The sequence below is a fragment of the Alcaligenes pakistanensis genome (assembly GCF_014652815.1).
GTDB classification, from domain to species: Bacteria; Pseudomonadota; Gammaproteobacteria; order Burkholderiales; family Burkholderiaceae_B; genus Alcaligenes; species Alcaligenes pakistanensis.
Genome location: NZ_BMZN01000004.1, coordinates 401,899 through 459,569, shown reverse-complemented (window position 1 = coordinate 459,569; position 57,671 = coordinate 401,899). Strand labels below are relative to the sequence as shown.

Annotated in this window: 46 protein-coding genes, 1 tRNA gene and 1 pseudogene (1 of these 48 running past the window's edge); 34 read left to right on the top strand and 14 right to left on the bottom strand. The window is 55.0% G+C overall.

What is annotated here, in order from left to right; translation table 11 throughout:
• From IE156_RS14955 to IE156_RS14935, 5 genes are all read right to left on the bottom strand, one after another.
• Positions 1 to 835 carry the 5' portion of a flagellar hook-length control protein FliK gene (locus IE156_RS14955; protein WP_189393355.1) on the bottom strand. The gene continues 380 nt to the left of window position 1, outside the view, so 835 of the gene's 1,215 nt are visible here — the first part of the coding sequence; it begins with the start codon at positions 833 to 835; its stop codon lies beyond the left edge, outside the window.
• Positions 832 to 1,167, bottom strand: coding sequence for a flagellar protein FliT (locus IE156_RS14950; protein ID WP_189393354.1), 336 nt, complete (start codon positions 1,165 to 1,167; stop codon positions 832 to 834). The genes IE156_RS14955 and IE156_RS14950 overlap by 4 nt, the downstream gene beginning before the upstream one ends.
• 78 nt (positions 1,168 to 1,245) lie before the next feature.
• On the bottom strand, positions 1,246 to 1,677 hold the full coding sequence (gene fliS / locus IE156_RS14945; RefSeq protein ID WP_189393353.1) for a flagellar export chaperone FliS: 432 nt from the start codon (positions 1,675 to 1,677) through the stop codon (positions 1,246 to 1,248).
• A 6-nt stretch (positions 1,678 to 1,683) separates the two neighbouring features.
• The gene (gene fliD / locus IE156_RS14940) at positions 1,684 to 3,072 is read right to left on the bottom strand and encodes a flagellar filament capping protein FliD (protein ID WP_189393352.1); all 1,389 of its coding nucleotides are present in this window, start codon (positions 3,070 to 3,072) and stop codon (positions 1,684 to 1,686) included.
• A gap of 89 nt (positions 3,073 to 3,161) precedes the next feature.
• Positions 3,162 to 3,563: a flagellar protein FlaG gene (locus IE156_RS14935; protein ID WP_189393350.1), complete on the bottom strand. Its 402-nt coding sequence runs from the start codon at positions 3,561 to 3,563 to the stop codon at positions 3,162 to 3,164.
• Between the two features lie 241 nt (positions 3,564 to 3,804).
• Between IE156_RS14935 and IE156_RS14930 the strand changes: the two genes are divergently transcribed.
• Positions 3,805 to 4,566 carry an RNA polymerase sigma factor FliA gene (locus IE156_RS14930; protein WP_189393349.1) on the top strand — a complete coding sequence of 254 codons (762 nt, stop codon included), beginning with the start codon at positions 3,805 to 3,807 and terminating at the stop codon, positions 4,564 to 4,566.
• A 182-nt stretch (positions 4,567 to 4,748) separates the two neighbouring features.
• Here the strand turns inward: IE156_RS14930 and IE156_RS14925 are convergent, their stop codons facing one another.
• Both IE156_RS14925 and IE156_RS14920 read right to left on the bottom strand, forming a co-directional pair.
• Entirely contained in the window at positions 4,749 to 5,966 is a 1,218-nt protein-coding gene (locus IE156_RS14925; RefSeq protein ID WP_189393347.1) for a FliC/FljB family flagellin, read from the bottom strand.
• Positions 5,967 to 6,269: 303 nt separating this feature from the next.
• Positions 6,270 to 8,354, bottom strand: a complete 2,085-nt coding sequence (locus IE156_RS14920; protein ID WP_189393345.1) for a PhoX family protein — start codon at positions 8,352 to 8,354, stop codon at positions 6,270 to 6,272.
• A gap of 493 nt (positions 8,355 to 8,847) precedes the next feature.
• Here IE156_RS14920 and IE156_RS14915 point away from each other — a divergent pair, with 493 nt between their 5' ends.
• The 12 genes from IE156_RS14915 (at position 8,848) to IE156_RS14860 (ending at position 26,993) form a co-directional block, all read left to right on the top strand.
• On the top strand, positions 8,848 to 10,296 hold the full coding sequence (locus IE156_RS14915; RefSeq protein WP_189393343.1) for an SrfA family protein: 1,449 nt from the start codon (positions 8,848 to 8,850) through the stop codon (positions 10,294 to 10,296).
• A gap of 16 nt (positions 10,297 to 10,312) precedes the next feature.
• Positions 10,313 to 13,531 (top strand): virulence factor SrfB, encoded by a 3,219-nt coding sequence (locus tag IE156_RS14910; protein WP_189393342.1) that lies wholly within the window; start codon positions 10,313 to 10,315, stop codon positions 13,529 to 13,531.
• A 5-nt stretch (positions 13,532 to 13,536) separates the two neighbouring features.
• On the top strand, positions 13,537 to 16,113 hold the full coding sequence (locus IE156_RS14905; RefSeq protein ID WP_189393340.1) for a virulence factor SrfC family protein: 2,577 nt from the start codon (positions 13,537 to 13,539) through the stop codon (positions 16,111 to 16,113).
• The gene (locus tag IE156_RS14900; RefSeq protein WP_189393339.1) at positions 16,110 to 17,153 is read left to right on the top strand and encodes a hypothetical protein; all 1,044 of its coding nucleotides are present in this window, start codon (positions 16,110 to 16,112) and stop codon (positions 17,151 to 17,153) included. The genes IE156_RS14905 and IE156_RS14900 overlap by 4 nt, the downstream gene beginning before the upstream one ends.
• Positions 17,150 to 19,144 carry a vWA domain-containing protein gene (locus tag IE156_RS14895; RefSeq protein WP_189393337.1) on the top strand — a complete coding sequence of 665 codons (1,995 nt, stop codon included), beginning with the start codon at positions 17,150 to 17,152 and terminating at the stop codon, positions 19,142 to 19,144. The genes IE156_RS14900 and IE156_RS14895 overlap by 4 nt, the downstream gene beginning before the upstream one ends.
• Before the next feature lies 1 nt (position 19,145).
• Positions 19,146 to 19,859: an ABC transporter ATP-binding protein gene (locus IE156_RS14890; protein ID WP_189393336.1), complete on the top strand. Its 714-nt coding sequence runs from the start codon at positions 19,146 to 19,148 to the stop codon at positions 19,857 to 19,859.
• Complete coding sequence (locus IE156_RS14885; protein WP_189393335.1) at positions 19,850 to 21,058, top strand: ABC transporter permease; 1,209 nt, start codon at positions 19,850 to 19,852, stop codon at positions 21,056 to 21,058. The genes IE156_RS14890 and IE156_RS14885 overlap by 10 nt, the downstream gene beginning before the upstream one ends.
• Entirely contained in the window at positions 21,048 to 22,604 is a 1,557-nt protein-coding gene (locus IE156_RS14880) for a formylglycine-generating enzyme family protein (protein WP_229841383.1), read from the top strand. Before IE156_RS14885 ends, IE156_RS14880 begins: the two co-directional genes overlap by 11 nt.
• A 47-nt stretch (positions 22,605 to 22,651) precedes the next feature.
• Positions 22,652 to 23,383, top strand: a complete 732-nt coding sequence (locus IE156_RS14875) for a hypothetical protein (RefSeq protein ID WP_189393535.1) — start codon at positions 22,652 to 22,654, stop codon at positions 23,381 to 23,383.
• A gap of 10 nt (positions 23,384 to 23,393) precedes the next feature.
• The gene (locus tag IE156_RS14870) at positions 23,394 to 23,900 is read left to right on the top strand and encodes a hypothetical protein (protein ID WP_189393334.1); all 507 of its coding nucleotides are present in this window, start codon (positions 23,394 to 23,396) and stop codon (positions 23,898 to 23,900) included.
• A gap of 4 nt (positions 23,901 to 23,904) precedes the next feature.
• Positions 23,905 to 25,503: a VWA domain-containing protein gene (locus IE156_RS14865; RefSeq protein ID WP_189393333.1), complete on the top strand. Its 1,599-nt coding sequence runs from the start codon at positions 23,905 to 23,907 to the stop codon at positions 25,501 to 25,503.
• Between the two features lie 173 nt (positions 25,504 to 25,676).
• Positions 25,677 to 26,993, top strand: a complete 1,317-nt coding sequence (locus tag IE156_RS14860) for a DUF445 domain-containing protein (RefSeq protein ID WP_189393332.1) — start codon at positions 25,677 to 25,679, stop codon at positions 26,991 to 26,993.
• Position 26,994: 1 nt separating this feature from the next.
• On the opposite strand, the gene IE156_RS14855 is transcribed toward IE156_RS14860, so the two are convergent.
• Together IE156_RS14855 and IE156_RS14850 are read right to left on the bottom strand one after the other, a co-directional pair.
• A complete protein-coding gene (locus IE156_RS14855) occupies positions 26,995 to 28,650 on the bottom strand; it encodes a methyl-accepting chemotaxis protein (protein ID WP_189393331.1) in 1,656 nt (551 codons plus the stop codon).
• A 286-nt stretch (positions 28,651 to 28,936) separates the two neighbouring features.
• Positions 28,937 to 30,667 carry a methyl-accepting chemotaxis protein gene (locus IE156_RS14850; protein WP_189393330.1) on the bottom strand — a complete coding sequence of 577 codons (1,731 nt, stop codon included), beginning with the start codon at positions 30,665 to 30,667 and terminating at the stop codon, positions 28,937 to 28,939.
• 407 nt (positions 30,668 to 31,074) lie between these two features.
• On the opposite strand from IE156_RS14850, the gene IE156_RS14845 reads away from it, so the two are divergent.
• The 3 genes from IE156_RS14845 to IE156_RS14835 all read left to right on the top strand — a co-directional run bounded on the left by IE156_RS14845 (position 31,075) and on the right by IE156_RS14835 (position 34,055).
• Positions 31,075 to 32,019 (top strand): NUDIX hydrolase, encoded by a 945-nt coding sequence (locus IE156_RS14845; RefSeq protein ID WP_189393328.1) that lies wholly within the window; start codon positions 31,075 to 31,077, stop codon positions 32,017 to 32,019.
• 94 nt (positions 32,020 to 32,113) lie between these two features.
• Positions 32,114 to 33,013, top strand: a complete 900-nt coding sequence (gene nadC / locus IE156_RS14840) for a carboxylating nicotinate-nucleotide diphosphorylase (protein WP_189393326.1) — start codon at positions 32,114 to 32,116, stop codon at positions 33,011 to 33,013.
• 22 nt (positions 33,014 to 33,035) lie between these two features.
• On the top strand, positions 33,036 to 34,055 hold the full coding sequence (locus IE156_RS14835) for a tripartite tricarboxylate transporter substrate binding protein (protein ID WP_189393324.1): 1,020 nt from the start codon (positions 33,036 to 33,038) through the stop codon (positions 34,053 to 34,055).
• A gap of 136 nt (positions 34,056 to 34,191) precedes the next feature.
• Here IE156_RS14835 and IE156_RS14830 read toward each other — a convergent pair whose 3' ends face one another.
• On the bottom strand, positions 34,192 to 34,464 hold the full coding sequence (locus tag IE156_RS14830; protein ID WP_189393323.1) for a hypothetical protein: 273 nt from the start codon (positions 34,462 to 34,464) through the stop codon (positions 34,192 to 34,194).
• Positions 34,465 to 34,777: 313 nt separating this feature from the next.
• On the bottom strand, positions 34,778 to 36,181 hold the full coding sequence (locus IE156_RS14825) for a GntP family permease (RefSeq protein ID WP_189393321.1): 1,404 nt from the start codon (positions 36,179 to 36,181) through the stop codon (positions 34,778 to 34,780).
• Between the two features lie 308 nt (positions 36,182 to 36,489).
• Between IE156_RS14825 and IE156_RS14820 the strand changes: the two genes are divergently transcribed.
• The 5 genes from IE156_RS14820 to tauC all read left to right on the top strand — a co-directional run bounded on the left by IE156_RS14820 (position 36,490) and on the right by tauC (position 40,174).
• Positions 36,490 to 36,566: transfer RNA gene (locus IE156_RS14820), tRNA-Met, on the top strand.
• Between the two features lie 332 nt (positions 36,567 to 36,898).
• Positions 36,899 to 37,246, top strand: coding sequence for a hypothetical protein (locus tag IE156_RS14815; protein ID WP_189393320.1), 348 nt, complete (start codon positions 36,899 to 36,901; stop codon positions 37,244 to 37,246).
• A 231-nt stretch (positions 37,247 to 37,477) separates the two neighbouring features.
• Complete coding sequence (gene tauA, locus IE156_RS14810) at positions 37,478 to 38,476, top strand: taurine ABC transporter substrate-binding protein (protein WP_189393318.1); 999 nt, start codon at positions 37,478 to 37,480, stop codon at positions 38,474 to 38,476.
• A gap of 5 nt (positions 38,477 to 38,481) precedes the next feature.
• A complete protein-coding gene (gene tauB / locus IE156_RS14805) occupies positions 38,482 to 39,267 on the top strand; it encodes a taurine ABC transporter ATP-binding subunit (RefSeq protein WP_189393317.1) in 786 nt (261 codons plus the stop codon).
• Between the two features lie 16 nt (positions 39,268 to 39,283).
• Entirely contained in the window at positions 39,284 to 40,174 is an 891-nt protein-coding gene (gene tauC / locus IE156_RS14800; protein ID WP_189393316.1) for a taurine ABC transporter permease TauC, read from the top strand.
• 146 nt (positions 40,175 to 40,320) lie between these two features.
• Here the strand turns inward: tauC and IE156_RS14795 are convergent, their stop codons facing one another.
• Positions 40,321 to 41,025, bottom strand: coding sequence for an SDR family oxidoreductase (locus tag IE156_RS14795; protein ID WP_189393314.1), 705 nt, complete (start codon positions 41,023 to 41,025; stop codon positions 40,321 to 40,323).
• 104 nt (positions 41,026 to 41,129) lie between these two features.
• Between IE156_RS14795 and IE156_RS14790 the strand changes: the two genes are divergently transcribed.
• A complete protein-coding gene (locus IE156_RS14790) occupies positions 41,130 to 42,017 on the top strand; it encodes a LysR substrate-binding domain-containing protein (protein ID WP_189393312.1) in 888 nt (295 codons plus the stop codon).
• Positions 42,018 to 42,316: 299 nt separating this feature from the next.
• Complete coding sequence (locus tag IE156_RS14785; protein ID WP_189393311.1) at positions 42,317 to 43,525, top strand: GGDEF domain-containing protein; 1,209 nt, start codon at positions 42,317 to 42,319, stop codon at positions 43,523 to 43,525.
• 77 nt (positions 43,526 to 43,602) lie between these two features.
• Here IE156_RS14785 and IE156_RS14780 read toward each other — a convergent pair whose 3' ends face one another.
• On the bottom strand, positions 43,603 to 44,307 hold the full coding sequence (locus IE156_RS14780; protein WP_189393310.1) for an IclR family transcriptional regulator: 705 nt from the start codon (positions 44,305 to 44,307) through the stop codon (positions 43,603 to 43,605).
• An 89-nt stretch (positions 44,308 to 44,396) separates the two neighbouring features.
• On the opposite strand from IE156_RS14780, the gene IE156_RS14775 reads away from it, so the two are divergent.
• The 11 genes and pseudogenes from IE156_RS14775 to IE156_RS14730 all read left to right on the top strand — a co-directional run bounded on the left by IE156_RS14775 (position 44,397) and on the right by IE156_RS14730 (position 55,746).
• Positions 44,397 to 45,899 carry an amidase gene (locus tag IE156_RS14775; RefSeq protein ID WP_189393309.1) on the top strand — a complete coding sequence of 501 codons (1,503 nt, stop codon included), beginning with the start codon at positions 44,397 to 44,399 and terminating at the stop codon, positions 45,897 to 45,899.
• Between the two features lie 45 nt (positions 45,900 to 45,944).
• Positions 45,945 to 46,976 carry a TRAP transporter substrate-binding protein DctP gene (gene dctP, locus IE156_RS14770; RefSeq protein WP_189393308.1) on the top strand — a complete coding sequence of 344 codons (1,032 nt, stop codon included), beginning with the start codon at positions 45,945 to 45,947 and terminating at the stop codon, positions 46,974 to 46,976.
• 18 nt (positions 46,977 to 46,994) lie between these two features.
• Positions 46,995 to 47,534: a TRAP transporter small permease gene (locus IE156_RS14765; RefSeq protein WP_189393307.1), complete on the top strand. Its 540-nt coding sequence runs from the start codon at positions 46,995 to 46,997 to the stop codon at positions 47,532 to 47,534.
• The gene (locus tag IE156_RS14760) at positions 47,531 to 48,811 is read left to right on the top strand and encodes a TRAP transporter large permease (protein WP_189393306.1); all 1,281 of its coding nucleotides are present in this window, start codon (positions 47,531 to 47,533) and stop codon (positions 48,809 to 48,811) included. Before IE156_RS14765 ends, IE156_RS14760 begins: the two co-directional genes overlap by 4 nt.
• Before the next feature lie 125 nt (positions 48,812 to 48,936).
• Positions 48,937 to 49,281 (top strand): zinc ribbon domain-containing protein YjdM, encoded by a 345-nt coding sequence (locus tag IE156_RS14755; RefSeq protein ID WP_189393305.1) that lies wholly within the window; start codon positions 48,937 to 48,939, stop codon positions 49,279 to 49,281.
• Between the two features lie 212 nt (positions 49,282 to 49,493).
• The gene (locus tag IE156_RS14750) at positions 49,494 to 50,033 is read left to right on the top strand and encodes a hypothetical protein (protein WP_189393304.1); all 540 of its coding nucleotides are present in this window, start codon (positions 49,494 to 49,496) and stop codon (positions 50,031 to 50,033) included.
• Between the two features lie 136 nt (positions 50,034 to 50,169).
• Positions 50,170 to 50,682: an RNA polymerase sigma factor gene (locus tag IE156_RS14745; protein WP_189393303.1), complete on the top strand. Its 513-nt coding sequence runs from the start codon at positions 50,170 to 50,172 to the stop codon at positions 50,680 to 50,682.
• Between the two features lie 76 nt (positions 50,683 to 50,758).
• A pseudogene (locus IE156_RS18610) lies at positions 50,759 to 50,911 on the top strand (FecR/PupR family sigma factor regulator); the annotation flags it as partial.
• Between the two features lie 396 nt (positions 50,912 to 51,307).
• A complete protein-coding gene (locus tag IE156_RS18450; protein ID WP_229841382.1) occupies positions 51,308 to 52,003 on the top strand; it encodes a FecR family protein in 696 nt (231 codons plus the stop codon).
• 443 nt (positions 52,004 to 52,446) lie between these two features.
• Entirely contained in the window at positions 52,447 to 52,953 is a 507-nt protein-coding gene (locus IE156_RS14735; protein WP_189393301.1) for a hypothetical protein, read from the top strand.
• Positions 52,954 to 53,340: 387 nt separating this feature from the next.
• Positions 53,341 to 55,746 carry a TonB-dependent siderophore receptor gene (locus IE156_RS14730; RefSeq protein ID WP_229841380.1) on the top strand — a complete coding sequence of 802 codons (2,406 nt, stop codon included), beginning with the start codon at positions 53,341 to 53,343 and terminating at the stop codon, positions 55,744 to 55,746.
• Between the two features lie 234 nt (positions 55,747 to 55,980).
• On the opposite strand, the gene IE156_RS14725 is transcribed toward IE156_RS14730, so the two are convergent.
• Positions 55,981 to 57,387: an amino acid permease gene (locus IE156_RS14725; protein ID WP_189393299.1), complete on the bottom strand. Its 1,407-nt coding sequence runs from the start codon at positions 57,385 to 57,387 to the stop codon at positions 55,981 to 55,983.
• Positions 57,388 to 57,671 lie beyond the last annotated feature (284 nt).

The following is a 57,671-nucleotide window of genomic DNA, read 5'->3' as shown; positions in this document are numbered from 1 at the left end:
GCGCGGCTGGCTGGTTACTGGGGCTGTTTGTAGTCGTAGCCGGTTCGGTAGCCGGGCGATTCAGGTTTTGCGGTTCTTGCTGCAACTCGCCCACGCTGCGCTGCCCAAAGTGCAGATCACTTAAATGAGACTCATAGAACAAGCCGCTATGTTGCAAAGCCTGGGGTAGCGCCTGGGTGAAATGCTGGGCAAGGGCGGCAGTGCCCCCTGTGGGCAGGGTATTACCGGCGGCTGTGCCTGCGGTACCGGCAGGGCTGCCTGGGCCAGTGGTGCTTGTGCCGCCCGGTAAGGGTAGTCGTTGCTGTGCCAGGGGTGGCAGTGTATTCGCCGTTGTTTGACCTGTGCCAGGGCGCGAACCTGCATTGGCGTCGCTGCCAGGGCGGGTGGATTCGCTGCTTTCAATCTGGGTTTTGAGGGGGCCAGGCAATAAGGCTTGTCGCCCTTGTACGGCAGGAGCTCGATCCGGAAAACGTTCCAGCAAGGCCAGAATCAACTGAGCCGTGCGCCCCAGGGTGGTGGGCGCTGAGCTGGTGCTGGCGGTCTGGGGGCCTCGGCTGTCTAAGGTAGGATCGGTCGAGGTTTGACCGTTTTGTGTGCGCAGATTCCGGCTGTCACGGCCCTGGGTGTGGGCGCGCGCCTGGTCCACGCTTTGGCGTTGATCGCGGGCTGTCTGGTTTTCAGCGCGTTCAGGGCGCTGACTGCCCGGTGTCTGGCTGATGGCATCCGGACGGGCACCGGTCGCAATATTACTTTGCTGCGACGTGCTGATACCCAGAACGGCATCAAGCCGCTGAATAAGCAGCGTCCCCAGGGGAGAGGGGCCGCCTATGCTCATGGGTGGATGCTAGGGCTGTAATACGCTTGCAGAACCGTTTGCTGGCGCTTCATATTGCCCAGCAGCGCGCCAAGGCGGCTCAGTTCGGGGGTGGCCAGATGACGGATTTGGGCATCATCTTCCAAAATTTGGGTCAGCAATTGACGGCGTGCCTGTTTTTCAGTCACAGACAGGTCTTCCATATTTTTGAGCTGTTCCACGGCGAGTTGGTAGTGTTCGGACTGCTCGAACACATCCTCCCAGCGTGCCGTTTGGGCAAGCTCCAGCATGTGACGGGTGATGCTGGCGATAATTTGATATTGATCGACGATCGGGTTAGAGGTATCGCTCATGTTCGTACCAGGCGCTAAAGGCGCAAAGGAGGTTGGAGGTGCAGCTCAGGTACGGAACCTGTTCTGCGAGCCCCGGAGTCAAGCTGGCTGCTTGGCACGTTGGGTATCAACATTGCTGCGCCAGGCATCGGCAATATCGGTCAGCAAACGCTCGGCCAGCGTCAGCTTTTCCGCATCATTGCGAAGGTTGGCCAGCATCAGGTTGTGCAAAATCAAGTCGTAGGTTGCGACCAGATTGCGAGCCAGTTCTCCGCCCTTTTCGGTATCGACCGCCATTTTCAGGCCGCTATCGACAATATCAATAGCCTTCGATATAGACTGCCCCCGCCCGGCAATATTGCCCTGTTCCATGTGCAAGCGAGCTTGCAGCATGGCGGTGCGAGCACCGTTAAATAACAGGGTAATCAGGTGTTCCGGGCTGGCGCTCAGCACCTCGGTTTCCAGGCCTACTTGTGCGTAGGCTCGGACCGACTGTTGGCCAAAACGACGGGATGGGGCAGGATAACTCATAGGGGTTTACTTGCTATTGTTCATATTTCCCAGCATGGACAGTTGCTGGGTCAGGTAGTTGCTGGTGCCTTGCATGCGGTTGATCATGACGTCCAGCTGTACGAATTGCTTGCGGTAGGCTTCCATTTTTTCTTCGATACGCTTATCGGCGGTGTCGTATTGGTCCTGCAAGCTTTTGCCGACTTTCTCAGCGCCTTCCTGGGCTTTATCGATACGTCCGCCTTTTTTGACAAAATCTTCCGCTGCTTTCTGAACACGGCCAGCAATTGCCTGTTCACCGACAAACATTTTCTGGACGTCAGCCATATTGTTTTTCAAGGCGGCGTCTAGTTTCTTGTCATCAATCTTCAACTCGCCGGTTTTGGGGTCTAGGTTTATGCCAAGACCGATCAGAGTACGTATTTCGCCATCTCCGCTCACATGGCCAATCGTGGCTTCACGCATCGCGTTCTGGGCTTCCCGGGCCAGGGAGTCACCGGTCAGGGCCGAGCCTTGTTTCAGGTCAGGGTTGTAGGCTGTTAGAGTGCGAATGGATTTATTGAACTTGTTGTAAGCCGCAACGTATTCCTTGATAGCCTCGGCAGCCTTGCTATCGTCTTTGCTGACGTCAATATTGATGGTTTCAGAAGACGCTTTATTTAACGTAATCTCCAAGCCCTCAATCGTATCTTTCAGCGTGTTGCTTTCACTGCTGATTTCAATGCCGTTCACTGTCAGTTTGGCGTTGATCGCTTTAGTCTGCTCAAAACCGCTGGCAGCAGGATCGCTAGAGTCAAAATCTAGCAGATCGCCCAAATCGTTGTTGTTTTCAACCTTGATCGAGGTGATGGAAGCGGACTTGCCCGTTTCTGCGGCCGATAACTGCAGACGGTAAGGCTCGTCTGGGTCGCCGGTATTAATAATGGTGGCTTTCATGCCCAGCTCAGCGTCGCTATTGATAGCGTTCATCACGCCTTGTAAGGACGTGTCTTTGTCCTTCATGTCCAAGGTATGATGTTTGCCATTTTCCAGCGTGACGGTAATCTTCCCACCTTCCCCCATTGCTGTATCGCGCGTGGTCTGTGCCGGTGCAGTCAATGTCTGCCGGGAAGCCAAGTTTTCAACCATGATTTCGTACTGGCCGGGTGCTGCCTTGGCACTGCCGGAAACCTTGATGTTTTCACTGTTAGAGACGGCTTTGACTGCACCGAAAACATCATTTGAATTTAGTTTTTTGGCTGCAGCTTGTAGCTCTGATAGGCCGCTTTTAAGCTGACCGTAGGCTGAAATCTTGTTGGTATTGGCAACCTGACGGTTCTGAATGACGGCAAGGCTCTTCTTTTCCGTTTTGCGCAGATCTTCCAGCAGTTCGTCCAGCTTCAGGCCTGAACCTACGCCAATTGCAGAAATAGCCATATCAAATACTCCTGTAGTGTCCTATTTTGACGCGAATGTGCCGCGCGCAAAGCCCATGTCAATGGGAAGTTTCGATGCCAGTTTGGTTTTTATACCTTCACGCTGATCGCGTTGCCCTGTAACTGAACGATCATTTTGGCGATCTGGATGACTGCCTCGGAAGGCACCGTGCGCAGCACCTCGCCCGTTGAATTGTCCACAATAGACACCACTAGGCGCTGGGCGTCGTCATCCATATTGAACCGAATGCCGGTAGACCAGGCTTGCAGGGAATTGTTGATCTGGTCCAGGGTGTCGTCCAGCGTGTTGACCATGCCGGGGGCGGGTTCGCGCTTGTCTGGCCAGCGTTGCTGAAGCTGGGTATCGGTACCGCTTTCCTTGATGGGGGTCACAGTAGTGGCCGCCGACGGGATAGGGGTGCCAGGATTTTGCTCCACAGGGGAAGCCAGGGGCACCAAGGCCGTCGTTTGAGATGAAACTGAGCTGATCATGACATCACTCCAGAAGGGACTTGGTGGCAGGCCGGCTCCATAATATGGGTGGGCTTGGCACCTGTATCGTTCCAATTACGGCACTCTCCTGTGTATCTTTAGGAAATATTTTGGTTTTTGCCCGTCTTGTGTCGGTTTAAAGCCTGAATAAGATGGCGAAAGACTGTTTGATTTGGGGACTGTTAGGCAGGACTGGGAGGCAAAATAGCTCAATCGTTATTGTCCGGATTCGTGCCTGTCCATGCCTCGTTCAGAAGACGTCCTGGTTGAGCAGTACGCCCCATTGGTGCGCCGCCAAGCGCTCCAGCTCGTGTCGCGCCTGCCTCCCAGTGTCGAGTTGGATGATCTGATGCAGGCCGGCATGATGGGCTTGCTCGATGCCGTGCGCCGCTACCAAGTCGTGGCCGAGGCCCAGTTCGAGACCTACGCCGTCACGCGAATCCGTGGCGCGATGCTGGACGAGCTACGTAGCCAGGACTGGCTGCCACGCAGCGTGCGCAGCAAAGCGCGTCAGATTGAAGTGGCTGTCAGCACCTTGCGTCAGAAGTTGCTGCGCGAGCCCAGCGAGCCGGAAATTGCCGAAGCACTGTCTTTGAGCATGGATGATTACTACGAGCTGCTGGATGAAGCCGTCGGAGTGCAAGTCATTCACTATGAAGACCTGAAACGCCATGCCGACCCTTCAGCCGATGCGCTGGAGTTCCTGGAAGACAGCACGCGAGAGCAGGCTTACTTTGATAACCCGTTGAATCTGCTGACTTCTCAAGGCCTTCGTCAGGCCTTGATTACCGCTATTGACCAACTGCCCGAGCGTGAAAAACTGCTGTTCGCGCTGCAATTTGAGCAAGACCTGAACCAAAAAGAAATTGCCCTGGTGCTGGGCGTGACCGAAGGGCGCGTGTCCCAACTGCGTAGCCAGGCCGTGGCCCGTATTCGTGCCAGTTTGGCGAAAGACCAGTGGGACGCCATCTCCGATTGCGCAGAGTTTCAGGTTTTGTTGTAGCGAGCGTGCTGAATTTTAATATGTGGCTTGAGCGTGCCAATAGGTTAATGGGAAAGAAAATCCTAAAGAGTGAAGCGAGTCAGCTTCGGCCGAATACACAAAAAGCCTCCAAGATTTCTTGGAGGCTTTTTACTGTTGGGCAACCTAGGTTGCCCATCTGGTCAGCTTTGCTGTCGTTAAAATTAACGCAGCAACGACAGAACAGTTTGTGGAACTTGGTTAGCTTGTGCCAATACAGAAGTACCAGCTTGTTGCAGAATCTGCGCACGCGTCATGTTGGATACTTCAACAGCGTAGTCTGCATCTTCGATGCGTGAGCGCGCTGCGGACAAGTTGTTTACTGTGTTGTTCAGGTTAGCAATAGTGGACTGAAAGCGGTTTTGAATCGCACCCAAGTTACTACGCTCTTTATCAACTGCATTCAATGCTGCGTCTAGTTTGGTCAACGCATTGGAGGCACCTGTGCCGACGTTTACATTAGCAGTAGCGGTAAGAGTTGTTGCTGCTTTAGCTGCAGCAACAACTGTTGTATCTGTCACTTCTGCACCTAATTGGGCATTACCATCGGCATCAAAAGTGACCTGATAAGCCTTATCAGTCGCTGCGCCACCTGTAGTAGCTGTATGAGTTACAACTGCATAGTAACTAGTAACATCGTTAGTTGTGATAGATGTCATTTTTTCAGCAACAGTACCCGCCACAGGAATAGTTGCTGAAAAACCAGATGCGGTATTTGCTGCATCAGTGGCTACTTTCTGTTTAGCAGCAGTAGTTGCAACTTTTTGGCTGTCCGCATCAGTTGTAAATGACAAAACATCAAAACCTTTCGCGGCTACGGTCCGAGATTCGCCATTTACTTTTGCTGTTGGAACGGAGCCTGACTCGTTCAGCAAACTCCAGCTCTCGTTGCCACCAATTTTGATGGTAATGGTTTCGTTATCTTGTGCACCCACTTGAATTTTCAACTCAGCACCCTCAGTCTTGTTTTCCAAGACTTTGATGCCGTTAAAATTCGTTTGACCAGCAATGCGATCAATTTCAGCCAGACGCAAGTTCACTTCTTCCTGAATCGAGTCAATATCAGAGGCGGAGTTAGAGCCAGTGGAAGCCTGAACCGTTAGTGTACGAATACGCTGTAAGTTTTCGTTGATTTCGTTCAACGCGCCTTCAGTGGTCTGAGCCAAAGAGATGCCGTCGTTCGCGTTACGAGCAGCTTGTGTCAGGCCATTAACGTTAGCAGTAAAGCGGTTGGCAATAGCCTGACCGGCGGCGTCGTCTTTAGCGCTGTTGATACGCAGGCCGGAGGACAGGCGCTCAATAGCGGTGCCCAGCGAGTTCTGAGATTTGTTCAGGTTGTTCTGCGAAACCTGAGCTAGGTAATTGGTGTTGATAACAGCCATGGTAACTCCCAATGTTGAGTAGAGCGGCGAAACCGTTTCGCCCTTTGCCCAGGAAAGCGCTGACTTTCTGCTCGCCCCGCAAGGGGTAGTCGCGTATTCGACGCGCTGCGTTCTTCCTGTACACCAGCATTAACGGATGGGGCAAAAAACTCTTTAGGGGGCTGTAGAGAAAATTTTCTACCCTTAGTCTTTAAGCCTTGATGGATGCGGCTTCAAACAGCAAAAGAAAACGGGGCCATCTTTTGACGGCCCCGTTCCTTTAAACCTTAGCCACGCGGATTCAAACCGCGAATCCGCTATGGTTTACACCGCGATAGGCTTGCCATCCGCACGTTGAATCACAACGGTTGAGGAACGCGGGCGTACCGTGTTCATGCTGACGACCGTGGCGTCATGCGTGTCATAAGCGGGCCAGTTCACGGGGTGCTGAATGTTCAGGAACAGGCTGGTGTGGTCCGGCGTCATGGAAAAGCCGGTGATTTCGGCTTCGTTCGGCCCTACGAAGAAGCGGCGCAGATCTGCCTGGTTATTGGCATTGATGGCCGGGCCGGTGCCGCTGCTGTCGGCCAGCGAGCCAGGAATAACGGCCAGCATCTGGTCGTTGGTTGCGCGGGCTACGTTGTTCTTACGTCCTCCGTCGATGCCGTTGTCTGTCTGAATCCACAGGATGCCACGGCTGTCGAAACCCAGGCCGTCCGGGCTGGCCAGCTGGTTAAGGTCGGTCAAGCCCGAGCGGTTGGTGTCGGCATCGGCACCCGAGTCCGAACCAAATACAAAAATATCCCACTTGAACTTGTTGGAGCCGGGCTCATCGTGCCAGCGGATGATGTGGCCGTTGACGTTGTTCAGACGGGGGTTGGCCGCGTTGGTCCCTGTGGAGGCGTTGCGGCTGGTGTTATTGGTCAGCGTCAGGTAGATGTCACCGTTGCTGGGGTGGGTGGCGGTCCACTCGGGACGATCCATCGGAGTGGCGCCCACAAAGTCGGCGGCACCGCGGGTGTTGATCAGGATGGCATCCAGGCTACCGAACTCGTCAGCCAGGGTGCGACCGTTTTTACCAGCCGTGCTGCCGGTCAATGCCAGCCATTCACCCGAGCCATCTTCGTTAAAGCGGGCCACGTACAAGGTGCCTTTGTCCAGATACTTGGCTCCAACGGCCAGGCGGTCAGTGCGCTCTGCATCTTTCGGGTCCCAATTGGCTGCCGACACGAAACGGTAAACGTATTCAAAGCGCGAATCGTCACCACTGTAAAAGGCCAGGGGTATGCCGGCTTCAGGCTTACTGTAGGCGCAGCCTTCGTGGGCGAAACGGCCCATGGATGTGCGTTTGGTGGCAATGCTGCTGGGGTCGTAAGGGTCGATCTCGACCAGGTAGCCAAAACCATTGACCTCGTTGCGCCAGTCCTCAGTAGCGCTGGCACCCGTTTCAGTTACGTTAAAACGCGTGAACTCGCCCAGCACTTCGGACGGGTCTTGGGCAGCGGTTTCCCAGAGGTAACGGCCGGTTGGGCCTGCCGATACGCCTACCCGCTGCTGGTGGGCAGGACGTGTGCCTGTGTTCACAAAGCAGGCGGCCCAGTTCTCTTCAGCCGTGATGTAGGTGCCCCAGGGAGTGGTGCCATTACCGCAGTTGTTATTGGTGCCGCGCACTTGGGTGCCGTTGGGCGAGAAAGGAGTCTTGGTCCAATCTGTGCCGCCAACCGGGCCAGCCAGCTTCATGGCGGTGGCCGAGGTGAAACGGCGGTTGTAGCGCGAATTCTGGACGATATCCCAGCGGCCGTTTGTGCGGCGGATGTGGATGATGGCTACGCCGTGGGCATTGATTTCTTTGCGTACTTCCTCGGCAGGGCGCTTGCCATTCACCACAGTCGGGCCCTTTGGGTGCAGCGCTTTTTCGTCAATGTATTCGTGGTTGACGGCCAGCAGGCCCTCAGTGGAGCTGCCTTCCAGAGGGAAGAAGTGCATGCCGTCATGGTGCATGCCCATGGAGTTGAGCAAATCGTTGGAGCTGTTATTGCCGTTCTGATCCCAGGGCAGGGCGTTGTCATTGATCGGCGTACCCCATGGGGCAAGCACATGGGCAATGTAGCCTTGGGGCACAACACAGCCATCTGTCATGGAAGTGGGCAGGGACTCAAAACCCAGCTTGACGCTTGCAGGTGGTTCCGGATCGGGATTGGGGGTTGTGCCGCCGTCGTTAGCAGGGGTGTGGCCACCCGTACTGCTGCTATCACAGCCCGCCAGGCCAAAACTGCTCATGGTGGCCAGAGCGGCTGCCAGACCACCGCGCATCATCGCGCGGCGAGACAGGCTGATTTCCAGTACTTCACTGAAGGGCTTGTTCTGACTGTGGTTGCGCACAGTCTTGTCGGAGATGTGTTTGCTCATAATGATGATTAGCACCAAGGCTGGGTTGTGGGGGTAGCGCTCATGCTAGAGGGTCAAAGTGAAAGGTCTATGACAAACACCTGAATGAGCCACAGCCTGGTTTTTTGAAGAGCAACAGGACGTGCTGTTTCAAGCGGAGCGCGCGTCGTAAGAAGGCGCGGTGGGCGTCTTTTTCTGCGTCTGATGCGAGCCAAGGATGGCTTTGTTTTTGATTAAGGAAAGTCGCGCATTCGCTATTGTTAGGATATTTGATTTGTTTTATGTACAGCCCCGTACATTATTTAGATTTATTGCTCGAAGTCGGGGCCATCCATTTCCTATCTATTTAGTACACAAGCACTAAAACCGGTTTTGCTATTTGCAGTCGTTCAGGAACTTTTAAGGTTTAAGGGCGTGGTTTTCATTGTGTACGCCCTATGAATGGGCATTTTCTTGGGGGCTTTGGGACTTACTATTTGATGTACTATGTTTCTTTTTTTTCTTCGGGAACTCAATGAAGCAAGGGGTTTTACTGCGCAGTGGCCGCGCCGATGCTTTTATGGCTTTAGGTGAGGGCGGCCGACCGGTATTTCGCTCCGCTTTACAGTTGCGAGAAGCCTTGCGCCGTCGGGCCGGCAACTTTGCCGATCACCTGGCGATACCGCAAAGCAATGAGACGGGTTCCACGCTGGATTGGTACAGCCCTGTTTCCGGTCAGGTGGTGCCCTGGACGGCGGCAACTGAGCAAGAGCGTGAAGAAGGGCTTAAGCAGTTAAGCGCTTTCCAAGTCCGGTTAAACGAGATGGCCCCCGCTCTGGATGAGCAAGATACAGAGGCCTTGGGTGACAAGGCCTTGTTCTCCAGTTTGCTGCGCCGTGTTCTGTACTTCCCGGACGACAACTTTGTTTATCTGGTCGACGGCAAACCCGTCCTGACCTTCTGGGGTTTTCAGCACCACGGTGCGGACCAAAACCAAGATCCTTTATTGCCCCTGATGCCCGCGCCCAAAGCGGCCCCGGTGGTTGCGCCTGCTGTTGTGCCGCCCATTGCCCCTGTTGTGGCTCCCGTGCTCGCCCCGGTTGCGGCCAGTTGGTGGTCCCGCTGGTGGTGGCGTTTGCTGGCTTTGTTGTTGCTACTGGCCTTGCTCTTGTTTGGTTTGCGCTGGTGCACGACACCTGTCGTGCCAGATACGCCTTTAGGCTCGCTGACTTCCAGCGTGGGTAGCTACCTGCCTGAGAAAATGCGTAACTGGTTGGGTTGGTCCTTGCCTAAGCTGGATGCAGGCGCGTTGGTGCCTGGTGGCCGGGTTGACGTGCCCACAGGCAGCGTGCCCGCTGCGGCAGGGGTGGCTCCGGGCCTTGAGGCTCCAGGGGCAGACGCTCCCGCTGCACCGGCTACCCCCGATGTCCCTCAGGCTCCTGATGCTAGCCCGCCAAGCCCGCCGGCAGATCCGGCATCCAATCCGGATGCAAATCCCGCGCCGCCAGAGTTGCCGCAAGATCCGGCCGCACCGCCTGCCGATCCTGCTGTGCCTCCAGCACCTGACGCCAATCCAGCGGCTCCCGCCACGCCTGCCGCACCTCCTCCCGGTTCCCTGGTTGTGCCACCTGATGCCTTGCAGTCCGGCAAGATGGACTTCTTGAACGGCCAGTGGGCTGCTCGCATGGGTGTGCAAGATAGCCAGACCGGCAAGCCCGTGCAGCTTCAATATCAGTTAAAAGATGGGGCAGGTCATGTGCAGATCAAACGTGGTGATGGCGTGCAGTGTGAAGCTCCGGTTTCCGCTGCCGCTGACCAAGGTCGTTTGGTTCTGAACGCCAACTCCGCCGCTAAATGCACGGACAATGCTGCTTACGACATGCCCAAAATTGTGTGTGATCCCGGTGCGGCCGGTGCTGCCGCCCAATGCGCAGGCATGTATGGCTCCGATGCCTTTCCTTTGATCTTGCAGCAATCCGAATGATGAGTGCTTGAATCTTATGTTGCCTGAATTACTCAAACACGATGGCTTGGTTACCTTGATCGAAAACACCGGAGTTCAGTTTATGGACTTCGGTTTTGACATCAACGCTCCCACTTTGGGCAGCAAAAAGCTGGGTGCCTTAAGCCACTCTTTCTTCAGCACGAACGGCCAGAACTGGCGCTTCCTGTTTGATGGGCTGCAGTTTGGTCAAGAGCAAACCCTGTTCCACCAGCCCGAGGGCGAGGTGGGGGTGTACCAGGGGGGTGGACGCAACGAGCAAGAATGCGATGTGGCCTTAAGCCGCACGCTGGACCTGTTCGATGGCCTGTGGCTGCCTGTTCCTTATGTGCGCTTTGTGGCACCGCATCGCTTTGACAGCGGCCCAGCTAGTTGGAGCCGTCTGCGTGTCGTGCGTCTGGATACGCCGGATCGCGATGGCAACACGCACCGTATTACCGTAGCCTGCGACACCAGCGTGGTGGACTTGACCGAGGGCGCGGCCTATCTGGCCCCCTTACGCGAAGATATCAATGCCGGTGCCTTGTTCCGCATTGCCTGCGACAGTGCCAATATGGACTGGTTCCTGAATCGGGAATGGGTACAGGAATGGTTGCTGGAAGTCTATAAAGACAACGTCAACAAGACACGTAATATCGATTTTGGCGAAGACATCAATGCTTTGCGCTCGGCACAATTGCATTTTTTGAATCTGCTTAGCCTGTTTGCTCCGCCGCATGAATGTGTGGATGGCCGCTCGGAATCCTGGGTGCGCTTGCCGGACATCAAGGTGCTGGCTGCCAATTGGCAAAGCGAGCAAGTCATTCCTGTCGATCTGGTGCTGGACGTGGGTAACTCGCGGACCTGCGGGATCTTGATTGAAAACCACGGCCAGGACGACTCGGGCTTGCGGCAGAACTATGTGCTGCAACTGCGCGATTTGTCTCATCCGCATCAGGTGTACAGCAAGCCGTTTGAAAGCCGTGTGGAGTTTGCACAGACGGACTTTGGTAAGAACCACTTGTCCCTGAAAAGCGGTCGTCCCACGGCATTTTCCTGGCCCACCTTGGTGCGGGTTGGGGATGAAGCGGCGCGTCTGGCGGCTCGCCGTCGCGGAACTGAAGGCACCACCGGCCTGTCCAGCCCCAAGCGTTATTTGTGGGACGAAAACGAATACAAGCACGGCTGGCGTTTCAGTCAGCAATACGACCGCTCGGATGCAGAGCCACGAGCCTTGGCGGCACCGTTTTCCCTGCATATCGACGAGCGCGGCGAAGCGCTGTACACCCTGGACGAAGACGACCGCTTGCCAGTCTTTGAGCCTTTCTATTCTCGTAGTTCGGTCATGACCTTCATGCTGACCGAAGTGCTGGCCCAGGCGCTGCTGCAGATCAACAGCCCCGCGCAACGGGTGCGCCAAGGCCACTCGAATAAGCCTCGTCGCCTGAGCAATATCGTCTTGACCGTGCCTCCGGGCATGCCTTTGGTCGAGCGCAGCTTGCTGGCCGAACGCCTGCGTCAGGCTATTGGTTTGTTGTGGACCAGTATGGACTGGTACCAAGGCGAAGAAGACCCCTATGGTCTGGAACTGTCGGAGTCAGGCAAAACACCAGACAGTTTGCGCGTTCCCTTGCCCGAGTTCCGTGTGGAGTGGGATGAGGCCACCAGCTCGCAATTGGTGTACCTGTTTACCGAGATCACGCAGAACTTTGCAGGTCATGCGGACGAGTTCTTTGATGCGGTCGCCGCTCCCTACAAGGAAGACCGGGAAACGCTGACCCTGGGCATTATCGACATTGGTGGTGGCACGACTGATATCGTTATCAGCGATTACACCTTGCGCCGCCCAGCGGGGGCGGGCGGGGGTAGTAATCTGACCATCTCGCCCAAACAGCGTTTCCGCGACAGCTTCCGGGTGGCCGGGGACGATATCCTGTTGGACGTCATTCAGCGTTATGTTCTGCCTGCCTTTGAAGATGCCTTGAGCCATGTCGGTGTTGAAGATACGGATGTGTTCTTGTCGCGTTTGTGCGGCAATGAAAAAGCCGATGCCGACAAAGCCGTCTTGCGTCAGCAATTGGCTTTGCAAGTGTTCGTGCCACTGGGCCTGGAGTTCTTGAAACGCTACGAAGCCTACGACCCGAATGAAGACCCGCGTGCCATCCAGTCCTTGCCTTGGGGCGAACTGCTGGAGTTCGAACACTTGCTGGGCGATCAGGCCAATGCACCGCTGTCTCATGCCTCGGCAGGGTCGGCGGATGCTCTGCCACGGGTATCAAGCAATGTGGTGCAGTATGTGCTGGACGAGCTACACAAACATGCGGGCAAACGGGTTGATTTTGAGTTGGCCCAGGTTGAGCAGTCCTTTGATCTGGCGCATCTGCATCAAGGTCTGGTCAGTGGTTCTTTGAACATTAACGACCCTTTGCGCGCCTTCTGCGAAGTGCTGAACTACTACGATTGCGACATTGTGCTGATGGCCGGACGCCCCTCGCGTCTGCCGGGTGTACAAGCCTATGTGCGTTCGCAAATGCCCGTATCGCCAGCGCGACTGCTGCCTTTGCATAATTACCGCACCGGCAGCTGGTATCCCTTCCATACCAATGGCCGTATCGATGATCCTAAGAGCACGGCTTCGGTCGGCGCCATGTTGTGCCTGCTTTGCTACAACATGAACATTGACCAGTTCAATTTCAAAGTATCGAATCTGCGCCCCCGTTCTACGCTGCGTCATATCGGGATTATTGACTCCAATAATCAGATCAAGGATAGGGACATCGTCTACAAAGACGTGCTCCAGCAAGACCCTGATACCCGCGAGGAAGTCGTGACACTGGAGAGTGTCAGCAGTGAGGACTCCGATGGCTATCACCTCTTGATGCAGGGCAGTTATCTGCGACTGGGCTACAGACAACTGGATGTAGAGCGCTGGCCTGCCTCGCCTTTGTACTACCTGCACTTGAACGAAAAGGTGCGTCGCCAGATGGCCGATGCGCCGGACGACGATGGCCAGTTGCCATCCATGGAAGTGAGCCTGCAAGTCAACCAGAAAGTGCGCGACAAGCAAGGCCGCCGCATGATCAGCGACCGTCTGGAAGTGCGCCGCTCGGCTCCGCGTGATTTCAAACTGACTGGCTCAGTCTCCAAACCCGTCAAGATCCAGCTCAACACCATGCTGGAAGCAGGCCTGGGTGATTCTCCATATTGGCTCGATAGCGGGAGCGTAGTGCTCAAATGATGGACATGACGACCTTACAGCAGCATTTGTGCCAGGACTGGCAGAACGTATACCAAGGTGCCGGAGAGGCTATCGACTGGGTGACACAGGCTCGCGGTTCCTCGCAGCGCTTGAACGCCCAGGCAGACAGCCTAGTGCTGGAACTGCGCCGAGCCCGTAACACTGCCCGTAGCTTGGGTGTGGTGTCGGGCCGCCCCATGACGATTGGCTTTTTCGGGCTGTCGCAAGCCGGTAAGTCCTACCTGATTTCCAGCCTGGCCGCCGGTAATAATGGCCGTCTGGAAACCAATTATGGAGGCCAGACGATCGACTTTCTGCGGCATGTAAACCCGCCTGGGGGCGGTAAAGAAGCCACCGGTTTGGTGACTCGTTTCAGCCGTAATGCCACTGCTGGCCCTGATGCCTATCCGGTCGAACTGCAGATTTTTTCTGAAGTCGATATGGTCAAAATTCTGGTCAACAGTTATTTCAATGACTTTGACAAAGAACAGGTTGGCTACGTCTTCTCGTCGGAGCGGATCAAGGCGCTGATCGATTCGCTTAAAGGCCGTGCTGGCGCTGCCGATAAAGGCCTGAGTGCCGATGATGCGGTATCCCTGTGGGATTACGTGCGCAGCAGTTTTGGCAATACCACGCGTTTGCTCGACAGCACGTACTGGCCGGAGGTCATTAATCTGGCCCCCAGCTTGCGTCTGGAAGACCGGGCCCAGTTATTCTCGATCCTATGGGGCGAGCAAGCCGAACTGAGCGAACTGTATATCGGTCTGGCTAAGGTGCTGCAAGCGCTAGGCCACCCCTCCAAAGTTTACGCACCGCTGACCGCTTTGATTCGTCGCGAAGGCGATGCTTTTGTGCAGCAAGACAGCATCATGAACGTGGACGTGCTGGAGTCTCTGGGCAGTCCTACAGAGAAAAGCCTGAGCGTTTTGCCGGTGCGTGAGCAGGACGGTCAATACCTGGCAGCTGCACAAGCTGTAGAAGTGCCTTTGGCGCACTTGGCCGCTCTTACTGTCGAGCTGACTTTCCCCTTGATGGGCGAAACTCAGGCCGGTGGCGTCGACAAGGTAGATTTGCTGGACTTTCCCGGTTATCGCGGACGTTTGAACATCCGCTCTGTGCAGGACGCGGGCGCTGCATCGGAAAGTAGTGGTGGCAACCCTGCCTCGCAACTGATTCTGCGCGGCAAAGTGGCGTATCTGTTTGAGCGCTATACCGACCAGCAGGAAATGAATGGCTTGGTCATGTGTACCGCGTCGGACAAGCAAAGCGATGTGAAAGATGTAGAACCTGTGCTGACGCGCTGGGTTCATCGCACCCAAGGTGCCACCCCGCAGGAGCGGGAAAACCGCAAAGTGGGCCTGATGTGGGCCATCACCATGTTCGACAAACGCATTGGCGCTTCCCTGATTCAGGATGATGCCCAGGTGCGTGATAGCTGGGATGGCCTGATGAAGATGAGCTTCAAGGAGCGCTTCGGCCATTGTGAATGGTTGCAGCAATGGAAGCCAGATAGTCCATTTTCCAATACCTTTTTGGTGCGCAAGCCGGGCATGCCCACGCCCTTTATCGACCTGAACACTGAGAGTCAGGAGCTGTCCATTACCGCGTCTGTCGCCGAGAAAATGGATCGTATGCGTGGCAGCTTTATTGAAAATCCGCTGCTTGCACAACAACTGAGCGATCCGGCCCAAGCCTGGGATGCCATGCTGGCTTTGAACGATGGCGGTATGCAACGCCTGCGCGCTTATGTGGCCCAGATTGGCGGCCTGGACTTCAAACTGATGCGTCTGCAAGAGCAGTTCCGCAGCCTGCATGAAACCCTGGTTAAAAAGTCTCTGCATTCCTGGTATAGCCAGGACGGCGATCAGCAGTCCGTGGTCAAAGAGGCTTTGGCCAAGCTGTTTCGCGAGCAATTGCCTGCCTATCGCGCCATTGTGGGCGAACTCTTGGCAGCCTTGCATGTGCCTCAAGACACTTTGCGCGAATTGTTTTTAAGTTTGGGCTCCAGCAAGTCCGAGCCGGATGAGCCGGGCGTTCTGACCCAGGAACAGCCGTTCGAGCAGCAATATGCCGATCTGGTGTACCGCACTTGGTTGAGCCAGCTGCGTGAATTGCCCGCCAGCCGTATCAATCAGAACGTGCTGCGTATGCCGGTCGATTTGCTCTCCAGCGTGGTCGAGGAATTGATTGTGGCGTCGGACCGTTGGGATCTACAGGGCAAGCTGCTGGCGGTCTTGACCAAGCGCCGCCAAAGCGGTGTGCGTCGCGAGCGTCTGGCTGACCGTCAAGTCTGCAATGTGGCCATGACGATCAGCGAGTTTGTGACCTGGTTCTACCTGAAAGGGGACAAGGCCAGCCAAGACTTCTTCACCACGCCTAAGGCCTTTGGCCAGGATGGGATGCCAGCTTTGCCTGCAGAGCCTCAAGATCACGGCTTGAGCTTTTTTGAACAATGGATTGCCGCATTGGCACACACCACCTTGCATAACGCCGGTTATGAAGGTGGCCGCGAACTGAGCCTGGAACAAAATCAGGCTTTGGGACGTATTTTGGAACGGTTTACGAATAAGAGCGTGGCATGAAATTAAGATTCAATTTGCAGGCCTTGGAGCCTGCCGTCCCGGGCCGTGCTCGTTTGTATGTGCGTAGCGTGGATGAAGATGATGAGCTTGAACTGGGCGATTACTCCATCGCCATTCAGCGTAGCCAGAACAGCTATTACCTGCATTCGGCCCAAAGCTGGGATGCGTCCCTGCGTTGGTTGCCTCAGCAAGGCTGGGTCGAACATGAAGACGGCATCGCGGTTTTACTGGGTCCAGATATTGTGGATTCGCTGCTGGCCAACTCCAGCGATGCCTATCAATTCACGCTGGCTACGGCTGATGGTCGGGAGTTGGGTAAAAGCCCGGTAAAACTGGATAAGGCGATTTTGCCGTCTACGGCCGGTGGCAATGCCCAGGCCATGGAATTGACGATGCCGGTGGCCGCTCCCGAAGCGCCTGCTCCCGAGCCAGTCCTTGAAACGCCCCCAGTGCTTGAGGTAGTGGAACCCGCTCCAGAGCCGATACCGGTAGAAGCGCCTGCCCCCGTAGTGGAACCACCAGCACCTGCCCCTGTGGCCCCTCCGGCCAAAAAGGGCGGCATGGGTAAATGGATTGCACTGGTCGTGCTGTTGCTGATTCTGGCTGGCGCAGGCTACTGGTTCTATAGCCAATCAGCCAAGGACAGTCCTGCTGTGGCGGATGCGCCGGAGGATAAGCCTGCCGTAGTTGCGACCGATGCGTGTTCCATGGACAAGCTGGCCGATCGCCCCGGTCTGCAGTTTGTACAAGAGTGCGTGAAAGAAACCAAGACCTCCGAGCAATGGTTGGCTGTTATTGAAGAAGCCAAGAAGGCGGAGCAGTGTGATGTGGCCCAGCGCTTGTACGTGAACAAGGCGCAGTCCGGTGATGTGAAAATTGCCATGGCCTACGCGCGCGAGTACGACCCCAAAGATCATCAGGCACACGCTTGCTTTAGCAAACCCAACCCGGCGACTGCCGCGTATTGGTATGAAACCGTTTTGTTGTCCGAACCCGATAATGCGCAAGCCAAGGCCCGCTTCCAGGAGTTGAGTCAATGATGATGCGTCCCCTTGTTCGATTGAGTTTGCTCGGTGCGCTCCTGTTGGGCGCAAGCCAGGCACAGGCCGCGGCTCCCTTGCTGCAAGAGGGCAAGAAGACGCTGTATCAACGTGTGTTGACTACTCCGTCCTGCCGTCTGTTTTCGTCGGAAACGGAGCAGCAGGGCAAGCCCGTTCCTGCTTTCAGCCGCTTTTATATCTATCAGCGTAACGAGCAGGGTGGGGCAGAGCGCGTGCAGGTGGGCCCGGATAGCCAGGGCAAGACTGTGGGCTGGTTGGATAAGGCCTGCACGGTGGACTGGAAAATGCAGTTGACCTTGGCTTTTACCAATCCGGCCAACCGCGACCGCATGTTGTTTTTTCAAGAGCGCACGTTGCTGGAAAAAGTCCTGGATACGCCCGACCCGGCGACCTTGGTAGCCCCTATCCGTCAGGCTCTGCGTAAAGACTCGCAGGCCGATGGCGTGCTGGCGCAAGAGCCTGAGTACTTTGTGGATGTACAGGAACAGTTCTACCTTTTGCCTGTCTTGAGCGGTGAAGAGGTCATGACTGAAAACGGCTTTCGTACCCGTTTGCTGAATGTGGCTTCGGTGACCAAACACACGGCAGATCAAAAAGAGCCGGATGCCGCCAACAAAGAACCAGAGCAGGCCCAAGATCAGGATGCCGCCCAACGCACATCGCAGATCAAGGGCTTTAGTGCGGCGGTGGTCTTTGTCATTGACTCCACTATTTCCATGGACCCGTACATTGACCGCACCCGCGAGGCCGTGCGCAAGGTCTATACCAAGGTGGAAGAGCAAGGTCTGTCCGATCAGGTCAAATTTGGCTTGATCGCGTTCCGCTCTAATATGGACGCTGCCCCCGGCATTGAGTACCTGACCCATGTGTATGCGGACCCCAACTCCGTGACCAGCAGTAAGGACTTTCTGGATAAAGTCGCTGACCTGAAGCAGGCCAAGGTTTCTACGGTTGCTTACGACGAAGATGCTTACGCCGGCGTGCTGGAAGCCTTGGATAAGGTGGACTGGAATGCCTTTGGCGCGCGTTATGTTGTGCTGATTACTGATGCCGGTGCGCTGGAAGGCAGTAATAAATATTCGTCCACTGGGCTGGACGCCCCGCAACTGCGTATCGAAGCGGCTAAGCCGGGCGTGGCGATCTACACCCTGCATTTGAAAACCCCTTCGGGCAAGAACAACCATGCCAAGGCGGAAGATCAATATCGCGAACTGTCCACCTACAGTGGCACGCAAACGTCCTTGTATTACCCCGTCAATGCAGGGGACGTGAACCAGTTTGGCAAGATGGTCGATAGCCTGGCAACGGCGATTACCGAGCAGGTCAAAGTCGCCTATCAAGGCGGTGATGCTATTGGCAGCGCGGCGCATGCTACGGAAACTGGCGATAAGACAACCGACCAGATGATGTCCGACGCCGAGCTGATTGGCCATGCCATGCGCCTGGCTTACCTGGGTAAGACCTCCGGCACGACGGCGCCTGAAGTGTTCCATGCCTGGATCAGCGACCGCGATCTGGTACGCCAGAACATCCCCACCACGGATGTACGTGTCTTGCTGACCAAAGCGCAGCTAAGCGACTTAAGCGATGTGGTCAAACAGATTCTGGATGCAGCCAACGAAGGCATGATCTCGCCCACCGATATGTTTAACCGCCTGCGCTCGGTAGCCGCCGCCATGGGGGCCGACCCCAGCACCTTGAAGCAAGAGAAGGGCACCAAGTTGGCTGAACTGGGCTTGATGAGTGAATACCTGGAAGACCTGCCTTACCAAAGCGCCGTGCTGACCTTGGATGAGGACACCTGGGCCAGCTGGGACGCCTTGAGTCAGGAGAAATTCATTCGAGACCTGAGCACCAAGTTGCGCTATTACGAGCGCTATAACGCGGATGCGGATCGTTGGGTGTCGTTGGCCGAAGGGGCCGATGCACGTGATGACGTTTACCCCGTGCCCTTGGAAATGATGCCCTGACATGCTTCGCATCAAGCAGCTAGAGGTATCTCGGGGGCAAGGCCCTCAGGCTTTTCGTGTACAACTGCCCGAGCTTGCTCTGGACGCGGGTCAGATTGTGGCCGTCACCGGCGTCAGTGGCTGCGGCAAAAGCACGCTGCTGGAAACCTTGGGGCTATTGCTGCGACCCACTCAGGCTCAAGTGTTCACCTTGGGGCAAGAAGCCAAGGATATTAATGCCTTGTACGCCAGCGGACGAGAGTCTGATTTGGCCCAATGGCGGGCCAGAAACCTGGGCTTTGTGCTGCAAAACGGCGGCTTGCTGCCGTACCTGTCGGTGTGGGACAACATGGTTTTGCCACGTCGATTGCTGGGACTGCCCGTCAAGGCCGATCACCTGGATGCGGCCATTTCTACCTTGAAACTGGACCGTCTGCTGAGTCTGTACCCCAGCGCCTTGTCCATTGGCGAACGCCAGCGCGTGGCTTTTTCGCGTGCCATTGCCCATGCCCCTGGTCTGGTGTTGGCTGATGAGCCCACTGCAGCGCTGGACCCTGAAACAGCTCACAATGTATTCCAGCTTTTTTTCAGTCTGGCCAAGGAATTGCAGCTGGCGGTTCTGCTGGTCTCGCACGATTGGGATAGCTTGAGCGAGTTCTCCATTCCCTGTTTGCAGGCTAAGTTGGAACCGGGCTTGAGTATTTTCGTCCCTGAGGCGGCAAGCTCATGCTTCTAAACGTCTTTCGCCTGGCCTGGGCCGACCTGCGCTTTGATTGGCGTATCTCCTTTTGCATGGTCGCCGCCATGGTGGCGGTGGTGGCCCCCTTGCTTTTGCTGTTTGGTTTGAAGCACGGCGTTGTCACCCAGTTACAGCAAGAACTGCTGCAAGACCCGCGTAATCTGGAAGTGAAGATGCTGAGCAGCGGCAGCTTTGATCAGGCATGGTTAGAGACGCTGCGCCAGACTCCGGGTGTGGGTTATGCCATTGGGATGACGCGCTCCCTGAATACTCAGGCCGATCTACGTCTGGACCGACGCCGCTTTCTGGAAAGTGTCGAAGTGCTTGCCAGCGCGCAGGGCGATCCTTTGCTGCAGAGTCAGGCCCGCGATCTAGCTCCTAATGAAATCATCCTTACTCAGGAAGCGGCTCGCAGGTTGGGTTGGACGCTGGGTGAGCCGGTGCATTTGCGCTTGAGCCGCCGTCTGGATGGCCGACTGGAATATGGCGACAAAGCCATGAATGTGGTGGATGTTCTGGCTGAGCACCGTTATTCGCGCCCCGCTATGTTTGTGGCTCCGGAGACCTTGCTGGCTCTGGAATATGCCCGCGATGGATTTCAAATTCCCGATTTTGCCTTGATGACAGGCCAGCCCTTGGCGGCCGACATGCCGGTGCTATACGCTCGCGCTCGTGTCTATGCCAGCTCCATTGATCAGGTTGGACAGGTGGCCAAGGGCTTGGAGCAGCAGAACATTCCAGTTGCCAGCCGCTATGCCGATATTGAGAACGTGCGCGCCATCAACCGGGTCTTAAGCTTGATTTTTGGCGTGATTGCCCTGACGGCCATTGTGGGTTGCGCGGCCTCTCTGGGCGGCGCATTTCTGGCGAACGTAGACCGCAAACGCAAAGATCTGGCGGTCTTGCGCTTGTTGGGCATTGATAGCGGCGGAGTCATCCGCTACGTGCTGATTCAGGCGATTCTGCTTAGCGTGATCGCCTATGCCTTGGGACTAGGCCTGTATGGCCTGGGTAGTACCTTGTTCAATCAACTATTGGTGGGAGACGGGCTCCAGACCGATTTCGTGTCTCGTATCACCTTCGCCCACGCTGTCTATGCCTTATTAATGGTGATGGGCTTGGCCTGTGTCGTTGCGGCGATAGGGGCATGGCGAGCGGTCAGAGTTCAACCTGCGGAGAGTTTGCGTGAAATTTAATCCTTTGTTCAGTGCGGCAAGTCTGCTGCTGGGTGTCAGCGCAGTGGCTCAGGCTGCTCCGTGGGACGAGAAGTACTACAACCCCAAGCCGGCTGAGGGCGATGTGATCTTGCCCATGCCCTGCGAAGGTGCGATGGTGTTTCGCCGTGTGGGCGTGCCAGTGGCTGGCCCCTTGGATGATATGCGCGTGGTGGTTGGCCAGGAAGCCGAGGAGTGGGGCTATATCGAACACAAGCGCCCCGAGTTCATCGCTGGCAGCTTTACCGATAGCAAAGCCGGGTCTTCGCGCTACTACTTGATGGCCAAGTACGAGCTGAACAAATTGCAGTATCAGGCCATGACCGAAGCCACGTGTCCCACGCCCAAAAACACGCTGGTCGTGCCACAAGCCGAGATCAGCTGGATGGACGCCGTGCGTTTCTCCGATCTGTACAACCAATGGCTGCGCGAGAACGCAGCCGACAAGTTACCCAAAGAAGATGGCTTGGCTGGCTTTGTGCGCTTGCCAACGGAGATTGAATGGGAATACGCGGCTCGGGGCGGCTCGACCCTGTCGTCAGCCGAGTTCCGTGATGTGCGTTACCCCATGCCGGAGGGCATGAACGAATACGAGTGGTATGCCGGTTCGCAGTCCTCTAATGGTGCGGTGCAATTGATGGGGCGGCTGAAAGCCAACCCGCTGGGTCTGCACGACATGTTGGGCAATGTGGACGAGCTGATTCTTGAATCGTTCCGCCTGAACAAGCTGGATCGTCAACACGGTCAGGCGGGCGGTTTTGTGGTGCGTGGCGGTAACTTCCTGTCCAAGCCCGAAGCGCTGCGTTCCTCGGCCCGTAAGGAATTGCCGTATTACGGCCCCAAGGGCCCAACCCAATCCAAGAGCACCGGCATGCGTCTAGCCTTGGTGTCGATTGCCTTGACCTCGCGCGAACGTGTGCAGGCGATTGAAAAAAGTTGGCAAGCTTTAGGCACCGAACAAGGCACCGCCAACCCGAATGCACCGGCGGAGGAATCGGCCGTGCAGCGTCTGAGCTCCTTGGCCAGCACCCTGGAAGACGACACCCTGAAAGCTCAATTAAAGCAATTGGAAGGGGATTTACGGGCGGCCAATCTGCGTCAAGAAGAAATGCGTGACCAAGCTATTCGCGCCAACCTGGAGCTGGGTTCTTTCCTGTGCACCAAGCTGAAAGACGATGTCTTGTTTGTGGAATTGCTGCACCGAAATTACGACGCGCTGTGCGAAGCGGGCACGGACGACAAACAATGTGCCAGCCGTAAATTAAAATTGGACGAGCAAGAGGATCGTGTCACGAAATTAGCGCGTTATTATGCGAGTAATTTAATTGATGCGGCATCGTTATATGGTTTGACCTTGCTGGAAAAACAGGTGCCGGTAGAGCGCCAGATGATGGAACAAAACAAGAGTCTGAGCGCTCTGAAACCCTATCTGGAAGTGCATTGGAAAAATCAAAAGGATTATCTGAAGACAGATTCTATTGATATCAATGCCTGGAAAAATAGTTGTAAATCGATCCCCAACTCGTAAAGAGCGAGTCAATAAAAATAGACGTACTTCAAATGGAAGAGGAAGTTATGCAACACGTGCGCCGTTTTACCCCTAGAACCTTGCTGGGCAGCCTGATGCTGGGTATGGCTTTGCTCTCGGGTTGTGCCAGTACGGGAAGCAGTTTGCTGGGTGGTGCCCAGGCCGATGATCGTCTGACCAGTGGTCAGGATGCGAAGTTCTTTAGCCGTTCGGGCTTTCAGGCATGTGCGGGTGCCGCCGCGGTGGGTGTGCTGGCTTGCATGGTGTCGAACTCCAGCAATAAGGCAGCTTGCGCCATTATTGCGGGTGTGGCGGCTTGCGGTGTGGCCATGGGTACGAACTACTATTTGGACCAGCGCCGGACTGAATACGCCAATACCAGCGATCGACTGTCAGCCATGCAGGCGGACGTGGAAGCAGATACGGCCAATATCATCGAACGTACCAATACGGCCTCGCAAGTGATTGCCGATGATAAAAAGCAGATTGCTGACATCGAAAAGCACATGAAAGAAAAAACGATGGAGAAAAAACAGGCTGAAAAACAATTGGCCCGTATCGATAAAAACATCGATGTTCTTAATCGTGATCTGAAAAATATGAACGAGAAGGTTGCGTTGTACCGTGATGTGGCAGATGCCGAACGTAAAGACGGTGGTAAAAAATCCGAAGTTCAGCGCCTGGATCGTCAGATTGATCAAATGAATGTGAAAGTGGCCGTACTGCAAAAAGAAGTAGACGACCTGTATTCCATGCGTTCCGCCGTAACTTTGGGTTAAAGAGCTTCTTATGCGAGTATTTCTGCGTTGGACCCCCTTGGCCGCCACCCTGTTGCTGGCGGGTTGTGCCACCACCATGAGCGAGTGCGATCCTTCCGATAGGGATGCCGGTTTCTTTACTAAAATCAGCTGCGACACCTCGGGTGCGTATCGCCAGCATATTGATGCACGCGAACAAAGCTTGCTGAGCAGTCAGGAAGCCAATGCGCTGTTTCATCAGGTCTATAAAGATATTCAGACTCAACAGAGCTTGAGCAAAGCCAGTCTGGCTCAGCAGCGTCAGGCCCAGACCGCCTTAAACCGCTCCATGGGTCAATTGGTGCGTAGTGTGCAGGCCAGCAAAGGTAAGGAAGCGGGTCTGCAAAACCAGCTCAAGGACTTGGACAAGGGCCTGAAAGACGTGAACCGGTCTACCGAAGATAACAGCCCGGCCGCCGTGGCCAGGAAGCAGCAGCAATTGCAAACACTGCAAAAAGACGTCAGCCGCTTGCAGTCCAGCCTGGGTTACGACGAGTAAGCCTATGCAGCGAGTCATTCTTGATCCGGTCGGACCATCCTCAGCCTATCAGCAGCATCAGCATGCGCTGAATCTGTTGAAGCGCCAGGATGAACCTTTAACGCATTTGTTTTCCACCTATCAGGCTGACGGTTCAGATACCACGGCCTGGTGGACGGGCATGCAGGGGCAAGCGGTACCCAAGAGCAGTTTGTCTGCGGGACAGCAGCAAGCCTTGGATGCGCGTTATCAGCAGTCGCTGGACCGTATCGAGGCGCTGAGCCGTCAGTTGGAGCAGCAGGGGGCGACGCAAGACGCCCAGGCCCTGCAAGCCTTGTTGAACGATGTCTCTGCGCAAGGGGCCATCTACAGTGTAGGCGGCAAGCCCTTGCTGATGATGAGCGAAAACCCAGCATTATCACCCGAGCCCTTGTTTGCGGCGTATCAGAAACGGGTAGCGCCGCCACCGCCTCCCGTCGTACCGATGGCAGCGGCAGTGGGTGCTGGGGCAGCTGCCACGACCGTGGTGGGTTCCAAAGGCCGCCCATTCCTGTGGTTTTTGTTAGCCGCTTTGCTGGCCCTGTTGCTGGCGCTGCTCTTGTCCTGGTGGTTCAAGTGGCCCCCTGGATGGTGGGACAAAGAAGTGCTGCCGCCGGTTGAGCCGCCTGCGCTGATCAAGCCAGAACCCGTCGTGGAAGAGCCGGTCGTGCCACCCACGCCGCCAGCACCGCCACCCGAGGAACCCGTGGTTCCCGAACCTGTGGTGGAGCCAGTCAAAGAGGAGCCTGTGCCTGCGCCGGTTGTGGAAGAGCCGCCTGCACCGCCTCCCGCACCGGAGCCGCCGCCCAAGCCCGAGCCACCACCTAAACCGAAGCCAGAGCCCAAGCCTGAACCTAAACCGGGTTCCAAGGTCTCGTCCGATCCTAACTTTGTGTGTGCTCAGGACGAGAAGGGTGAAGTGCTCAAGCCCGAGGTCTACATTATTTTTGATTCCTCCATGTCCATGCTGCTTAGCGTCGATGCCAAGATCCAGGACGAGGAATGGTTCTTCAGTCAGGATCTTGACGATGTAGGCTCCTGGAGTGATTACGCGACGCAACGCGCTCAAACCCTGTTCCAGGGCACGTCGCGTATCAATGCGGCACGCAGTGCTTTCTCCAGCATGGTGGACAGCTTGCCTTCCGGGCAGGACTTGCACTTGGTGACGTTCGCCCAGCAGTGCGCAGCGCCTAATTATCAGGGCCGCTTTACGACGGCACAGCGCGGGCGCTTGAAGAACTTGATCCAGAATATTGAGGCTAAAGACAGCACCAATCTGGTGCAGTCCTTGAATCTGGCCGCCAGCCGGGTGGACGGAGTGAATCGGGATGCCTTGATCGTCTTGTTTGTGGATGGCAATGACGGTTGCGATCAAGATATTTGTGCTGTGTCACGCAGTATTGCTCGTGCTAAGCCACGTTTGCGTATTAATGTGGTGGATATCACTGGTCAAGGTCTGTCGGCCTGCGCAGCCAGTGCGACCGGTGGGGTCACACTGGCTCCGAAGCAATCTGGTCAGATTGCCAAAGCCTTGCGTGATGCCACCACAGACTTTGTAAAGCGTGCCGAGCAAGCCTGCAAATAAACGCTGCGTGGTCTCGTGCTTTGATCAGCCTGGGTTCGCCCAGGCTGATCCGTTTGTGGACAGCTAGAAAAAGACAGCGTCACAATAGGAGGCCGCGCCCTCGTGTATTTGCGCCACTTGGGATGACACTATTCAGTGCGGTTTTTCTGTTGAACTACGCATAGACTGTGGAAATGCCTACTTCGCCCTCTCGCCCTGACTCGCCCGAACGCCGCCTGCGCCGTATGAAGCGCAGTGCCCTGGCTTTGTTGGCGTTGACCATCTGCCTATTTCTCTTGAGCCACGCCATGATGCGGCAAGGCGAAACCGCTCCCATTGCGGCATTTTGGCCCTGGCTGCGTGCCTTTAGCGAAGCGGCGACCGTAGGGGCCTTGGCAGACTGGTTTGCCGTAGTGGCCTTGTTTCGGCACCCGCTGGGTCTGCCATTCCCGCACACTGCCATCATTCCTAACAAGAAAAATAGTCTGGGTGAAAGCCTGGGTGTTTTTGTGCGTGACCATTTTCTGGATTCCGCCATGTTGCTGGAAAAGCTGCGCAGCCTGGACCCGGCAGCTCGTTTGGGGCAGTGGCTGTCGCAACCCGAGCAAAGTGAACGTGTTAGCCGCGCTTTGCAAACTGCCATGGCTGAGGCCCTGCGTTTGCTGGATGAGCGCAGCGTCAAACAAGCTCTGACGGATGGGGTACGAGCCTATTTGATGCGGGTGGATATGGCTGGCTCCACTTCCCAGATTCTGGGTTTGTTGACGCGTAATGCACGCCACCAACGCTTGCTGGATGAAGTCTTGCAGCAACTGGGGGGCTATCTGTCCAATGAGGCGGTCAAGCAGCGTGTAGCTGATGTGTTGGTACGCTACGCCCAGCGTGAATGGCCCAAGCTGCTGGCGATGGTGGGCGTAATGACCTCCGTAGACGAGCTATCGGGCAAGATGGCCGACCGTCTGGCACGGGCGCTGGTCGATGAAGTTCAAACCATTCTGAGTGAACCCGAGCATCCTTTGCGCAAAGACTACGAGCAGTGGGTACAGGACTATATTCAGCGTCTGGGCCAAGACCCGGACTTGATGGAGCAGGTAGAAGTCATCAAGCAGCGTTTTTTACATCATAAAGAGGTGGGTGAATATATTGATGGTGTCTGGACCGATGTGATGCGTGTGGTACGTAGTGATCTGACTAAGGAAGAGTCTGCCGTGGCGGCCCATTTGCGGCAGGTGGCCCAGGACCTTGGCACACGCTTGAATAATGACGCCACGCTGCGGGCCACGTTGAACGAACACATGCTGTCCGCCGCTGCAGGTCTGGCAGAGCAATTACGCGAAGGTGCTAAAGAGCATATCTCGCGCACCGTGCGCCAATGGGACGACAGGCAATTGGTGCGCGAGCTGGAGCTGACGGTGGGCACCGATCTGCAATACATACGCTTTAACGGCACAGTGGTGGGCGGTCTGGTGGGCGTGGGCCTGCACGCGATCTTGTTATTGGGTTTGGTGTAAATCAGGCCACTTTCAGCAACGGTACGGGTTCCTCGGTGGCATTGGGGTCAGGCACGTAGGTAGAGCGGCCGGCCACACCCGTATTGAGCAATTGGATCGACAGTTTCAGCTCTTGGGCCTGACGGCTTAGCTCATGCACGGTCACCCCCAGGCTGCGGGCCAGATCAGCATTGTCATTGGTGTCGCTGTCCATGGTGGAGACGGCATCGTTGATCTGCGCCAAGCCGGTGGCTTGCTCGCTTGAGGCCGTGGAAATCTCGCTGATCAGGTGCGTGACGTCCGAGACGGACTGCATGATTTCATCCATGGTGGAGCCGGCGCGTTTGGCATGATGAGCGCCGGTTGCCATCCGGTTCAGTGAATCTTCCACCAGGCTTTTGATTTCCCCCGCCGCCTGGGCACTTTTCTGCGCCAAGCTGCGCACTTCGCCAGCCACCACAGCAAAACCTTTACCTGCTTCCCCGGCGCGGGCCGATTCGACGGCGGCATTCAGGGCCAGGATGTTGGTTTGAAAGGCCAAGCCTTCGATAATCGACACAATATCGCCAATGCGCTCGGAGCTATTGTGTATGTCCTGCATGGTGCTGACCATGTCCTGGACAACCTCGCCTCCACGACGCGCAGTAGACAGGCTTTGATCCGCCAGTTGATTGGCCAGTCTGGCATTGTCCGCAGTCTGCTGCACATTCATGGTCAGCTGTTCCATATTGGCGGCAGTACGCTGCAAGGAGCCGGACTGGGCGGCGGTGCGGTTGGATAATTGCCGATTGCCGTCCTCAATCTGGGTGGATACATCCAATGAGGCCTGAATGCCCTGATGCACGTCGCGCGCTAGACTCAGCAGGCTTTTACGCATCATGTCCATGTAGAAGTACAGCTGCGCAATTTCCTGGCTGCGAGTGTGTTGGGGATTTAGGTCGATCAAAAGATTGCCAGTAGCGATTTGCTGGGCGATATGAGTGGCGCTGTGCAAGGGCTGCATCATGCGCTGAGTCACAATCCAGCCATAGCTCAAGGTCGCCAGACTGACGACGCCCAGAGAGGTCAGCCCAGCCGTCAGATAGGTGCCCGATGCGCCGCTACCCAGCAATAAGCCTGCGCTCAATGTCGCTAAGGAAGTAGTCAGCAAACCGAAACGCAACAGGCTGGCGCGCAGACTGCGGTTCAAGGGTTGGAGCAGAGTTTTCAAGACGGAACGCCAGCCCCGCGCTTGCAGTTGGCCTTCGTGCAGACGAAAGCCGCGCAACCCGTGTTGTTGGATGGAGTGATAGAGATACTCCGCCTCTTTGATTTCTTTGGGCTGGGCACGTACCCGCACCGAGGCATAGCCATTGACGCGACCATTTTCTATCAAGGGGATGACGCGTGCCTTGACCCAATAAAATCCGCCGTCTTTGCGGCGGTTTTTGATCAGTCCCGACCAAGATCGTTGTTGCTGCAGAGTCTGCCATAAATCCTGAAAAATCACCGCAGGCATATGGGGATGACGCACGATATTGTGGGGTGCTCCGATCAGCTCTTCATGGCTGTAGCCGCTAACCTCGATAAAGACCGGATTGGCATAGATGATGCGCCCCTTCAGGTCGGTTTTGGAGATTAAATAGGTTTTTTCGGGAACCTGAGTTTCATGAGAGCTAATGGCTTGGTTTTCACGCATGATCTGGCCCTGTTAAAGACGTAGGCGGAAAAGGACAGATCATTATGTTTCATATTGACTCAAATTTGTTACTTAATATATTCGTTAGAGTCTAATTGTGTCCGCTTGATGACATAAAGAAATCAAGGCTTGGAAGAGGCTTTGGAATTGGATACTGCTTTGATTTTATTGTTAATTATTATTTTTATAAATGCTGGGATAGTTGAAGGTTCCCAGATTTATTGTTTTGTCTAGCTGTCAGTTTTATCAGGATCGGCTTTGAGACAGCCGATCCCGATTTTACGTTTTAACGACGAATCGCGCCTAAACGGGCATTCGCTGTTTTTGCACTATTGGCCTGAAAAGGTGATGGGTTTTGGTAAGACAGCACCTGCAAGCTGGGGGCTTGGGTCAGTTGAGCCAAGGCAGGCGCAGTGTGAGCGGAGTCTACCGAGCCCGTGTTCAGGGCCTTGATGGCATCGGCCAACTCGGAGGCCTCCGAGGCCAGATCGCTCATGGTGTTGCCCAGGTCTTGCACCAGCGCTGCGTTCTGCTGGGTGACACCATCCATCTTGGCCATGGCTTCGTTGATCTGATCCAGACCGCTGGCTTGTTCGATCGACGCGGTGGAGATCTCGCCAATAATATCGGTGACGCGTTTAACCGAATCCACGACCTCGCCCATGGTGGCACCGGCGCGAGCAGCTTGCTCGGCCCCTACGGCCATGCGGCTGACGGAGGCATCAATCAGGTTTTTGATCTCGCCAGCGGCTTGCGAACTCTTTTGTGCCAGGCTGCGCACTTCACCGGCGACCACGGCAAAACCACGGCCTGCTTCACCCGCACGGGCGGATTCGACGGCGGCGTTCAGGGCCAGAATATTGGTCTGGAAGGCAATGCCTTCAATCACGGTGACAATATCGCCAATACGACGCGAGCTATCGTGGATACCTTGCATGGTTTGAACCACCTCGTTCACCACGGCACCGCCACGCTGGGCAATTTGCATACTGGCATCCGCCAACTGGCTGGCTTGATTCGCGTTGTCCGCGTTCTGGCGCACGGTGACGGTCAGCTCTTCCATGCTGGCAGCGGTTTCTTGCAACGAGGCTGCTTGATCCTCGGTGCGTGAGGCCAGATTGGTATTGTTCACTTCCAGGATGCGGGCCGCATGGATGGACGCATCAATACCGCTGCGGGCATCGCTGGCAATCCCCACCAGACTCTTGCGCATCAGATCCAGGCAGAAATACAACTGCCCAATTTCTGAATTGCTTTCGCTGGACTGCAGGTCAATATCCAGCTGCAAATTACCGGTCGCAATTTGTTGGGCAATTAAAGAAGCCTGATCCAGGGGGCGGATTACGCGCTGCGCAATTAACCAGCCGTAAGCCATCATGACCGCGCTGGCCAAACACAGCCCAACCGTCAGCCACATACCTGAGCCTTGGGGCACGCCACCGGTCAGGGCGAAGTACAGCGCCGTGCCGGTGGTGGCCAGAGCCAGCGTACCCATGCGGAACAGACTGGCACGCAGCGAATTGCTGAAGGGGCGACGTAACTGGCTCAACATTTTGCGCCAGCCAGTAGGTACGGCACGACCTTCATGCAGGCGCACGCCTTTGGCGCGGCCCTCATTAATGGTGCTGTACAGGTGCTCCGCCTCGTCAATCTGCTCCTGGGTCGGTTTGACGCGCACCGAGGCATAGCCTGCCACCGTGCCATTTTCGTAAATAGGCACTGCCATGGCATAGACCCAGTAAAAACCGCCGTCCTTGCGCCGGTTCTTCACCACTCCCATCCAGGGGCGCTTGCTTTGCATCGTGTCCCAGAGATCCTGAAAGGCCTCGGGCGGCATGTCGGGGTGACGCACGATGTTGTGCGCCTTGCCGATTAGTTCTTCACGGGTAAAGCCGCTGATCGCAATAAAGGCAGCGTTCGCGTAGGTGATCCGGCCTTTCAGGTCGGTTTTTGAAATAAGGTACTGATCGGCCCGGACACGAACCTCGTCCTGGGTAATGGGGAAATTCTTACGCATTCATCATCCTGGAGGAGAACAACAAAGGGGATGCGGTGAGCGGTCAAGCCCGCAGGGGCCAAGCAAAAAAAAGGGGCATTGGCTTCTGTCTGTCCGTGATCGACCTGAATTGTCAGAAACCTTCTATTTTTGCGAATGGCGGAGCAGAGCAAAGCGTGAAACTGTTGACTGATCCGGCCTCTGACTGAACGCTTGCTTGTCATTTATGGCAAACACATACAGTTCAAACGCTTAACGTCTATTGGACGAATTTCTTTAGGCTTAGATGTTCATGGGTCATAATTTGATCATCTGAAAATAATGTACTGACTGTATTTCGTGTTCGGGTCGTCGCAGCAAGCCGGAGCGGGCAGGGCCTCGCTTATAATCCGCCAGACGCGCGTTGGCGCAATTTAGAAGGAGAATATGTGATCGATACGCAGGAACCTGTAGTCAGTGCTGAACTGGTGGCTGTTTTAGTGGCTGTTAGCGACGGCGAGCCCCGTGTTTTAACCACGGATGCCGGCCAAGCCTTGCCCGCCGGACCGTTCCAGCACACACACCGTTCTTTGCAAACGGGGCTGCGCGATTGGGTGGAAACTCAAACGCATCATCCTGTGGGCTATGTGGAGCAGCTCTATACCTTTGCGGATCGGGATCGTTTTGACGCGCAGGGAATGCGTATTGTGTCGGTCAGCTATGTGGGGCTGACGCGGGAAGTGGGCCAGCCGGATGTGGCCCAGGTAATTTGGCAGGATTGCTACCGCTATTTCCCTTGGGAAGACCGGCGGGATGGCGCGCCCAATATTATTCAGGAAACCATCGTGCCAGCGCTGCTGAACTGGTGCGAGCAAGATGAATCCTTGCGGGCTTTGCGTCGTCAGCGCGTCAATTACAGCTTTGGGTTGGAAGGCGCAATCTGGAACGAAGATTTTGTATTGCAGCGCTACGAGCTGCTCTATGAGGCAGAGCTATTGCCCGAGTCCTGTCGCCGTCGTCAGCGTGAGCAACAGGAGCAGGGCAAGCACTACGAGCTGGGTCTGGCCATGCGCCACGATCATCGCCGAATTCTGGCTACCGGCTTGGCGCGTCTGCGAGCTAAAATCAAATACCGCCCGGTGGTGTTCGAGCTGATGCCACCAGAATTTACCTTGCTGCAATTGCAGCAAGCCGTTGAGGCCCTGGCCGGGCGTGGACTGCATAAACAGAACTTTCGACGTTTGATTGAACAGCAAGCCCTGGTTGAAGAAACCGGCGCCATGAGTGTGGGTGGTTCGGGCCGACCTGCCAAGCTGTTCCGCTTCCGTGGGGATGTATTGTTTGAGCGGGCGATCTCGGGCAGTAAATTACCGCTGGCTAAACAAGCTCGTTAAAAACCGGGCCTATGGCTTGACAGTGCTTATGCTCAGGAATAGCATAAATGCATCTTGCCAATAGGCCTTATTTTTAGCGATTTAAATACTCATAATGAGCATAATTAATGCCCCTCAGCCGGCAGTGCAAGCTGCACAGACATCGGCTCACCGTGTTCCTTCCTTGCCTGATGTGATTCTTGAACCCTTGGTGCGTGCCACCTTGCAAGAAGACTTGGGCCGTGCCGGTGATTTGACGACGGACTCCATCGTTCCTGCGGCAACGCGCACACAAATGCGTTTGGTCGCACGCGAAGCAGGGGTGTTAGCTGGTCTGGATCTGGCTCGATTGGCTTTTACATTGCTGGACCCTACGCTACGATTTGAAGCCCAGCTGCAAGATGGGGATGTGCTGACGCCCGGTGCGCAGATCGCAGTCATCAGCGGTTCGGCCCGTTCCATATTGACGGCAGAGCGTAGTGCCTTGAATTTTCTGGGACATTTGAGTGGCGTGGCATCGGCAACCGCTTCTATTGCCCGCGCTATTGCACCGTACGGCACCAAAGTCACTTGCACTCGTAAAACCATGCCCGGCTTGCGTGCCGTACAGAAGTACGCGGTTCGAGTCGGGGGCGGCAGCAACCATCGCTTTGGTCTGGACGATGCGGTGCTGATCAAAGACAACCATATTGCGGTTGCTGGGGGCGTCAAAGCCGCCGTGGAGGCAGCTCGTGCCTATATCGGCCATTTGGTTTGCATCGAAGTAGAAGTCGATACGCTGGAGCAGCTCGATCAGGTGCTGGAACTGGGTGTGGACAGTATCCTTTTAGACAATATGGATACCGTCACCTTGACCGAGGCCGTAGCTCGTGTTGCAGGCCGTGCCAAAACTGAAGCCTCTGGCCGTATCACTCCTGAAACCGCGATGGACATTGCCCGTTGCGGCGTAGACCGAATCGCTGTGGGCTGGATCACCCACAGTGCCCGTGTGCTGGATATTGGCTTGGATGCTTGAGTAGATAAACGTGTTGGGTGTGATGGCGGTTTTTCAGGTGGGGAAGCGGGCGACAGCAGTCGCCTTGCTGGGCATGGTAGCGCTGGGCCTGGGCAGTCAGGCAGCGCAGGCAAGGGACGAGGTGGCCGAGCAGGCCGTCAAATACCCGGTCAAGCCAATTACCGTGATTGTTACCTTTCCGCCTGGCGGCGGGACAGACTTGCTGGCCCGCAAGCTGGGCCCAAGATTGGAAAAGGCTTTAGGCCAGCCCGTCATCATCGACAACCGTCCCGGCGCCAGCGGCAATATCGGCGCGCGCGCCGTAGCCTATGCCCGCGCCGATGGTTACACCTTGCTGATGGCCAATAGCTCCTTTGCGATCAACCCCGGCGTGTTTCGTAACCTGGGATTCAACCCCAAAGAAGACTTTGCACCCATCGCCAATATCGGGTTCGTGCCTTCAGTCATCGTGACGGGGCATGGTTCGGACATCCAGAGTCTGGAACAAGTGCTGGAGCAGCAATCAGAACCGTCATTGGCGTATGCGTCCTGTGGAAACGGCACGCCCCAGCATCTGGCTGGCGAAATGTTGTACGACTTGCGGGGTACGGCTTTGTTGCACATCCCGTACCGTGGCTGCGGCCCAGCTTTAAATGATGTGGTGGCCGGGCAGGTACCGATTGGCATCGTCACCTTATCCAGCGCGGCAACCCTGATTGAGTCCGGGCACTTGCGTGCCTTGGCCGTCACTTCCGCTCAGCGCAGCCCCGTTCTGCCCCATGTGCCCACCGTGGCCGAAGTCAGTGACACCAGTTTCGAGCTGGATCAATGGCATGGGCTGCTGGCACCGTCTCATACCCCCGAACACATCATTAATGCTTTGAATCGCGTAGTGCAAAAAGCGCTGACCGATACAGCCATGCAATCGCAATTGCTGGCTTTGGGCTATACGCCGCAAGAAGGAAATGAGTCCGCCCAGGCCAGTGGCTTCAAGGCCATGATCTGGAATGATATCGACCGTTTTGGAGCCTTGGCTTACAAGATTGGCTTGCAGGTGGATTAAGACGGGGGATCTTGCTTTGAGGCCAAGCCACGGCAGCCGTTGTCGGCCGCCTGAACCACTGGCTATATAGGGGACTAGCTGGGGGCGGGATTGTCTGTTTTAAGATTAGGAACCCACAGACAAACCCTGCCCCTGGTTAGAAGAAGCTGTCGTCAGCAGGGGCTTCAGGTACAGGCTGAGTGGTAAACCAATGCTTTTCCAGCAGCAGGGTATGCGTCAAACCGTCCTTGCTGCAATTGGTGTCGATCTCGATTTGGCCGCGCTGGCTCTCACCAGTATTGAAATTATCAGCCTCGACTTCAGCAGCCGCAATGTACGCCTGCAGGTTCAGATCAGGCTGACCACGGTCCAGAACAAACTGACGAATAGCCTCAGTGCCTAACTCATTAAGGGTGTAGGTATAGCTCATGGTGTGCTCCTGATTATTGATCGTGACCATACGGGACCAGATGGTTAAATCCTAGCACGCTGGGAAGGTATGGCGGATGCCAAAGCGTTACGGGTTTTCGCGATAGAAAACGAAAGGAAAGAGCCCGTCGTAGGGGCCGCATACCTTGTTTTAATAGGCTGCCATTGCACCGAAGCACTATCCATCGGAAGGGGCACAATCCCGGTGAAAGTTTTGGTAGGTGAGGAAGCCGAAGGATGCGAGATCAATAAAAAAGCAGCTATGCGCGAATCTGCACATAGCTGCTTATATAGAGCTTGTTTTCTAAACCTGCTTAGAAGCTGCCAAAAATCGTACCCAGCGTAATCACTGTGATCAGGGCAACGATAGGGGCGGCCATCGTTACCATAGCGATATTGCCGTAAGACTGGCGATGGTTCAGTTTGCAGATGGACAGCAACGTAATGATTGCACCGCAATGGGGCAGGGTATCGAGCCCACCCGCCGCCATCACAGCCACACGGTGCAGCAATTCAGGGCTAATGCCAGCCTGCTGAGCCATCGCCAAATAGTCCGCTCCCAGCGTCTGCAAAGCAATACTCAAGCCACCCGAGGACGAACCGGTAATCCCGGCCAGCGTAGTCATGGCCACCGCCTCCGAGATCAAAGGATTACCGGGGGCTACGTTCAGCACAAAGTCCCGAATAATCGCAAAGCCCGCCAGGCTGGCGATGACCGCGCCATAACCTACTTCCGAGGCGGTATTGAACAAAGGCAACATAAAACCAAACACGCCTTTGTTAATGCTTTCGCGCAGGCTCTTCCAGTGCCCCAGACGGCTGATAATCAGCACCAGATTGGCCGTAATCAGGGCAATAATCAGTGCCCACAAACCGGTAATCTTGGCAGGATCAACCTGAGGGAAGCGCTCAGCCATGAAGCTGAAATTCGTGCCGGGGAAAATGCCGTAGGTGAATAAGGCATTGACGCCAATCACCAGAATCAGCGGCAAGATAGCCAGGAAGATGGGCATGGGTTTTTGCTCATGCGTGCTGACATCGGCGCTGGCATCCAAAATATCCTGGCCGTGATCGCCATAGGTCTCACCATTGGCTGCGGCCTTGCGAGCACGCGACTGCAACCACCACAGACCACCAAAGGCCATGATCAAGCCGCCAATAATCCCCAACCCAGGCGCTGCAAACACGTTAGTGCCGTAGTAAGGAATAGGGATCGCGTTTTGAATGGCAGGCGTGCCGGGCAGGGCGGTCATGGTGAACGTAAACGAACCCAGTGCAATCGCCGCAGGAATCAGGCGCTTAGGGATACCCGCTGCACGGAACAGATCCTTGGCAATCGGGTAGATGGCAAACGCCACCACAAACAAAGACACACCACCATAAGTCAGTACGCCGCACACCATCACAATAGTGGCAATAGCATGACGATGTCCCAGCTTGCGCGTAATCCACTGAGCAATCGCCTGAGCCGCTCCGGAATCCGCCATCAACTGACCAAACAAGGCACCTAATAAGAAGATGGGTAAGAACTGAAGCACATAGCCGCTAAGCGCGCTCATGAAGGTGGAGGTATAGATGGGCAACAAAAACCCGGAGTCCCCCGAGAGCAGCACAGCCAGGGCGGCCATCAAAGGGGCCAGCAATAATACAGTCACCCCCCGATAGGCGAAGAACATCAGCAATAAAAGCGAGACAACGATAGCAAGCGTACTGGCCATAAACGAAGTTCCTGAGGAAAGTCCGGATCACGGACATCAATGAAAAAAGACGGATCTAGCGCCAAGCAGGCAGTGTAGCAATAGGGGATGACAAAGAGACTTGATAGGGCGCAAGGGGGAATCGGCTGGAATTCGTGTTTTGCTTACGTTTTGTATCAAGCGTGAGGATGGGGCAGGGACGGATGAAATCGGAAAACCTAATGAATACGAGGGTTTAGCGTTTTCATAGGAGAAATGGGCCAAAAAGAAGACAAAAAATCACGGTAAACGCTTGCCAAAAGAAGAAACCTTGCTATAATTCTTTCTTCGGCGCATTAGCTCAGCAGGTTAGAGCGACGGAATCATAATCCGCAGGTCCCCTGTTCGAATCAGGGATGCGCCACCAGAATACCCCTGTTAAATCAGGAAAAAAAAGCCACCCAGCCGGGTGGCTTTTTTGTTTTCTGCGGCTGGGGGGGGGACGACTCAGGGGTGAATGATATTGCTGCGGTCCTGCGCATTTTGTATCGGGAACCGGCGCCTAGCCTGATAGATATGGGCTTACCGCGCACGCTATTGGCAGGAGTCAGCCGATAGGCTATAGACTCCCTTTACTCAAGGCAGGGTGCCGCCTTGAAATTGCCGAGCATGCCTTAGAATAATATTGCTAGGAACCTAATCATTCTTATACAAGCGGCCCCTGCGGCTGCGTTTGCTGTCTTAATCAAGGTAAGGCTCATGAGCTTATTCAAACGTGTTGGAGTCGTTGCGCTGTTCGTACCTTTCCCAGCTTTCGCCTCCGACGGGCTGCTCACCTTGGTTGTTGGAATCCCTGTTCTGGTTGTCGCCACTATTGTTTTTGCTGCTCTGCTTCCAATGCGGTCCCGCAAATTTATCAAGACTCTGGCGGCCCTCCTTTTCATACCAACCCTGGCATTTAGTCTTTACGCCGCCTTGGATGCGATGACCATGCTGCGCGACTTCGGAACAGAAAATTTCAGCATCGGTCTCGCTTTTTTTGCGCTATTGGTACTGGTTTGCGTTTTGTTCTTTCTAGTCGTTCGTACGCAGCCTAAGTCGCGCTAGCTAGTGCTTGATTAGGATTGTTGTGCTCTTGTCATTGATTGTGCGGGAGAAGAGCCTTGCAACTGAGCCCGGCGCTTTCGCCCAGGCTTCTAAGCTTATGGTCGTCACACCTCATAAATTCGCGCACTAACAATAAGCGAAATCGGTCTTTTGCCTGCTTCTCTCTTTTGTCTATTCTGATTCCTCGACCTACTGGCCCATCAAGCCAACACAATAATCGAGGAATGCTCCATGTCGTTGACGAGAACTCTGCAGCATCTGGGCCTGGTGGTGGCGGCCAGCGTCGTATCCCTGGCTGTGCAGGCTACCAGCCTGACGGTCGCTTATCAGACCATCCCAAACCCGTCGAACGTGCCGCAGGCAGATGGTGTTTATGAAAAGGAAACGGGCGCCAAAATCGATTGGCGCAAGTTTGATGGTGGCGCGGAAGTGATCAATGCCGTCGCTTCGGGCGATGTGCAGATTGCCTATTTAGGCTCCAGCCCCTTGGCTGCTGCAGCCAGCCGTAAGTTGCCTATTGAAACCTTCCTGATTGCTGCCGAGCTGGGCACGAGCGAAGAGTTGGTTGTGCGTAGTGGTTCGGATATTCAGACTCCACAGGATCTGATTGGCAAGACGATTGCTACGCCTTTTGTCTCGACCAGTCATTACAGCCTGCTGGCTGCACTCAAGCATTGGAAGATCGACCCCAAACAGGTCAACATCATCAATCTGACGCCAGCCAATATTGTTGCGGCTTGGGCTCGCGGTGACATTGACGGTGCTTATACCTGGGACCCGGCGCTGAGCAAGGCTAAGGAAAGCGGCAAGGTCTTGATCAGTTCGGGCGAGCTGGCCAAGCTGGGGGCTCCTACCTTCGATGTCTGGCTAGTGCGTAAGGACTTTGCTCAAAAGCATCCTGATGTCGTGTCGGCATTTGCTCGCATCACGCTGGCTTCGTACGACAGCTATGCTCGTGACCCTGCTGCGTGGGTAGCCAATCAAGACAATATCGACAAATTGGCTCGTTTGACGGGGGCCACGCCTGCTGAAATCCCCAATGTTCTGGCGGGTAGCGGCTTTTTATCGGCGCCTGATCAGATCAAGACCTTGGCTCAACCTACCGTCCAGGCTTTGGCCGATACCTCTGCCTTTCTAAAAGAGCAGGGCCGTATCGACGAGGTATTGCCTAGCTACGCCGATTACAGCTCGGCCAAGTATGTTGAGGCAGCTGCCTCGCAGGCCAAGTAAGCCGGATGGCGCAGTTAACACTGAACCACGTCAGCGCACGATACCCCGGTGCCGATCATTTAGCGCTGCGAGACGTTTCACTGCAGTTGGGGCCGGGGCAGTTGGTGGTGGTATTGGGTCCCTCGGGTAGCGGCAAGACGACGTTGTTGAACCTGATTGCGGGGTTCACGTTGCCCAGCGCTGGCACTATTACGCTGGATGATGAACCCGTACGCGGTCCGGGGGCTGATCGTGGTGTGGTGTTTCAGGATGACGCCTTGTTGCCTTGGCAGACGGTATTGGAAAACGTGGCCTTTGGTTTAACGCTGCGCGGTGAATCCAAGGCGCAGCGCGAGGCTTTGGCTCGTCGTCAACTGGCTTTGGTCGGTCTGGAAGGGCTGGAGCAGCGTCGTGTTTGGCAATTGTCGGGTGGTCAGAAACAACGGGTCGGCATTGCTCGTGCTTTGGCGGCTGACCCGCGCGTGTTGCTATTGGACGAGCCATTTGGTGCGCTTGATGCCTTCACCCGTGAGCAGGCGCAGACGCTTTTGTTGACTGTCTGGCAACGCAGCGCCAAGCCTGTTTTTTTGATTACTCATGACATTGAAGAGGCCGTGTTTCTTGCCACCGATCTCATCATTCTGGGCGGTAGCCCTGGGTGTGTAGTCGAGCGCTTGGCGCTGGGTTTTGGCCAGCGCCATACTCAGGGGCAGCCAGTGCGTCAGGTGAAGTCCTCGCCGGAATTTATCGCTGCGCGGGAGCGCGTGCTGGAGCATGTGTTCTCTGCTCACCCCATTGCTACCTCTACCTGAGCATGGAAGATCACTCATGAAATCCTCTGCTACCGGCCAAGTTTTGCAGGCCTCCGACGCTGTCAGCTTGTCTGCTGCATCCTCCTTACACGTAAGCGCTGCGCCCGATCCTTATAGGCAAACCGACACTAAGGTACGGCAAACGTCTATCGGCGTGATTAGCCTGCTGACCTTGGCGGGCGTGGTGGTCTTGTGGTGGGCTGTCACCGCTTGGGGCTATATAGACCCGCTATTTCTACCTTCGCCACAGGCTGTAGCAAGTCGAGTTTTGCGCCTGTTCTCGGTGGGTTATATGGATGCCACCGTGCAGCAGCATTTGGCTGCCAGCTTGTGGCGTATCGGTTTGGCTTTGGTGGCTGCGGTGTTGCTGGCTATTCCCACCGGAATTGCTATTGGTCGCAACCGCATCGCCCAGGGTATTTTGGACCCGCTGATTGAGTTCTACCGCCCAATCCCACCGCTGGCGTATTTGCCGCTGATTGTGATCTGGTTCGGCATTGGCGAACTGTCGAAAGTGTTATTGATTTATCTGGCGATTTTTGCACCGATTACGATTGCGACTGCTGGTGGGGTGCGTAATGTGGACCCCGTGAAACTGCGTGCAGCCCAGTCCTTAGGGGCGACGCGAAGCCAGTTACTACGCTACATCATTATTCCCAGTGCTTTGCCGGAGATTCTGACTGGACTGCGGATTGGTTTGGGCGTGGGTTGGTCCACGCTAGTGGCTTCGGAACTGGTCGCTGCCACGCGCGGCTTGGGATTCATGGTGCAGTCGGCGGGCCAGTTTCTGGCAACCGATGTGGTGATGGCGGGGATTTTGCTTATCGCCGTGGTGGCGTTTGTACTGGAAATTGGCTTACGTCGATTACAGGCCAAACTTGTGCCGTGGCATGGGCAAGCACGTTAGAAACCATGATCCTACCTAGGCACGGTGTTGCTGTGCCTAGGTAGGAACCTGGTTTCGCTCAGTGATCGAGATCTTGTTTTGAGTGCTTGGGTTTGCCGGGGGGCTATGTGGTGTGAACGCTATCCAGCCAATCGGTTTGTGAAAACTTATACCGCCCGAGTCAATCCACCATCCACTTTGATGTTCTGGCCCGTAATGTACCCAGCCCCATCCGATAATAGAAAAGCAATTGTGGCTGCGACTTCCTCTGCTTTGCCATAGCGTCCCATCGGCACACTTTCGCGTCGTTCTTCCGTTGCGGGCAAGCTGTTAATCCAGCCGGGCAGGACGTTGTTCATGCGGACATTCTTGGCTGCATAGGTATCGGCAAAAATCTTGGTGAAACTAGCCAGCCCGGCGCGGAATACGGCGGAAGTGGGGAACATTTCGGCCGGCTCAAAAGCCCAGGCAGTAGAAATGTTGACGATGGCCCCACCGCCTTGTGCTGCCATGATGGGTGCAACCAAGCGCGCCGGACGCACAGCATTCAGAAAATAGACGTCCATGCCTTCGTGCCAATCCGCATCGCTGATTTCTAAAACAGGGCCTCGTGGACCATGGCCGGCAGAGCTGACCAAGGCATCAATACGCCCCCAGCGTTGCATCGCCAAATCCACCAGGCGTTTTAAGTCGTCGTTGGACTGGTTTGATCCTGTCAGGCCCACACCGCCCAATTCCTTGGCCAGCGCCTCACCTTTTCCGGAGGAGGACAGGATCGCGACGTGATAGCCATCTTGAGCCAGTTTGCGTGCCGTAGCGGCGCCAATGCCAGTTCCGCCTGCACTAATCAGTGCTACTTTTTCTACCACCATAAGAACCTCCATGTGTTTGGTTTAACACTATTATTTCAGCCCTAAATTGAAAATGCATGCGTTAAATAAGCGCAGTAGAATGTAGAAAAACTACTGCCTACAGCATGAACCAATCCCGTCGTACCTTACCTCCACTGAATGCCTTACGTGCTTTCGAGGCGTCTGGCCGCAGGCTAAGCTTTCGTGCTGCTGCGGACGAACTGGGCGTGACTCAAGGCGCTGTGGCGCAACAGGTCAGAGCCCTGGAAGAGCATCTGGGTATCGCACTATTTCAGCGCCACCCGCGTGGGTTGTTGCTGACTCTGCCGGGGGCTGCCTATCTTGCTGATGTCACCCGTGCTTTTGACACCCTGGCGGATGCGACAGGGCACTTGTTGGCACGCCCTGATACGGTGACGATCAGCGTGACGCCCACGGTGGCAGCCAAGTTGCTGATTCCGCGTTTGGGAGATTTGCAGGCGGAGCTGCCCGGTGTGCAACTGTGCACCGTCGCGACCGAGGCCTTGTCGGACTTTGATCGTGATCAGGTCGATATTGCTGTGCGATTGGCTCGTCCGCCGTTCGCAGCTGACCTGGACGCGCAACTACTGTTTCGCCAGGATTTGGTGGCGGTGGCGAGCCCCTATTTGCTGGGGGATTTGATACCTCCACTTTCTATCGAGCAGCTGCGTGTATTGCCTCTGCTGCATGATGCGCATGATCATTGGGCCAGGTTTCTGAAGTCAAACAATAAGTTGCCGGGAGCCGTGTTCAACCAGACAACACTGGCGCTGGATGCGGCGATGGCCGGTCAAGGTGTGGCTTTGGCATGCAAGGCGTTCGTCGCTGCCGATTTGGCTGCGGGCAGGTTAGTGCAGGTGGCGGAGGCGGGGGCTTTGGGCGCAGATTTTTATTTGGTACGCAAGCGTTCAACAGCAGCCAGAGACTCTGTCGAGGCTGTCTGGAATTGGTGCCTGCATAGATTGCTCTTAAGCCAAGAGGTGGCTGGGTAGCCCCGAGTATCACGTATTTAAGTTTGCGCGCTTGTGGGATTTAGGCACATAAAGCGGCCGTAAGGTAAAAAACACTTACAATCGGCACATTCGGTTAAAGGCGATCCCGTACAGATAGCCGCAGTTGGAGCTCCCCCCCATAAGAACAAAGCAAGGGACTATCACTGCAGTACATCTTGCATTGGGTTTGATGCCATCGTTTTGGGCACAGAGCCGACCCCAATCCCTTGTTTATGTGTCGCTGGCACCCTCGCGCGTGTCCAGCGCAGGAAATCCATTTTCGCGTTAAGCGTCTTTTTATGGTTGCTTCTGTTCTTGTTGGCATGCTGTGTGCACATCTCTTGTGCTTTTCTGTCATGTTTTTATTGATTAGTCGACGTCTGCCTGGCAACAGAATGGGGATGGACTTCTTTGCCGCTGGCAACCTTCTATTGGCCTTGGCCTATATTCTGCAGCTGCTTGAAGGAGGCCCAGCCTGGAGTCTGCTCAGTGTTATCAACCACAATCTGACGCTGGCTTCGCCGATTGCTTATTGGCTGGGTGCCATGCGGTTTTTTGGGCGGCCGGTGCAATTGCTGCGCCCTTTGATTCTATTTTGTGTGCTGTATGGGCTGCTGCAATGGCTGGTGCAGTGGGGGCTGGGGCCTACTGCGCGTTACGCGATGCTGGCCGCTATGGCGTCTTTGCTGTTTTTTGTGATGACGGTCACCGTGATTTACGGCGTGCGCACGTTTGCAAAAGACCTGCATGGGGAGATGATTTTCTTCGCACTGCTGATCAGCGGGATTTGCGTTCTTAATGCGCTGAAGTTCTTGAAAATCATGGATGGTGGTTTGGATGCGCTGCAAATGGACAGCCGCTTCCAACTGGTTTTCTACATCTATATGTCTACGCTGGCGACCATTGTGCCGCCCTCTATTGTTTGGCTGGTGTTGCGGCGGCTGACAGATGATCTGCGTAATAGGGCTGCGCGTGATCCCCTGACAGATCTACTCAATCGTCGCGGGCTGGTGGAAGCGTTGCAGCAGTACTTCAATACGCGCAGTGCCGTACCTGCTTATTTGTTGTTGATCGATATCGACCATTTCAAAAATATTAACGATACCTACGGGCATCAGGCAGGCGATGGGGTGATTTGCCATGTGGCTGGCCTGATTCGTTCCACTGCGCGGCGTGGCGATTTGACAGGCCGTATCGGGGGAGAGGAGTTTGTGGCCGTTTGCCTGGAGACTGACGAGCAAGGGGTAATGCTTCTGGCAGAGCGTCTGCGCACTAAGCTGGAAAGCGATGTGATTACCTTGCCTGGTGTGATTCAGCCGTTGCGCTGTACTGTCACGATCGGGATCTCACCGGCTTTGTACGGCGCCTACGGTTTGGAGGACGCCTTGCGGCAAGCAGATGCCGCACTCTATAGGGGTAAAGCGGCGGGTCGAGATCGAGTCGAAGTGGCTATGCAATCTGATAGCACCGTTGCGCAAGAGCCTTATGCCGCCCTGGCGGAGGGTTAATCGCAACGATTGTCTAGGTTCACGGACGCGCAGGTGAGCAGGCTCTATCGTCATGACGGGGCCTGCCTGATTCAGCATTACGGCACGGCGCTGTGTATGCGTTCTAGCGAGGCGGCTAAGTGAGCACAGAGCTCCTGGCGGTAGTCATCCTCTTGAAACCGCGTCCGTGTTCCTGAGAGGCCTAACGCCCCCAGTAGTTTCCCGTCGCCACTGAACACAGGCACGGCCAAAGCAGCCAATTCGGCCACTCGTTCTCCCAAAGACTGGGAGACTTTGAATTCGTAATCCTTGGGCCTGCCATCACTGAACTCAGCCAGAACATGCCCACTGGCGCCCGTCATGGGCAAGGTATCCCCCGCGCATAAGCGGTGTCCCACATCGCGCCAACCCATCGCCACTGCAACGCATAAACGTTGCTCGCCACTGCAATTGAAAAACGAAGCGGTCTCGCCTGTTTGTTTTGCCATCAAATCCAGTTCCGGCTGCATGCTGCTGGCCAGCCAGTTTTCCATGCTCAGATTGCGGGTGATGACGGCCAGCGCATAGCCAAAGTAATACAGCTGTCGCCCGTCTCTCCAGACAAAGCCTTGCTGCTCTAACGTTCGCAGCAGTCGCAGGGCCGTGGCTTTATTCAGATCACTGCGTTGGGCAATCTCCGTCAGGCTTAATCCTTCTTGCTGCCCCAGGGTGCGCAAGATTGATAGACCGCGTTCCAAAGCCGCGACACCAGCCGGTGCAGACTGTTTTTGTACGGCTTGTTCAGGACTGTCCTTTCTTGACATCACCCAACTCCTCTGATAGATTTTTATGAAAATAATACACGAGTTTCATCTGATGAAACTACGGCAAAATATGCCCAGGGGACAAAACAATGGCCAGCACTACGCAGGCGGACCTACGCTATACCTTCGAACAGTACGCAGGCTGGATACAACAGCCCGTCAGTAAGCCCAATACCGCTGAACAATGGATACAACGTTTAGCCATTAACGAAGCGGAAATCCAACATTTTCTGAGCTTGCCCAACACGGCGGCTCAACCGTATCAGGCCAGCTTGGTTCAGATAAAACCCGCGCAAGGAACCGTGCCGCGAGCACAGTTTACGTTGCCGGCTATTCTTGCAGAACCGGATCAAGCCTTGAAGTGTGCCAAAGACCTGAATCCCGAGCTGCATTTGTTTACGGTCTTGGCTGAGACAGCACCCAGCGGCCAGCCAGGCTATTTACATAATCTGCCGATTGCAGTGAAAGACATGACAGCGGTGGCCGGTTTTCCTGTCACCGCTGGCAGTGCTTCAGGCCATTTTGAGCCCGCTCCCCACGACGCTTTAAGCGTGGCGCGTTTGCGCTCCAAGGGGGCGGTGGTGATTGGTATGGCTAATCAGCACGAGATGGCCTTTGGGGCCAGCAGCAATAACCCCCGTTATGGTCGGGTGATCAATCCAGCCTCGCCCGAGCATATTCCCGGCGGCTCCAGCGGCGGTTCTGCTGCGATTGTGGCGGCGGATGTCTGTCGCGTCACGCTGGGTACTGACACAGGTGGGTCCATCCGTTTACCGGCTGCTTGTTGTGGAGTAGTAGGCTTCAAACCTACTTACGATAGCGTCCCACGGGAAGGCTCGATTGATGTCGCCCCCAGCCTGGACCATTTGGGCCCCATAGGAAAATACGTGCAAGATTGCGCCCTGGTTTATGCGGGGTTACTGGATTTGCCGCAAGAGCCAAATTGGGCGGTACAGAATTTGGACGGTATCCGTATTGGACGCCTGGGTGGTTACTTCGTGGACCCCTTGGAATCACAAGTACTGGGCGCGCTGGATCAGGCTTGCCGTAGTCTGGAACAGGATCAGGCCGTGGTGCAGGCAATCATGTTGCCAGAAGCCCATATGGCAGCTGCCTTGCAGTTCATGATCATCACTTCCGAGGCCACTGCGTCCTACACCGACCGCCTTCAGGAACAGGCAGACAAGATCAGCGAAGAAATCCGTATCCGGCTGGAAATCGGGCATTTTTTGCCGGCGCCCTGGTATATACGCGCACAAAAGCTGCGTACGGACTTCAATGCCCACATTGATGCTTTGTTTGAGCACGTCGATATTCTGATTTGCCCCACCATGCGTTGTCCGGCTCCTAAAGTCGGGGCGACAGAGGTTCAGATAGGTCAGAAAATCTACCCTCTGCATACCGCCGTCACGCAACTGACCATGCCCTTTAGCCTGTCTGGCTCACCCGCTATCTCCATTCCTTGGGGCAGGGCAAAAGATGGCGCACCGATTGGGCTGCAACTGATTGCCAAACAGGGTGACGACTGGCGTTTGCTGGCTGTTGCTCAACGTTTGGAAGCCGCAGGGCATGCCTTGTTCGGCAAAAACTAAAACTATTCGCTGCAGAAACCAACCTCTACCACCAGGAAAAAAACCATGTCGCTCTATCGCGTATCTCCTTTGCGTTGCGCGGGGCTAGTTGCCCTTGCCCTAACACTGGCCCCTGCTGCTCATGCAGCGGATAAGTTCCGGATTTCGCTGGATACCAACCCTAACCATGTCCGTAATAAAGGCGTGGAAGTTTTTGTGGCAGAGCTGCAAAAAAGAGTAGGGGACCAACTGATTGTCGAGGTCTACCCCAGTGCCCAGCTATTCCGGGACCGTGATGTTCCCAAGGCCCTGCGCCAGGGCGCCATTGAAATGGGTCTGCCCGGAACTTGGCAGTTGGAAGGCAGTGAGCCTAGTGCCGCTGTCACTGCTCTGCCTATGTTTTACGGGGTTGATCCCGAGATCACCCACCGTCTGATGGATGGAAAGCTGGGCGCACTGGTCAATCAGAAAATTGAAGACCGTTTGAAGGTGAAAGTGTTGGGTAACTGGGCGGATGCCGGTTCGATTCACTTCTACAGCACGGGCAAAGACGTGCGTTCTTACGACCAACTTCAAGGTATGAAGATTCAGTACTCGGGCGGCACGACTTTCTCGGCTCGTATTGAAGCCTTGGGAGGTGTACCGGTGATGATTCCATTCTCCGATTTGCCCATGGCCATGAGCCAAGGTGCCATCGACGCGATTGCCAGCAGCCGGGAAGGTGTGCGTACTGCCAAGCTGTGGGATTCCGGTTTGAAATATAGCTTTGACGACTATCAGATGATGGCGCAGTACGTTCCTTTGGTCGGCGAGCGCTTCTGGAAAAAGCAAAGCCCTGAAGTGCAGAAGGCGATTACCGAAGCCTGGCAAGTGGCGGTTGTGGAACAGCGCAATATGGTCAAGCAGGTGGAGCAGGATGCCGCCAAGACTTTGGCAGAAAACGGCATCCAGGCTTTCAGCCCCGATGAAGCTGCCCGCACCGAAGCCCGCAAGAAGCTGACAAAAACGCAGGATGCTTTGGTCAAAGCCATGAAGATTGATGCAGAGGCTGAGCAACTGGCCAAGCAAGAACTCCAAACGGCAAACGTGGATTTCTAAATAACAAAAGGCTTGAGCATGTCCAATACCTGTACCAATAAGGACACGACAGCCTTGGGGGAGGCTAAGCCTCCCTCTGCGCTGCAGCGAGTCGAAGATGTGATCGTAGGTTTACTGGGACTACTGGCTGTACTGGTTTGTCTGTATAACGTGATCCTGCGCAATACCAGCAGCAGTTACGCCATTACGGCCAGCGATGAAATTCAGGTCTATCTGATTGTCTGGGCAGTGTTTTTGTCCCTGGGTGTCATTACCGCGCAAGGACGGCACATCAAGGCCGATATCGTCCTGAATTATTTGTCGCCTGGTCTCAAGCACAAGGCTTTCTTGTTTAGCTACTTGCTGGGTCTGCTGTTTTCTATGCTGATGAGCTATCTGGGCGTGCAAATCACCATGGAGGCCTACGAGTTTGGGGACGTGTCCTCGACCAGCTTGCGCTTTCCCTTGTGGATTTATACCGCTGCTTTACCAGTGGGCATGAGCTTGATGAGCTTGCGCTATCTGCTTTTGCTGCTCCGCTGTGTACGTAGTCCAGTCGGCCAGGAGCGGCAACCATGATCGGGATTGTTTTTCTGGGTTTTTTGGCCCTGCTGGCTATTGGTACACCTATCTTTTTGGCGCTGGGTACAACGGGTGTAGTGCTGTTCTATCAGGACGATGCCTTGCTGTCATTGGCTCAACGTTTGATTGACGAGCTGAACTCGGTTCCTTTGCTGGCCGTTCCTTACTTTGTGATTGCCGCCACCTTTATGGAACGTGGTGGTATCGCACGTGCTTTGGTTGATGCCGCACAGGCCTGGGTAGGGCAGATTCGTGGGGGCGTGGGTCTGGTCGGGATTACCGCCTGCGCCTTGTTTGCCACTATGTGCGGGTCCTCGGTGGCGACAGCGATTGCTATGGGTACCATCCTGATTCCCGCTATGTTGCGTAGCGGTTATTCCGGTGGCTTTGCCTCTGGTATCGTGGCCTCGGCAGGCACGCTGGGGATCTTAATTCCCCCATCTCTGGCCTTTGTTATTTACGGTGTCTTGGCCGATGTCTCCATCCCCCGGCTTTTCCTGGCCGGCGTCATCCCAGCCATTTTGCAGATTCTGATGATCTCGGGCTACATCATCTGGTTTAGCCGCAAAAAGAATTACGCCATTGATAGCAGCACCATCACCCGAGGCGAAAAGTTGCATAAAACAATGCTGGCCTTGCCGACCTTGTTGATCCCTTTGATCGTTTTGGGTGGCTTGTACGGCGGCTTCATGACCTTGTCGGAATCTGCTGCGGTCTCCGCCGTGGTGGCGTATATCCTGGCGCTGTTTGTCTACAAAGGTATCACGGTCAAAGAGACCTTATCCGTCCTGGCTGTTGGAGTACGCAACGCAGCGGTGATCATGATTATTGTGGCGGTAGCCTTGCCCTTTGGTCACTGGATTACAGAAAGTGGTTTAGGTGCCAAGCTGGTGGCTCAACTGCACGAGTGGGATATCAAGGGTTGGCAGTTCCTGTTGTTCTTGAATCTTGTTTTGCTGTTTCTGGGCATGTTCCTGGAAGTGCTGTCGGTGCTGATGATCATGATGCCCTTGGTGCTGCCCTTGCTGGAGCCGTTGAAAATCGACCCCATCCATTTCGGCGTACTGGTGGTGGTGAACATGGAAATTGCGTTGTTAAGTCCGCCATTGGGGTTGAATCTTTTTGTGGTGTCAGACATAGGCAAAGTGCCTTTGTCGCAGGTGATACGGGGCACCACGCCGTTCTTTCTGATTCTTTTGGTACTGCTCGGAGTGGTCACTTATATTCCTATCCTGTCCACCTGGCTGCCAGAATTGCTTATGCCCACGATGTAATTGGGCCTATCGCACTGGCCCTGCTGTGTAGGCAGGGCCAGTGTGTTTTTGGCCTTCCTGATGCAAAGGGCTAAACTGGCCGCACTTCTGGTGCAGCAGCACCCAGCTTTTTTCAGGAAAAAAATATGAGCACACCGCTTCCTTGTCCACAGTGCACCTTGGAAAATACCTACCATGACACTGAGCAATGGGTCTGTGCCGATTGTGGCTACGAATGGCAAGACAATGAGTCCACTGCCGAGGCTGACACCGATGGCGACGAGTTGATTGTTAAAGACAGCAACGGTAATTTGCTGGCGGCGGGCGATGACGTCATTCTGATTCGCGATTTGAAAGTTAAGGGTTCCAATACCTTGAAGAAAGGCGCCAAGGCCAAAGGCATCCGTCTGGTTCGAGGTGACCATGAAGTCGATTGCAAGATCGATGGCATCAGCTACTTGTTGAAGGCCATGTATTTGAAGAAAGCCTAAGCGTTCAGACTTGGGTTTTGTAGGCGCAGCGTTGATACGCTGCGTTTTTTTATGATGCCTCTTGGGACTTGAGGTGCGTATGCCGGATAGATGCGGCATGGATGATTCAGGGCGGTATCACGCGTATGTTCAAGTATGGCTTTATTTTTTTGCTGAGTTTTCTGCTTGGCTGCGCAACGACTTATTCACCCGAGAAAATCGATACAACAAGCATGACGGCTATTGCAGAAGATCAAAGCAGCTTTTACTTACTGACTGCGGATCAGCCTTCGTACGTTTTCCCTAAAGTCGAATTGGCCCCTTTTGTGCAGTTCTGGCAGTCCCGTCTAGGCGCACAGACTTCTCACCTTTCTAGTGCCGTGCATGTGTTTCCCAACAAGGAAGTGCGGGCGACTTTCTATATCTACATTGCCGCGCATCAACTGAGTGAGTTAGACAAAACTGCCTTGCTGGAAACCTACCAATTTCAGGTGTTCAAACCGGATGGCGTCAGCTTTGTGCGCCGGATTCCGGCCCTGGCCAGAGCGCTGGAGCACACCGATACGCTCTATATCAAGCAGGAAAGAGTCAGCAAGGGCAGGGCGGTCGATCATGTGCCGCCAGCGCATCAAGTGATTGAGTTTCCTGCCTCCGTCGAGACAAAGGTGGAGCAGATGAAAGGCAGTCTCAGCACTACGCCTAATCTGGTTGAAACAATTATCTGGGCACCGTTCGTGATTCCTGCCTTGCCTCTTGGGGCTATTAGCCAGTAGTTGATTCTTGTGGAGGTAGTCTTATTGGGTTTGGTAGATGTTCTTGTGCATCTTGCAGTTAAAGCGTGTTCATTGCCTACATGATAATGAGAATAGTTGTTAATATCATGTGCTTCCGGCTTTTCTCATTTGATCCATGTCCCGTTCCCCCACGTCCAAAAAACCTTGGCTCGCCTATTATGGCGAGCTGATCGGCGTGTGGGCGCGACGCTCGGGTAACCGGGCCGAGGCGGAGGACGCCACCCACGACGTCATGGTGCGCGCCCTGGAAGCCGACTGGCCTGGTCTGCCTAACCCCAATCCGCGTGCTTACTTTCATCGCAGCGTGCGCAATCGCTTGATTGATGTGCATCGTCATTCCAACTTCTTGGAAACCGTGCCTTTGCATCAGTTGGGGGAGGACGAGCACCCCCTGGAGCGCGACCCCGACAGCTCCATACGCACTGCGCAGTTACTGTCTTCCTTGAAAGAGGCCCTGAGCGAGTTATCTCCCAAATGTCGGCAAGTCTTCTTGTGGCACCGGCTGGAGGGATATACTCAAGCGGAAATTGCAGACAAGCTGAACATTTCCGTGAATATGGTCGAGAAATACATGATCCAGGCCATGCGCCATTTGCGTGAACGCCTTAAAAATCATGCTCCCCATTAAGTGAGCAATTGGCACTTGTCCCGCGCAGACAAGACACGCAATTTGGCGGTCTGCTTTTTGTAATTTGCTGCTTCCCATGACTTCAGAAACTTCTTCCTTTCCTGACAATCCCCATGATGCCGCTGCCTACTGGTTTGCTCGCGTGCACTCGGGTGATTTCAGCGTGGCGGAGGAAAAGCGGTTTCTGGAATGGAGAAGGGCTGATGGTCAGAATGAGTTCGAGTATCGAGCCTTGGAGAGTATCTGGCAGAGTAGTTTGTTGATTCCCGATGGGGAGTTACGGGAGATGCTGGATGAGGATGACGGGGCTAATGTCGGTTCGGCTTCAAATGCTGGTTCTGCTGTGATTTCGGCCTCTGGTTTTGCTTCTGTTTCTGACTCTGATGAGAGATCGATTTTGCCGTCTGGGTCTAGGTCTGGATCTGAGGCTAGGTTTGGTTCTGGATCTAATCCGTCATCGGTGTTGAGTTCGACAGCACCAGAGACTTCAATTTCGTACTTTGGCTCGGTTTCAGATGAGCATTCATCAACGACATCGAGTAGGGAAACGGCCTCCTTCGCAGTGCCTCCCAACGCGGCAAGACGCCGTTTTCTCTGGCAAGGAGCCGCGCTCGGTGCTGTCGTAGTGTTAGGCGCAGGCGGTGCTTACCTAGCCCAGCAAGATACTGTCAGCCATGCCCTGAGCTATGCCACTGCCTTCGGTGAGCAAAGAACCGTATCGCTGCCAGATGGCTCCGAAGTCCACATGAATGTGTCCACGGAATTGGTACTGCATTATCAGGCGCATCGACGTCAGCTCACCTTATTGAAAGGGGAGGCAACCTTTGCAGTTCGAACTGATAAGAACCGTCCCTTCATCGTGGATGCCGGGCAAGTGCAAGTCGAAGTTACGGGTACCGTGTTCAATGTGCGTCGACATGCACAAGGGAATGTCGACGTGGCCGTGACTGAAGGCTCAGTCAACGTCTCGTCCGGGCCTTGGTGGAATCGCAAACAAGCGTCGCTGACACCGGGCATGTTGGCGCAAGGTAGTGAAGAACAGGCATGGTCGGTGCAGCAAACGGATGTAGCTGCACGCACCGCTTGGCGGCAAGGTAAGGTGGTGTTCCGGGATCAGACTTTGGATGAAGTCGTTCAGGAAATGAACCGCTATCTGCCAGAACCGATTGAACTGATGGACGAAAAACTGAAACGCCTGCGTATGGCGGGTGTTTTTAATATCGAAGATGCACAGGGCTTTTTATTGGCGTTGCAGGAGCAGTTGCCGGTGACGGTGGTCTCGCGTTCGGATGGGCGGGTTGGGGTGGATGTAGAGCGGTGATGTAGATGGGGTTTGCAGTAGACGGATCTGGGTTTTATTTATGACTGCTTTCGGACGAAAGCAGTCGTCGGAACTAGACTCCAAGTACAAGTGCTACTCAGATGTGGGAGACGTCGCGTGATGGAAGTCTCTTTACTTCGCGAGTACTATTCGAGCCTTGCTTTCATTCAGCCAATATTCATGCTTGCGAAAACGAAATGACCTGTCTTATTTGCAGCGCGTGTCCTACGATCAAGTCGCACCTGATTCCGCGGGTAATGGCTACAGAGGTCCAAGTTGGGAAAGCGCATGCCTTCGTATTACCCTCATGCCCTGGGTATCTCGAGAGTCAGTCAGGCCTTTGGGACTCAAGTATCCTCTGTGGACACTGTGATTCGTCTATTGGCCGTTTTGAAGAGAGCACCGCAAAGGCGTTCGTATCGCTACGGAATGCTGGAGTAGGTATGCAGGAGTTCAAGGTGGTCAGTGCTGAACAGGCGCCAGACGTCACATTGCGCTTCTATGCTGCGCTGCTCTGGAAATACGCAGTTACTCGCCGCGAGCTTGGCAAGATCGACCTCGGCCCCTACAAAAGTGAGCTTCAGCGCGTCGCCTTTGAGGGAGCTCCTATCCCCAACTTCTTCGATGCCGTGCTAATGCGTCTTCGGCTCAGCCCCGACGATGCTGGCGTCTTCGCCTATCGTGCTCCCAAGCCAGATCGCAAGGAAGGCCTCAACATGTATCGGGTAATGGTCGGCGGGATTCTCGCCTTCGTCAAAGTCGATCAGCGTCCTTGGGCTACCCCCCTCTTCAGGGGCATTGCGCTTAGCAGCGCAACTACCACCCGAGCATTGGTGGTAGCAGCACAAAATTTTGAGGAATTCAAGATATCTCAAGACTTGGCGTATGGGAATAGTCGTGTGTCGGCCTTCCTTGATAAGCAGGATGCATACGCTGCTCAGAATGCCTGACGTCGTGCGAGCGGGCCGATGTCGTTTTGTCGACAACACATCGATCCGCTCGACTTGATCGGCAAGCATTAGCAACCGAAGAACGAACGACAGCAACGGGTCGGAAGCAGACATACAAATGGGACGTCTATCAAAAAGTTGTCTAAGTGGGGGCAGTTCAAATGCGTACGCAGCTTAACTTATTAGACTACTAATTGGGCTGCCTCACTCCTTGGCTGCTCGTTGCTGATACGTTCCTCCAATCTCCCATTCAGGGTTTTCCGCCCCCCGTCCGTTGTACCTATGAAGGCAGGTTTTTCGCACGCTTCGTGCGACCGGCCCCATCCTTTGGCCAAAGGGATACCCATTCGTACATCTACAGGACCTCTGTCTGTTAGGAAGACCTCTGTGACTCTCCGTTCCTCTCGTTCTCACTCCCCGGTTGGGGGGCGCGCGGCTCGTTTCCCTTTGGCTGCGCCGACCTTGACGCTGGCGCTTGCCCTGGCCTTGTCGGCGACGCTTGTTCCCTCTGTCTCTCTTGCCCAGAAAGCTGATGTGACGGTCTCCATTCCGTCCTCGTCTTTGGGTGATGCCTTGCTGCAATTAGGCCAGCAAACGTCTTTCCAGTTTATTTACACCTCGGATCTGGTGCGTGGCATCAAGGCTCAGGCTGTCTCTGGCCGCATGGCGCCGGAAGCGGCGTTGGACAAGTTGCTGCAAGGCAGCGGCATTGCTTATACCCGTACTGGCAACACGATTCATCTGCGCAAGAAACTGGATGTAGAAGAGTTGGCGGCCATCAAGGTGCGCGCTTCCAGTCCGGTTACGGAAGGCTCGGGCTCATACACGGCAGCAGGGCCTAGCCGCACGGCGACGGGTTTTGATCTGTCTTTACGCGAAACCCCTCAGTCCATCACTGTCATGACGCGCGAGCGTCTGGATGACTTCAATTTGTACAAATTGTCTGACGTGCTGGAGCAGACTCCCGGTGTGTCGGTAGACCAGCAAGGTGATGCCTTCAACTTTGCGATTCGTGGCTCGGCGGTGAATATGCAGACCGACGGGCTGCGGCATAAGGCCAGTGGCTGGCTGATCAATACCCAGGCCCATTACTCCATGGATGATATGGCCGAGATTGATCGTATCGAGGTTCTGAAAGGCTCGTCCGGACTGATGACCGGGGATGGTGCTTATGGCGGCACGGTGAACATGATTCGCAAGCGTCCCACAGAACAGTTTCAGGCCAGTATTGGGGCCGCAGCGGGCAGTTGGGATAACTATCGGATGGATGCCGATATCAGCTCGCCTTTGAATGAAAGTGGTTCCGTGCGCGGGCGTCTGGTTGCTGCAGCGGCTGATGGCAAGGGTTTTCAGGATTATGTGAAGGCCAGCAACAAGACCTTTTACGGGATTGTGGAAGCGGACCTGACGGATCGCACGACGTTAAGCGTCAGTTTTACGCAGAAGAACCGTACTCAAAAAGGTGCAGCCGGGACGGCCATGATTCAGGCTTATGCGGCAAACGGAGAGTTTCTGGGAATGAAGCCGCGGGAATTTAACGTGGCAGCGCCTTGGTCTGGCTATGACCAGAAAGTTAGTACCTTGTATATGGATTTGACGCATCGCTTTGATAACGATTGGTCGGCCACCTTGAAAGGCAGTCTAGATAAAACGGTGATGCCGGGTGGGCAAGAAGGGGTCTGGTTTACGGCCAAGCCGGCGGTGGTGGACCTGACCTGGTCTCGCGATTATGAAACCCGCAACCGCAATCTGGCCCTGGAAGTGCAGGGACCATTTAACTTGTTCGGCCGCCAGCACGAACTGCGTTTTGGGGCGGATACGTATCGGACCACGACGGAGTCGTACGCCGGTGGCGAGCGCTTTAGCAATGTCGATCTGGATTACGTGGGGGGCGGCGGTGTTCTGGAGATACCCGACTTCACCACCATGCCCATTGATAACCACAGCTACTTCAGCTCGCAGCGCAACTCCTTGTACGCGGCGGGTTTGTTCAGTCTGGCCGATCCGGTGAAGTTGATTGGCGGCATTCGCTATACCGATTTCAAGCAGTTTGATGAAACCCCATATTCCTACAGCAATAACGATTTCAAGCAGCATGGGGTGTTGACGCCCTACGCCGGTCTGGTGGTGGATCTGAATGATCAGATCTCTGTCTATGGTAGTTATGCCAGCATCTTCAAAGCTCAAAGCGCCAAGGATATTGATGGCAATACGCTGGACCCGGAACGCGGCCTGACTTACGAGCTGGGCGCAAAAGGTGAGTTCTTCAATGGTGCTTTGAATGCCAGCGTGGCTCGCTTTTGGATGAAGACAGACAATACGGCGGAGTCTACTGGTGAGGTTCGCCCCACAGGTGAAACTATTTATCGTGCGGTTAACGGTGCTACTCGCCGTGGTTACGAGCTAGAGCTGTCGGGTGAAGTGGCCCCAGGCTGGCAATTGCAGGGCAGCTATGTGCAAAACAGCAGCAGCCTGCAGGTGACGGACGTTGTGCCCAAGCACCAGTTCAAGCTGGCTAGCAGCTACCGCTTTGGGCAGGCCGTGCCTGGTTTGGCGGTCGGTGTGGCAGCGCGTTGGCAAAGCAAGGCCTCGGCTCGCTTGATGGATCAGCCTTCGTACTGGGTGTTCGACATGATGGCCCGTTATCAGGTGAACAAACATCTGAGCGTAGGTGCCAACGTGAACAACGTGTTCGATAAGAAGTACATGTCTGGCTTGAGGGACTTTGGGCGTATTCAGTATTCCTGGGGGGCACCAAGAAACGTCACGGTGAATATGCGTTATCAGTTCTGAGCCAGAGGAGGGAAGGGCTGTGAAAGCCTGACTCTGCCTATGGTAATGAGTATGAAAAAAGCCACCCGTTTGGGTGGCTTTTTGCTGCCGGGCTCCAGCCTCGTTCCAGATCTGCTATCCAAAGACTGCAGGGTGGAGTGTTGCCAGTGTGTGCCAGCCAAGTTTTGTAGAACGAGGCTAGACCCGGCTGCTACAACACGGTTCTTGGTAGAACCGTGTTGTGTCCATCACAACTTAGCGTACGCTTTGCGCCGCCAGGCCCAATGCCAAGTCTTTCTTCATGCGTTTCTTGTAGAAAGGCAGGCAGATAAACAGAGCCAGGAACCAGAAAGGGGTCGCCATCAAACCAATCAAGGTTTCTTCTTCCTGGCTGAACAAGTACAGCGCAAAAGCAAAGAACACCAGCGTCAGATAGCACATGGGAATCGCAAACGGCATTTTGTAGGTCGATGTGGCATGTGCTTCAGGGCGAATGCGGCGGTACTGCAAGTAGGTGATCAGAATCACCGCCCAGACAAAAATAAAGCAGATGCTGGCTACGGTGGTCACAATCGTGAATACGCGCATAACATCGCCTTCTGCGTAAAGCAGGAATAGGCTGGACAGCAAGAGGGCGCACGAGTAGATAAGACCATTGCGAGGGGTACCGTTACGCGACAACTGGCTGAATGCTTCTGGAGCCAGCTTGTTTTTGGACAGACCGTACAGCATGCGGCCTGTCGAGAACATGCCGCTATTGGCCGAGGACAAGGCCGAGGTCAGCACCACAAAGTTGATGATGGCCGCTGCAGCACCCACGCCGATCAGCAAGAACATATTCACAAACGGGCTCTTGTTGGGCGCGACAATATCCCAAGGGGTGACGGTCATGATGGCGGTCAGTGCCAGCACGTAAAACACAATCACACGGATTGGGATTTTGTTGATGGCTTTGGGCAGATTTTTGGCTGGATCAGCAGTTTCTGCCGACGCCGTACCCACCAACTCAATCCCCACAAAGGCAAAGATGGCGATCTGGAAGGCGGCAAAGAAGCCGGTGATGCCATTGGGGAACATGCCACCACGATCCCACAAGTGGGTCAGGCTGGCTTTCTCGCCGGTTGGGCCGACGAAACCGCTGAACAGCAGATAGGCGCCCACACCGATCAGGGCAACAATGGCAACGATCTTGACCAATGCAAACCAGAACTCCAGCTCGCCAAACAATTTGGCCGATAGCAGGTTAAAGATCAGCAAGAAGGCAATACACGCCAGGCCCGGTAACCACAATGGAATGTCAGGCCACCAGAATTGGGTATAGCCGGTAATGGCGACAATATCTGCGATGCCAATGACCACCCAACAAAACCAATAACTCCAGCCCAGAAAGTAGCCCATGGTGGGGCCCAGAATGTCGGCGGAGAAATCCACGAAAGATTTGTATTCCAGGTTATGCAGGAGCAACTCCCCCATTGCCCGCATAACAAAAAACAAAAAGAACCCAATGATCATGTATGTAAACAAGACCGAGGGTCCGGCCAGGCTAATGGTACGGCCTGACCCCATAAATAGCCCTGTACCGATAGCGCCTCCAATTGCTATCAGTTGCAGGTGCCGGTTTTTCAACGAGCGCTGCAGTCCAGATGAATGTTGCTGAGACACACTGTTCTCCTAGTTTTTTTTTCGTTCAAATGCGTAATTATGACTGTGCTGCGAGAAAACAAAGGGCACAACCCGTCCTCAAGGACGGTTTTCTTGATGCCGATCTAAATAGGGTATGGAGCGCACAGCAGTCCTCCTTGTTCTGACGACATGAAATGTCAAAACAGACCTGTGTGCGAATAGAAATGGGAATAGGTGGTGTATGTCAGGCGGCCAGAAAATGGCACCCGACTATCTGCTCATAGATAGGCTCCGGACGAATAGGTGAACAGAGGCCATATAGC

Excerpts from the sequence above, each read along its gene's own strand:
- IE156_RS14950 (WP_189393354.1), bottom strand. The coding sequence starts at position 1,167 with ATGAGCGATACCTCTAACCCGATCGTCGATCAATATCAAATTATCGCC.
- fliS (WP_189393353.1), bottom strand. The coding sequence starts at position 1,677 with ATGAGTTATCCTGCCCCATCCCGTCGTTTTGGCCAACAGTCGGTCCGA.
- fliD (WP_189393352.1), bottom strand. The coding sequence starts at position 3,072 with ATGGCTATTTCTGCAATTGGCGTAGGTTCAGGCCTGAAGCTGGACGAA.
- IE156_RS14935 (WP_189393350.1), bottom strand. The coding sequence starts at position 3,563 with ATGATCAGCTCAGTTTCATCTCAAACGACGGCCTTGGTGCCCCTGGCT.
- IE156_RS14930 (WP_189393349.1), top strand. The coding sequence starts at position 3,805 with ATGCCTCGTTCAGAAGACGTCCTGGTTGAGCAGTACGCCCCATTGGTG.
- IE156_RS14925 (WP_189393347.1), bottom strand. The coding sequence starts at position 5,966 with ATGGCTGTTATCAACACCAATTACCTAGCTCAGGTTTCGCAGAACAAC.
- IE156_RS14920 (WP_189393345.1), bottom strand. The coding sequence starts at position 8,354 with ATGAGCAAACACATCTCCGACAAGACTGTGCGCAACCACAGTCAGAAC.
- IE156_RS14915 (WP_189393343.1), top strand. The coding sequence starts at position 8,848 with ATGAAGCAAGGGGTTTTACTGCGCAGTGGCCGCGCCGATGCTTTTATG.
- IE156_RS14910 (WP_189393342.1), top strand. The coding sequence starts at position 10,313 with ATGTTGCCTGAATTACTCAAACACGATGGCTTGGTTACCTTGATCGAA.
- IE156_RS14905 (WP_189393340.1), top strand. The coding sequence starts at position 13,537 with ATGACGACCTTACAGCAGCATTTGTGCCAGGACTGGCAGAACGTATAC.
- IE156_RS14900 (WP_189393339.1), top strand. The coding sequence starts at position 16,110 with ATGAAATTAAGATTCAATTTGCAGGCCTTGGAGCCTGCCGTCCCGGGC.
- IE156_RS14895 (WP_189393337.1), top strand. The coding sequence starts at position 17,150 with ATGATGATGCGTCCCCTTGTTCGATTGAGTTTGCTCGGTGCGCTCCTG.
- IE156_RS14890 (WP_189393336.1), top strand. The coding sequence starts at position 19,146 with ATGCTTCGCATCAAGCAGCTAGAGGTATCTCGGGGGCAAGGCCCTCAG.
- IE156_RS14885 (WP_189393335.1), top strand. The coding sequence starts at position 19,850 with ATGCTTCTAAACGTCTTTCGCCTGGCCTGGGCCGACCTGCGCTTTGAT.
- IE156_RS14875 (WP_189393535.1), top strand. The coding sequence starts at position 22,652 with ATGCAACACGTGCGCCGTTTTACCCCTAGAACCTTGCTGGGCAGCCTG.
- IE156_RS14870 (WP_189393334.1), top strand. The coding sequence starts at position 23,394 with ATGCGAGTATTTCTGCGTTGGACCCCCTTGGCCGCCACCCTGTTGCTG.
- IE156_RS14865 (WP_189393333.1), top strand. The coding sequence starts at position 23,905 with ATGCAGCGAGTCATTCTTGATCCGGTCGGACCATCCTCAGCCTATCAG.
- IE156_RS14860 (WP_189393332.1), top strand. The coding sequence starts at position 25,677 with ATGCCTACTTCGCCCTCTCGCCCTGACTCGCCCGAACGCCGCCTGCGC.
- IE156_RS14855 (WP_189393331.1), bottom strand. The coding sequence starts at position 28,650 with ATGCGTGAAAACCAAGCCATTAGCTCTCATGAAACTCAGGTTCCCGAA.
- IE156_RS14850 (WP_189393330.1), bottom strand. The coding sequence starts at position 30,667 with ATGCGTAAGAATTTCCCCATTACCCAGGACGAGGTTCGTGTCCGGGCC.
- nadC (WP_189393326.1), top strand. The coding sequence starts at position 32,114 with ATGAGCATAATTAATGCCCCTCAGCCGGCAGTGCAAGCTGCACAGACA.
- IE156_RS14835 (WP_189393324.1), top strand. The coding sequence starts at position 33,036 with ATGGCGGTTTTTCAGGTGGGGAAGCGGGCGACAGCAGTCGCCTTGCTG.
- IE156_RS14830 (WP_189393323.1), bottom strand. The coding sequence starts at position 34,464 with ATGAGCTATACCTACACCCTTAATGAGTTAGGCACTGAGGCTATTCGT.
- IE156_RS14825 (WP_189393321.1), bottom strand. The coding sequence starts at position 36,181 with ATGGCCAGTACGCTTGCTATCGTTGTCTCGCTTTTATTGCTGATGTTC.
- IE156_RS14815 (WP_189393320.1), top strand. The coding sequence starts at position 36,899 with ATGAGCTTATTCAAACGTGTTGGAGTCGTTGCGCTGTTCGTACCTTTC.
- tauA (WP_189393318.1), top strand. The coding sequence starts at position 37,478 with ATGTCGTTGACGAGAACTCTGCAGCATCTGGGCCTGGTGGTGGCGGCC.
- tauB (WP_189393317.1), top strand. The coding sequence starts at position 38,482 with ATGGCGCAGTTAACACTGAACCACGTCAGCGCACGATACCCCGGTGCC.
- tauC (WP_189393316.1), top strand. The coding sequence starts at position 39,284 with ATGAAATCCTCTGCTACCGGCCAAGTTTTGCAGGCCTCCGACGCTGTC.
- IE156_RS14795 (WP_189393314.1), bottom strand. The coding sequence starts at position 41,025 with ATGGTGGTAGAAAAAGTAGCACTGATTAGTGCAGGCGGAACTGGCATT.
- IE156_RS14790 (WP_189393312.1), top strand. The coding sequence starts at position 41,130 with ATGAACCAATCCCGTCGTACCTTACCTCCACTGAATGCCTTACGTGCT.
- IE156_RS14785 (WP_189393311.1), top strand. The coding sequence starts at position 42,317 with ATGGTTGCTTCTGTTCTTGTTGGCATGCTGTGTGCACATCTCTTGTGC.
- IE156_RS14780 (WP_189393310.1), bottom strand. The coding sequence starts at position 44,307 with ATGTCAAGAAAGGACAGTCCTGAACAAGCCGTACAAAAACAGTCTGCA.
- IE156_RS14775 (WP_189393309.1), top strand. The coding sequence starts at position 44,397 with ATGGCCAGCACTACGCAGGCGGACCTACGCTATACCTTCGAACAGTAC.
- dctP (WP_189393308.1), top strand. The coding sequence starts at position 45,945 with ATGTCGCTCTATCGCGTATCTCCTTTGCGTTGCGCGGGGCTAGTTGCC.
- IE156_RS14765 (WP_189393307.1), top strand. The coding sequence starts at position 46,995 with ATGTCCAATACCTGTACCAATAAGGACACGACAGCCTTGGGGGAGGCT.
- IE156_RS14760 (WP_189393306.1), top strand. The coding sequence starts at position 47,531 with ATGATCGGGATTGTTTTTCTGGGTTTTTTGGCCCTGCTGGCTATTGGT.
- IE156_RS14755 (WP_189393305.1), top strand. The coding sequence starts at position 48,937 with ATGAGCACACCGCTTCCTTGTCCACAGTGCACCTTGGAAAATACCTAC.
- IE156_RS14750 (WP_189393304.1), top strand. The coding sequence starts at position 49,494 with ATGACGGCTATTGCAGAAGATCAAAGCAGCTTTTACTTACTGACTGCG.
- IE156_RS14745 (WP_189393303.1), top strand. The coding sequence starts at position 50,170 with ATGTCCCGTTCCCCCACGTCCAAAAAACCTTGGCTCGCCTATTATGGC.
- IE156_RS14735 (WP_189393301.1), top strand. The coding sequence starts at position 52,447 with ATGCAGGAGTTCAAGGTGGTCAGTGCTGAACAGGCGCCAGACGTCACA.